General features: G+C 62.5%; 50 protein-coding genes (2 of these 50 only partly in view). 35 read left to right on the plus strand and 15 right to left on the minus strand.

Annotated elements, in window-relative coordinates; genetic code table 11:
- From EKO19_RS13540 to EKO19_RS13555, 4 genes are all read left to right on the plus strand, one after another.
- Positions 1-1,049, plus strand: partial view of an ATP-binding protein gene (locus EKO19_RS13540; RefSeq protein ID WP_129776917.1) — the 3' portion only. 745 nt of this gene lie to the left of the window's left edge; 1,049 of the gene's 1,794 nt are visible here — the last part of the coding sequence; the start codon falls outside the window, past its left edge; its stop codon occupies positions 1,047-1,049.
- A 47-nt stretch (positions 1,050-1,096) separates the two neighbouring features.
- Positions 1,097-1,678: an NADPH-dependent FMN reductase gene (locus EKO19_RS13545; RefSeq protein WP_129776918.1), complete on the plus strand. Its 582-nt coding sequence runs from the start codon at positions 1,097-1,099 to the stop codon at positions 1,676-1,678.
- Positions 1,679-1,835: 157 nt separating this feature from the next.
- A complete protein-coding gene (locus EKO19_RS13550) occupies positions 1,836-2,867 on the plus strand; it encodes an efflux RND transporter periplasmic adaptor subunit (protein ID WP_157995247.1) in 1,032 nt (343 codons plus the stop codon).
- Between the two features lie 4 nt (positions 2,868-2,871).
- Positions 2,872-6,033, plus strand: a complete 3,162-nt coding sequence (locus EKO19_RS13555; protein WP_129776920.1) for an efflux RND transporter permease subunit — start codon at positions 2,872-2,874, stop codon at positions 6,031-6,033.
- Here EKO19_RS13555 and EKO19_RS13560 read toward each other — a convergent pair.
- On the minus strand, positions 6,016-7,242 hold the full coding sequence (locus EKO19_RS13560; protein ID WP_129776921.1) for a TetR/AcrR family transcriptional regulator: 1,227 nt from the start codon (positions 7,240-7,242) through the stop codon (positions 6,016-6,018). The genes EKO19_RS13555 and EKO19_RS13560 overlap by 18 nt on opposite strands.
- A gap of 64 nt (positions 7,243-7,306) precedes the next feature.
- Between EKO19_RS13560 and EKO19_RS13565 the strand changes: the two genes are divergently transcribed.
- From EKO19_RS13565 to EKO19_RS13575, 3 genes are all read left to right on the plus strand, one after another.
- Positions 7,307-8,260 carry an MBL fold metallo-hydrolase gene (locus tag EKO19_RS13565; protein ID WP_129776922.1) on the plus strand — a complete coding sequence of 318 codons (954 nt, stop codon included), beginning with the start codon at positions 7,307-7,309 and terminating at the stop codon, positions 8,258-8,260.
- Positions 8,261-8,411: 151 nt separating this feature from the next.
- Complete coding sequence (locus EKO19_RS13570; RefSeq protein WP_129776923.1) at positions 8,412-8,780, plus strand: DUF3592 domain-containing protein; 369 nt, start codon at positions 8,412-8,414, stop codon at positions 8,778-8,780.
- An 81-nt stretch (positions 8,781-8,861) separates the two neighbouring features.
- A complete protein-coding gene (locus EKO19_RS13575; protein ID WP_129776924.1) occupies positions 8,862-9,128 on the plus strand; it encodes a GlsB/YeaQ/YmgE family stress response membrane protein in 267 nt (88 codons plus the stop codon).
- 74 nt (positions 9,129-9,202) lie between these two features.
- Here the strand turns inward: EKO19_RS13575 and EKO19_RS13580 are convergent, their stop codons facing one another.
- Positions 9,203-11,251 carry an alpha/beta hydrolase family protein gene (locus EKO19_RS13580; RefSeq protein WP_129776925.1) on the minus strand — a complete coding sequence of 683 codons (2,049 nt, stop codon included), beginning with the start codon at positions 11,249-11,251 and terminating at the stop codon, positions 9,203-9,205.
- Positions 11,252-11,464: 213 nt separating this feature from the next.
- Here EKO19_RS13580 and EKO19_RS13585 point away from each other — a divergent pair, with 213 nt between their 5' ends.
- From EKO19_RS13585 to EKO19_RS13595, 3 genes are all read left to right on the plus strand, one after another.
- Positions 11,465-13,438 carry an ATP-binding protein gene (locus tag EKO19_RS13585; protein WP_157995248.1) on the plus strand — a complete coding sequence of 658 codons (1,974 nt, stop codon included), beginning with the start codon at positions 11,465-11,467 and terminating at the stop codon, positions 13,436-13,438.
- A gap of 99 nt (positions 13,439-13,537) precedes the next feature.
- On the plus strand, positions 13,538-14,230 hold the full coding sequence (locus EKO19_RS13590; RefSeq protein ID WP_129776927.1) for a hypothetical protein: 693 nt from the start codon (positions 13,538-13,540) through the stop codon (positions 14,228-14,230).
- Positions 14,231-14,351: 121 nt separating this feature from the next.
- Positions 14,352-15,074, plus strand: a complete 723-nt coding sequence (locus EKO19_RS13595) for a transglycosylase SLT domain-containing protein (protein WP_217705319.1) — start codon at positions 14,352-14,354, stop codon at positions 15,072-15,074.
- Here EKO19_RS13595 and EKO19_RS13600 read toward each other — a convergent pair.
- Positions 15,052-16,944, minus strand: coding sequence for a vWA domain-containing protein (locus EKO19_RS13600; RefSeq protein WP_129776929.1), 1,893 nt, complete (start codon positions 16,942-16,944; stop codon positions 15,052-15,054). The two genes, EKO19_RS13595 and EKO19_RS13600, sit on opposite strands and share 23 nt — an antisense overlap.
- A gap of 179 nt (positions 16,945-17,123) precedes the next feature.
- Between EKO19_RS13600 and EKO19_RS13605 the strand changes: the two genes are divergently transcribed.
- From EKO19_RS13605 to EKO19_RS13640, 8 genes are all read left to right on the plus strand, one after another.
- The gene (locus EKO19_RS13605) at positions 17,124-18,410 is read left to right on the plus strand and encodes an MFS transporter (protein WP_129776930.1); all 1,287 of its coding nucleotides are present in this window, start codon (positions 17,124-17,126) and stop codon (positions 18,408-18,410) included.
- A gap of 42 nt (positions 18,411-18,452) precedes the next feature.
- A complete protein-coding gene (locus EKO19_RS13610; protein ID WP_129776931.1) occupies positions 18,453-20,057 on the plus strand; it encodes an ABC-F family ATPase in 1,605 nt (534 codons plus the stop codon).
- Between the two features lie 294 nt (positions 20,058-20,351).
- A complete protein-coding gene (locus tag EKO19_RS13615) occupies positions 20,352-20,669 on the plus strand; it encodes an RNA recognition motif domain-containing protein (protein ID WP_129776932.1) in 318 nt (105 codons plus the stop codon).
- Positions 20,670-20,729: 60 nt separating this feature from the next.
- Complete coding sequence (locus EKO19_RS13620; RefSeq protein WP_129776933.1) at positions 20,730-20,966, plus strand: hypothetical protein; 237 nt, start codon at positions 20,730-20,732, stop codon at positions 20,964-20,966.
- A 55-nt stretch (positions 20,967-21,021) separates the two neighbouring features.
- Positions 21,022-22,158 (plus strand): hypothetical protein, encoded by a 1,137-nt coding sequence (locus EKO19_RS13625; RefSeq protein WP_129776934.1) that lies wholly within the window; start codon positions 21,022-21,024, stop codon positions 22,156-22,158.
- A 6-nt stretch (positions 22,159-22,164) separates the two neighbouring features.
- Positions 22,165-22,434, plus strand: a complete 270-nt coding sequence (locus EKO19_RS39830) for a DUF167 domain-containing protein (RefSeq protein ID WP_129776935.1) — start codon at positions 22,165-22,167, stop codon at positions 22,432-22,434.
- Positions 22,435-22,448: 14 nt separating this feature from the next.
- Positions 22,449-22,592 (plus strand): hypothetical protein, encoded by a 144-nt coding sequence (locus EKO19_RS38270; protein ID WP_157995249.1) that lies wholly within the window; start codon positions 22,449-22,451, stop codon positions 22,590-22,592.
- Between the two features lie 191 nt (positions 22,593-22,783).
- On the plus strand, positions 22,784-24,286 hold the full coding sequence (locus tag EKO19_RS13640) for an alpha/beta hydrolase family protein (protein ID WP_129776936.1): 1,503 nt from the start codon (positions 22,784-22,786) through the stop codon (positions 24,284-24,286).
- A gap of 13 nt (positions 24,287-24,299) precedes the next feature.
- On the opposite strand, the gene chrA is transcribed toward EKO19_RS13640, so the two are convergent.
- Positions 24,300-25,499: a chromate efflux transporter gene (chrA, locus tag EKO19_RS13645; RefSeq protein ID WP_129776937.1), complete on the minus strand. Its 1,200-nt coding sequence runs from the start codon at positions 25,497-25,499 to the stop codon at positions 24,300-24,302.
- Between the two features lie 184 nt (positions 25,500-25,683).
- Between chrA and EKO19_RS13650 the strand changes: the two genes are divergently transcribed.
- The 3 genes from EKO19_RS13650 (at position 25,684) to EKO19_RS13660 (ending at position 28,825) form a co-directional block, all read left to right on the plus strand.
- Entirely contained in the window at positions 25,684-26,667 is a 984-nt protein-coding gene (locus EKO19_RS13650; protein ID WP_217705320.1) for a serine hydrolase domain-containing protein, read from the plus strand.
- A 92-nt stretch (positions 26,668-26,759) separates the two neighbouring features.
- Positions 26,760-27,305 (plus strand): DinB family protein, encoded by a 546-nt coding sequence (locus tag EKO19_RS13655; protein WP_129776939.1) that lies wholly within the window; start codon positions 26,760-26,762, stop codon positions 27,303-27,305.
- 128 nt (positions 27,306-27,433) lie between these two features.
- Positions 27,434-28,825 (plus strand): HNH endonuclease signature motif containing protein, encoded by a 1,392-nt coding sequence (locus EKO19_RS13660; protein ID WP_129776940.1) that lies wholly within the window; start codon positions 27,434-27,436, stop codon positions 28,823-28,825.
- Between the two features lie 39 nt (positions 28,826-28,864).
- Here EKO19_RS13660 and EKO19_RS13665 read toward each other — a convergent pair whose 3' ends face one another.
- From EKO19_RS13665 to bamA, 4 genes are all read right to left on the minus strand, one after another.
- Positions 28,865-29,311 (minus strand): PEP-CTERM sorting domain-containing protein, encoded by a 447-nt coding sequence (locus EKO19_RS13665; protein WP_129776941.1) that lies wholly within the window; start codon positions 29,309-29,311, stop codon positions 28,865-28,867.
- A gap of 69 nt (positions 29,312-29,380) precedes the next feature.
- Entirely contained in the window at positions 29,381-29,740 is a 360-nt protein-coding gene (locus tag EKO19_RS13670; protein WP_129776942.1) for a phage holin family protein, read from the minus strand.
- A gap of 104 nt (positions 29,741-29,844) precedes the next feature.
- Positions 29,845-31,272, minus strand: a complete 1,428-nt coding sequence (locus tag EKO19_RS13675; RefSeq protein WP_175597047.1) for a DUF4397 domain-containing protein — start codon at positions 31,270-31,272, stop codon at positions 29,845-29,847.
- Between the two features lie 10 nt (positions 31,273-31,282).
- Positions 31,283-33,646 (minus strand): outer membrane protein assembly factor BamA, encoded by a 2,364-nt coding sequence (gene bamA, locus EKO19_RS13680; RefSeq protein ID WP_157995250.1) that lies wholly within the window; start codon positions 33,644-33,646, stop codon positions 31,283-31,285.
- Positions 33,647-33,842: 196 nt separating this feature from the next.
- Here bamA and EKO19_RS13685 point away from each other — a divergent pair, with 196 nt between their 5' ends.
- Positions 33,843-35,633 (plus strand): DUF885 domain-containing protein, encoded by a 1,791-nt coding sequence (locus tag EKO19_RS13685; protein WP_175597048.1) that lies wholly within the window; start codon positions 33,843-33,845, stop codon positions 35,631-35,633.
- Here the strand turns inward: EKO19_RS13685 and EKO19_RS13690 are convergent.
- Complete coding sequence (locus tag EKO19_RS13690) at positions 35,627-35,998, minus strand: hypothetical protein (RefSeq protein ID WP_129776945.1); 372 nt, start codon at positions 35,996-35,998, stop codon at positions 35,627-35,629. The genes EKO19_RS13685 and EKO19_RS13690 overlap by 7 nt on opposite strands.
- 394 nt (positions 35,999-36,392) lie before the next feature.
- On the opposite strand from EKO19_RS13690, the gene EKO19_RS13695 reads away from it, so the two are divergent.
- Positions 36,393-36,731, plus strand: coding sequence for a hypothetical protein (locus EKO19_RS13695; protein WP_129776946.1), 339 nt, complete (start codon positions 36,393-36,395; stop codon positions 36,729-36,731).
- Here the strand turns inward: EKO19_RS13695 and EKO19_RS13700 are convergent.
- Positions 36,728-37,543, minus strand: a complete 816-nt coding sequence (locus EKO19_RS13700) for a class I SAM-dependent methyltransferase (protein WP_129776947.1) — start codon at positions 37,541-37,543, stop codon at positions 36,728-36,730. The genes EKO19_RS13695 and EKO19_RS13700 overlap by 4 nt on opposite strands.
- A 304-nt stretch (positions 37,544-37,847) precedes the next feature.
- Between EKO19_RS13700 and EKO19_RS13705 the strand changes: the two genes are divergently transcribed.
- From EKO19_RS13705 to EKO19_RS13735, 7 genes are all read left to right on the plus strand, one after another.
- Positions 37,848-38,297 (plus strand): hypothetical protein, encoded by a 450-nt coding sequence (locus EKO19_RS13705; protein WP_129776948.1) that lies wholly within the window; start codon positions 37,848-37,850, stop codon positions 38,295-38,297.
- A gap of 224 nt (positions 38,298-38,521) precedes the next feature.
- A complete protein-coding gene (locus EKO19_RS13710) occupies positions 38,522-39,163 on the plus strand; it encodes a hypothetical protein (RefSeq protein ID WP_129776949.1) in 642 nt (213 codons plus the stop codon).
- Between the two features lie 15 nt (positions 39,164-39,178).
- The gene (locus tag EKO19_RS13715) at positions 39,179-39,385 is read left to right on the plus strand and encodes a hypothetical protein (RefSeq protein WP_129776950.1); all 207 of its coding nucleotides are present in this window, start codon (positions 39,179-39,181) and stop codon (positions 39,383-39,385) included.
- A 144-nt stretch (positions 39,386-39,529) separates the two neighbouring features.
- Positions 39,530-41,551 carry a PQQ-dependent dehydrogenase, methanol/ethanol family gene (locus EKO19_RS13720; protein WP_217705321.1) on the plus strand — a complete coding sequence of 674 codons (2,022 nt, stop codon included), beginning with the start codon at positions 39,530-39,532 and terminating at the stop codon, positions 41,549-41,551.
- Positions 41,552-41,603: 52 nt separating this feature from the next.
- A complete protein-coding gene (locus EKO19_RS13725) occupies positions 41,604-43,622 on the plus strand; it encodes an amidohydrolase family protein (RefSeq protein WP_129776952.1) in 2,019 nt (672 codons plus the stop codon).
- Positions 43,623-43,679: 57 nt separating this feature from the next.
- Positions 43,680-44,108, plus strand: coding sequence for a hypothetical protein (locus EKO19_RS13730; RefSeq protein WP_129776953.1), 429 nt, complete (start codon positions 43,680-43,682; stop codon positions 44,106-44,108).
- Between the two features lie 113 nt (positions 44,109-44,221).
- Entirely contained in the window at positions 44,222-45,088 is an 867-nt protein-coding gene (locus tag EKO19_RS13735) for an alpha/beta hydrolase (RefSeq protein ID WP_129776954.1), read from the plus strand.
- A 39-nt stretch (positions 45,089-45,127) separates the two neighbouring features.
- Here the strand turns inward: EKO19_RS13735 and EKO19_RS13740 are convergent, their stop codons facing one another.
- Positions 45,128-46,537 (minus strand): amino acid permease, encoded by a 1,410-nt coding sequence (locus tag EKO19_RS13740; RefSeq protein WP_129776955.1) that lies wholly within the window; start codon positions 46,535-46,537, stop codon positions 45,128-45,130.
- An 85-nt stretch (positions 46,538-46,622) separates the two neighbouring features.
- Between EKO19_RS13740 and EKO19_RS13745 the strand changes: the two genes are divergently transcribed.
- Both EKO19_RS13745 and EKO19_RS13750 read left to right on the plus strand, forming a co-directional pair.
- Positions 46,623-47,231 (plus strand): phosphorylase family protein, encoded by a 609-nt coding sequence (locus EKO19_RS13745; protein WP_217705322.1) that lies wholly within the window; start codon positions 46,623-46,625, stop codon positions 47,229-47,231.
- A 139-nt stretch (positions 47,232-47,370) separates the two neighbouring features.
- Complete coding sequence (locus EKO19_RS13750; RefSeq protein WP_129776956.1) at positions 47,371-49,149, plus strand: beta-N-acetylhexosaminidase; 1,779 nt, start codon at positions 47,371-47,373, stop codon at positions 49,147-49,149.
- Positions 49,150-49,158: 9 nt separating this feature from the next.
- Here the strand turns inward: EKO19_RS13750 and EKO19_RS13755 are convergent, their stop codons facing one another.
- Positions 49,159-49,662: a YybH family protein gene (locus EKO19_RS13755; protein WP_129776957.1), complete on the minus strand. Its 504-nt coding sequence runs from the start codon at positions 49,660-49,662 to the stop codon at positions 49,159-49,161.
- Positions 49,663-49,892: 230 nt separating this feature from the next.
- Between EKO19_RS13755 and EKO19_RS13760 the strand changes: the two genes are divergently transcribed.
- Positions 49,893-50,516 (plus strand): LysE family translocator, encoded by a 624-nt coding sequence (locus EKO19_RS13760; RefSeq protein ID WP_129776958.1) that lies wholly within the window; start codon positions 49,893-49,895, stop codon positions 50,514-50,516.
- Here EKO19_RS13760 and EKO19_RS13765 read toward each other — a convergent pair.
- Positions 50,513-53,002, minus strand: coding sequence for a TonB-dependent receptor plug domain-containing protein (locus EKO19_RS13765; protein ID WP_129776959.1), 2,490 nt, complete (start codon positions 53,000-53,002; stop codon positions 50,513-50,515). The genes EKO19_RS13760 and EKO19_RS13765 overlap by 4 nt on opposite strands.
- A 218-nt stretch (positions 53,003-53,220) precedes the next feature.
- On the opposite strand from EKO19_RS13765, the gene EKO19_RS13770 reads away from it, so the two are divergent.
- Positions 53,221-54,270, plus strand: coding sequence for an NAD-dependent epimerase/dehydratase family protein (locus EKO19_RS13770; protein ID WP_157995251.1), 1,050 nt, complete (start codon positions 53,221-53,223; stop codon positions 54,268-54,270).
- Between the two features lie 11 nt (positions 54,271-54,281).
- Here EKO19_RS13770 and EKO19_RS13775 read toward each other — a convergent pair whose 3' ends face one another.
- Positions 54,282-55,574, minus strand: a complete 1,293-nt coding sequence (locus EKO19_RS13775) for a serine hydrolase domain-containing protein (protein ID WP_129776961.1) — start codon at positions 55,572-55,574, stop codon at positions 54,282-54,284.
- A 184-nt stretch (positions 55,575-55,758) separates the two neighbouring features.
- The gene (locus tag EKO19_RS13780) at positions 55,759-56,739 is read right to left on the minus strand and encodes a DUF4394 domain-containing protein (RefSeq protein WP_129776962.1); all 981 of its coding nucleotides are present in this window, start codon (positions 56,737-56,739) and stop codon (positions 55,759-55,761) included.
- Positions 56,740-56,982: 243 nt separating this feature from the next.
- Between EKO19_RS13780 and EKO19_RS13785 the strand changes: the two genes are divergently transcribed.
- Positions 56,983-57,671, plus strand: the 5' portion of a protein-coding gene (locus EKO19_RS13785) for an aldo/keto reductase (RefSeq protein WP_129776963.1). The gene runs 247 nt beyond the window's last position; the window shows 689 of its 936 coding nt (coding positions 1-689); its start codon is at positions 56,983-56,985; its stop codon lies off the right edge, out of view.

Raw genomic sequence — 57,671 nt, forward strand, 5'->3', positions numbered from 1 at the left:
TCTATCGCGGCGGTGCCGACCTGGCGGAGGAGGGCGGGTTCGTCGAGTCGCCCAGTCCGTTTGCGAGCGGCACCTGGATTTATGCGATTCGCCGTCTCGGCGGTTATCGGCTCGCGGTCTCGGCGAGCCGGGAGAAAGCAGCCATTCTGCAGCAGTGGCACGATCGCACGCGCGGCTTGACCATCGTGCTGGCCGGCATTTCCATTTTGTTCATCGCGCTGACTCTGTTGCTCCGGCATTTCATCAACCGGCTGGAGAAGGCGAATACCAATCTCGGCCAGCTCAATGCCGAGCTGGAAAGCCGCGTCGCCGCGCGTACCAACGAGCTGCAGGAAGCGAACCAGCAACTGGCGCTGACCAACGAAGAGCTGGAAGCGTTCACCGCCTCGGCGTCGCACGATCTGCGCTCGCCGCTGGGAACGATTGCCGGTCAGGCCGGCCTGCTCCGAGACGATCTGGGCGGAGTGATGACCGATGTGATCACCCAACGTATCGATCGGATTCAATCGAACGTCACGCGCTCCTCCGAAATCATCGATGGCTTGTTGTCGCTGGCGCGTGTCTCGCGTCAGGAACTGTTGAACGAGCGCGTCGATATTTCCACGCTGGCTCGTAACGTGGTCGAGGATCTGCGTCAGCAGTATCCGAGGCACAAGGTCGAATGCGTGATCGAGTCGAACCTCACCGTCGACGCCGATCCGCGGCTGATGAAGAGTCTGCTGGGCAACTTGCTGGGCAACGCCTGGAAATACACCAGTCGCACACCGCATGCGCGCGTCGAAGTGAGCTGCACGCAAGCGACCGGCGGCATCGTGTTCTCGGTGCGTGACAACGGCGCGGGCTTCGATATGTCACGTTCGCAACGATTGTTCGAGCCGTTTCAGCGCCTGCATAGCCCCGCTGAATTCCCGGGCGTCGGCATCGGTCTCGCCATCGTCGCGCGCATCGTGCGTCGGTATGGCGGCAAGATCACCGTCGATAGCGAGCCCGGTCGCGGCACGATCTTCCGCTTCACCCTGCCGGCCGCGGCCGTGACCAACAAAGAGTGAGAGTCGGGTGATAAGGTGAGGCTCCCGTTCATGGAGCCCGCCTCTCGATGCTGAATCCTTCTGTTGCGCGTCTGCGTATCGTCGGTATCGGCGGTACCACCAAAGCCGGCTCGTCGACCGAGAAGGCGCTGGTCGCCTGTCTCACGGCGGCCGGGCGGTTGGGAGCGGAGGTGCAGGTGATTCCCGGCGCAGCGCTGGCCAGTCTGCCGCTGTATTCCCCGGAAGAGACGCTGCGGACGCCGGAGCAACTGCGCTTCGTCGATACGGTCCGGCAGGCGGACGGTCTGATCCTCGCGACCCCGGCGTATCACGCCGGTATGTCGGGGCTGCTGAAGAACGCCATCGACCTGCTCGAAGACCTGCGCGACGAACCCCGGCCGTACCTGGATGGCCGGGCGGTGGGCTGCATCGTGACGGCGTATGGCTGGCAGGGGGCCGGGACGACGCTGACTTCGGTGCGGACCATCGTGCATGCCCTGCGCGGCTGGCCGACCCCGCTCGGGGTGACGCTGAACACCGCGATTCCGCTGTTCGATGCGACGGGCTCGTGCATGGACGAGAAGACCCAGACCCAGTTCGAGATGCTGGCGGCGCAAGTCGTCGGCTTCGCGGCGCGTTTCGCCGCATAAATTTCCTGACAGCCTGCCAGGGACGATTAAAGGTTTATCAGTTAGTTCGGGGCCTCCGGGCCCCGGGTTACTCTATAAACCTCGCTAACGGACAGTGAATTCAATGTCATATCGACGTTCCCGCCTTCCCGCCCCGTCGCAGTGGGTCGTGTGCGCGATGCTTTTGCTCGCCGCCGCGGGGTGCTCGCGCCAACCGGCCGGGCAGGGCAAGCCCGTCGGCCCGCAGACCATCGATGTGGAGACCGCCGCAGCGACCATTCAGCCGCTCGGGGTCGAGATCGAAGCGGTGGGTACGGCTCGCGCCAACGAGTCGGTCGAAGTGACCTCCAAAGCGTCCAACACGGTCACCGCGATTCGTTTCGAGGAGGGCGACCGGGTTCGCAAGGGCGCGGTCCTGGTCGAGCTCAATGGCGACGAAGCCCGCGCCGCGCTGGCGGAAGCCGAAGCCGCGCTCGCCGAAAGTCAGAACAACTTCAAGCGCAGCCGCGATCTGTATTCGCAGCAGGCGCTGTCGGTGTCGCAGCTCGATCTGATCGAATCGACGTTGAAAGGCAATCAGGCGCGGGTCGATGTGGCCAAGGCGCGCCTGGCGGACACCATCATTCGCGCCAGCTTCGATGGCAAGACCGGCTTTCGCCGCGTCAGTCCGGGCAGCCTGGTCAGCCCGGGCACGGTGATCACCACGCTCGACGACACGTCGGTCATCAAGCTCGATTTCACCGTCGCCGAAACTTATTTGTATGCATTGGAGAAGAATCTGCCGGTGACCGCGGCGACCGCGGGCCTGCCGGGGCGTGAGTTCAAGGGCAAGGTCAGTCAGATCGATTCGCGTGTCGATCCGGTGAGTCGTTCGATCGCCGTGCGCGCCGAATTGCCGAATCCCAAAGGCGAGCTGCGGCCGGGCATGTTCATGACGGTGAAGTTGCAAGGCGAAGTGTCGCCGGCGCTGCTGGTGCCGGAAAACGCCATCGTGCCGGAGCAAGGCCATACGTTTGTTTTCGTGGTCGAAAACGGCGAGGCGAGCCGTCGCCAGGTGAAGCTCGGCAAACGTCGTCCCGGCGTGGTCGAGGTCGTCGACGGCTTGAAGGAACACGAGCGCGTGGTGGTCGAGGGAACGCAGAACCTGCGCGATGGCGGCCCGGTGCGCGAGCACGGCGCGCAGGCCGAGCAGCAGAAAGCGAGCTCCTGAAGTCATGAAGCTGTCCGAGCTGTCGGTCCGCCGCCCGGTCTTCGCGACCGTCATCAGCCTGCTGCTGATCATTTTCGGTCTGGTGTCGCTGCAGCGCCTGGCGGTGCGTGAGTATCCGGACATCGATCGCCCGGTGGTCTCCATCACCACCACTTACACGGGTGCCTCGTCCGCGGTCATCGAAACCAAGATCACGCAGGTCATCGAGGATTCGATCGCCGGCATCGAAGGCATTCTCAAGATCGAATCCGACAGTGAAGACGAACGTTCCTCGGTGCGCATCGAGTTCGATGTGGATCGTGATATCGACGGCGCGACCAACGACGTGCGCGATCGCGTGGCGCGCGTGCTGGGCAACCTGCCGGAAGAGGCGGATCCGCCGGAAGTGTTGAAAGCCGACGCCAGCGCCGATCCAATCATGTACATCATGTTGAACTCCGAGAACATGTCGGTGCTGGAGCTCAACGATTATGCCGAGCGCAATCTCATCGATCGGCTGTCGACGGTACCGGGCGTGGCGCGCATTTCCCTCAACGGTGGCGGCCGCTACTCCATGCGCATCTGGCTGGATCGTCAGGCGCTCGCGGCGCGCCAGCTGACGGTGACCGACATCGAAGACGCGCTCCGTCGCGAGAACGTCGAGTTGCCCGCCGGTCGCATCGAGTCGAAAACCCGCGAGTTCACCTTGCGTACCCTGGTCGGGTTGCAGAGTGAACAGAACTTTCGCGATCTGGTGATCTCGCGCGGCGCCGACGGTCATCTCATCCGCCTGGGCGAAGTGGCCAATGTACAGCTGGCGACGGAGAACGATCGCACGACCGCCCGCTTCGAAGGCCAGGCCGTCGTGACGATGGGCGTGGAGGCGCAATCGAAGGCGAACACGCTGGACATCGTGCGCGGCGTGCGCGCTGAAATCGACAGGCTGCAGGAGACGATGCCTCGCGGCATGAAGTTGCAGGTCGGTGTCGACAACGGCATCGCCATCGAAGCGGCGCTGCGTGAGGTCATCATTGCCGTGGTGTTTGCGCTGATCTCCGTGCTCGCGGTGATCTACGCGTTCCTCGGCAGCTTGCGAGCGACGCTGATCCCGGCCGTGACCATTCCCGTGTCCATCGTCGCTTCGTTCACCGTGATGTATGCGATGGGCTATTCCATCAACGTGCTGACCCTGCTCGGCCTGGTGCTGGCCATCGGTCTGGTGGTGGACGACGCCATCGTCGTGCTCGAGAACGTGCATCGACGCACGGAGCTGGGCGAGCCGCCGCTGGTTGCTTCGGTGACCGGCAGTCGCGAGATCGGCTTCGCGGTCATCGCGACGACGCTGACACTCGCGGCTGTGTTCATTCCGATTTCCTTCCTGCCCGGTGACATCGGCCGCCTGTTCAGCGAGTTCGGTTTCACGCTGGCGGCGTCCGTGCTGTTCTCGGCGCTGGTTGCATTGACGCTGACGCCGATGCTGGCCTCGAAGCTGCCCGAGTCCGAGATGCATCGGAATCGGTTCGCGCAGATGGTGGATCGCTTCTTCCGCAGGCTCGCCGAGGTTTATGACAAGCGCTTGCGCTCGTTGATTCGTCGGCCGTGGCTGGTGATGGGCATGGTCGGGGCGCTGGTCGTACTCGGCGCGTTGACGTTCCGGTCCGTGCCGTCGGAATTCACGCCGACCGCCGACGTGGGGCGCGTCAGTGTGACCATCGAAGCACCGGAAGGCACGAGCTTCGATCACATGTATCAATACGGCCTGAAGCTCGAAGCCATTGCGCTCAAAGAGCAGCAGGCACATGGCGATATCGCTCACGTGCTGTTGCGTGTGCCTGGTGGCCAGGGCGGCGGTCCGGCGCGCACCGGCGACGTGAATTCGGCGCGCGTCGCGATGATGCTGGTCGACTGGCACGATCGTGAGCGCTCGGCATCGCAGATCGCGGATGCGGTCGTGAAGGAAGCGCAAAAGGCCATGCCGGGCGTGCGCGCCATGGCGAATCAGCAGGGCAGCCTGGGTAGACGCGGTTCAGGCCGTCCGTTCGAAGCGGTGCTCGGCGGACCCGACTACGAAACATTGGCGAAGTGGTCGAACCACATGATGGACATGGCGCGGCAGAACCCGGGCCTGCGCAACCTCGACGCCAGCTACAAGGAGCGCAAGCCGCAAATCCGGGTCTCGGTGGATCGGAGTCGTGCGGCGGAATTGGGCGTGTCGCTGGAGACGGTCGGTCGGACGCTGGAGACCGTGCTCGGCTCGCGCATCGTGACGACGTATGTCGATCGCGGTCGCGAGTACAACGTCATCTTGCAAGCCGCCGACGAAGCGCGCGAGACCATCACCGATCTCACCAACATTCGAGTGCGCTCGACGCGTGGCGACGCGTTGATTCCGCTTTCCAACGTCGTACATCTCGAAGAAACGGCGGGCGCGGTGCAGCTGCCGCGCTTCAATCGTTTGCGTTCGGTGGAGGTTCGTGCCGATCTCGCGCCGGGCTACACGATGGGCGAAGCGATTCAGTGGTTCCAGGAAACCGCGGCGCGCGAACTGCCGGAAGCGACGGTGATGTGGGACGGTGAGTCCGGCGAATACATGCGTGCCGGACAGCAGATGTATCTCACGTTCTTTTTCGCGCTCGCCATCGTGTTCCTGGTGCTGGCGGCACAGTTCGAAAGCTTCGTGCATCCGGCCATCATCATGGTCACCGTGCCCTTGGCGTTGCTGGGCGCGGTGTTCGGGCTGAAGCTGTATGGGGCGACGATCAACATCTTCAGTCAGATCGCCGTGATCATGCTGATCGGCATTGCCGCCAAGAACGGCGTGCTGATCGTCGAGTTCGCCAATCAATTGCGCGACCAGGGCGTCGAATTCATGGAAGCCGTGGTGAAGGCGGCCGAAACGCGCTTGCGTCCGGTGCTGATGACGAGCTTGTGTACGGCGTTCGGCGCGTTGCCGTTGTTGTTCGCGACGGGCGCGGGTTCCGAGCAGCGCGTTCCCATTGGCATCGTCGTGTTCTACGGCACGATCGTTTCAGTGTTTCTGACGCTGTTCGCCGTGCCTGCGGTGTACTCCGTGTTCGCGCGCCGGACCAAGTCGCCCGAGCATGTCAGCCGCGTTCTGGACAAGATGCTCGGCGAACATACGCCGCCGAGCGAACCGCAGGGCGAGCGTTCACCCGCTACGCATTAAGCCTTCGAACATCGGGCGCACGTGAATCTTCGCAACGTTCTGTTGCGTGACTCCGGGTGCCCACTGATGCACCTCGGCGGCTGCGTTGATCATCGCTGTGATCATTTGGGCGCCGATGCTGGTATCCACCGGGCGCAACGAGCCATCGGCGATGCCGTCGGTGAGCACCAGTGAAATGCGGCCGGAGTTGCGGTCGAACTCGCTGAGCAGGCGGGAGCCGATCTCCTCCGGCACCGAGGTGAGCGCCAGCGTTCGCAACAGCGGCGCCTTGCCAGAGAGCTGATATTCCGTCAGGGCATTGCAGGCCACGAGCAGGTGCTCGGCGCCGTTATTCGCGGAATTGCCTGATTCCTTGAGCGTTCGTTGCAGGATGTCGAGCGTGCGCTGGAAACACGCCACGATCAGGTCGTCCTTGTTCTCCAGGTGATGATAGAACGAGCCCTTGGTGAGATTCAGGTGCTCGGAGATCTTCTGCACCGAAGCGCCGAGATAGCCGCGTTCGTTGACCAGCAGCGTGGCGGCTTGCAGAAACGTTTCTCGCGCGGCGCTGGTCTTGTCGGTCTCGACCGGCGTGACCTGCAGCGATCGGGGCCGCCATGATTTGCCGGACGGCAGGATGCCATTCTCCAGAATGTCCAGCGTGTGAGCGGCGAGCCGGCCGTAGTCGTCGACGTGATAACGCGGGGTCCACACGACCGACCACGCCAGCTGTGATAACACGAACAGCGTGCGGGCGTTGTAGTCGACGCGATCGAGATCGGTCGGCATACCGGGCTTCTCCAGCAGTGCGCGCAGACTGCGGAACATTCGAATGAACGCTTCGCCGAGTCCTGGATCCGGGAGCGCGCGAATGTCGTTGAAGCCGGCGATGGGGTCGGCCTCGCCCGTCGTCACCGCGGCGCTGAATTCGAACCAGGCGCGGACAAATATCTCCAGCGCCTCGCGTGCTGTCCCGGCGTCCTGCGCCGTCGCAATCAACTGTTCGTAACGTTCGATGGAACGGTAATAGACCGTGGCCGCCAGCTCTTCCTTGCTCTTGAAGTAATACATGACGGCCGGCGCGACCAGGTCGAGCCGTCGCGCCACGTCGGCCAGCGTCATGCCGCGCACGCCGCGACGGTTCATGACTTCCACCGCGGCGCGCACGATCGTTTCCCGCCGCTTGTGGAATTTTTCGGTGCCGGTCTTTTTGCCGTCGGGCTGGCGCATCGTTGGCCAAAACCATAACGATATTGGCGAGGAATTGCGAGCCGTCCGCGGCTATCATGCCCGCATGAGCACGCCGACCGCCGAGTTCTGCCAGCGTCTGAGTGACGGCCTGTATGTCATCGACACCGGCTTTGTCCGGCCGCGTTTCGATGCCGCGTTTCTGGTCGTCGACGAGGGCCGCGCCGCTTATATCGATACCGGCCCGAACAACGCAGTGCCGAGATTGCTGGCGGCGCTGCAATCGATCGGGCTCGAACGCAGTGCCGTCGATTACGTCATTCCCACGCACGTGCATCTGGATCACGCCGGCGGGGTAGGGCTGCTGATGAGCGAGCTGCCCAACGCGAAAATGTTGATTCATCCGCGAGGTGCGCGTCACCTCGTCGATCCGTCGGCGCTGATGGAAGGCGTGCGCGCGGTGTATGGCATCGAAGCGGCGGATCGTGACTACGGCGAGCTGGTGCCCGTGCCGGAAGACCGAGTCATGACTTCCGCGGAAGGCATGGTCGTGAATGTGGGCAAGCGGCCGCTCCGATTCATGGATACGCCCGGTCATGCCAGACATCACCACTGCATCTGGGACGAAGCGACTCGCGGCTGGTTCACCGGCGATACTTTCGGCATCGTGTATCCCGAGCTGCACACACCGAACGGTCCGTACATCGTGCCGGCCACAGCGCCGGTGCAGTTCGATCAAGACGCCTTGCATGAGTCCGTCGGCCGGCTGCTGGCGGAGCGGCCGGAACTGATGTACCTGACCCACTTCGGCGCGGTGGCCCATCCGGAACAGTTGGCGGTGCAGTTTCTTTCACAAGTGGACGAGATGGTGGTCACTGCCCGTTCGCTGGCGCTGGTGTCGGATCGTCATGAACAGCTGAAGCGGGCGTTCGCCGGGATCTACATCGCCGAGCTGCGGCGCTCGGGCTCGACCCAGCCGGAGTCCTTCCTACACGCGATGCTCGCCAACGACCTCGAGCTGAATGCCCAGGGTCTGGGGGCCTGGCTCAACAAACATTAGTTTGTAGGAAAAGCCTTTCTTCCCCGGCAATTCCGCAGGCAATTCAGGATTCGCCTAAAGGCCAACGGCGCGGATTCGTGATGTATTGCACTGAACGTCGCAATGCAGCTCCCGCATCCTGCGCACGCCCCTTCCGCCTCCTGGATCGAACATGTCCGCAGAATTGATGCCCATCATCGCCTTCATCTCAGGCGCCATGGTCGCCGCGATTTTGTCGTCGCTGACCGTTTCACGTGCCGTCAAGGTTCAGCAGGAGATCCTGAAACGGGGCCAGGTCGCCCATGGCCGCATCCTGCATATCTGGCGCCCCAAGCTGCGCGGTGCCTTCGCCCGCATCTACTTCGAGTTCGAGCCGCACGGCGAGGACGGCACGGTGCGCGGTTGTCATGTCGACCGGCGCCCGGCCGACGAAATGCGCGCCTCGCTGCCGGCGGTTGGCACGACCGTGGCCGTGCGTTATTTGCCGGACCAGCCCAAGCAGGCGGTGATTGCCCGCCTCGTGTCCCGTTTTACCGACTAAAACGTTGACTACGACGGAACCAACCGTCGTGCCCCCTCATTTCGTCGTCGATAGTGGTTACGACGCCCCGGAGGAGGGACTATGGGTATTCTCGTTTGGTTGATCGTCGGTGGCGTGTGTGGCTGGCTGGCCAGCATCATCATGCGCACCGATGCCCAGCAAGGCATCCTGTTGAACGTGATCGTCGGCATCGTCGGCGCGTTGCTGGCGGGCTTCATCATTTCGCCAATGGTGGGGGTTGGCACGATCAACGAGGGCATCTCGCTCGCGACCTTCCTGGTGTCGTTGCTGGGCGCGGTGATCCTGCTTGCGATCGTCAATCTGTTCCGTCGAGGCAGCGTGCGCTGAAAAGCGTGGCTGACGTTGGAATGAAAAAGGGCCGGCTATCCGCCGGCCCTTTTTTTATCTACGCGTAAAGGGAATCACTTGCCCCGATAGCGCTCGAACCACGCCAGGATGGCGCTGGCCTTGGCCGCCGACTGCGACGGCCGCGCGGTAAAGCCGCCGTGCGAGGCGCCCGGCACTTTCACCAACCCTGTCGGTACGCCCGCCAGTTGCAGCGCCTGGTAGTACTGCTCCGAGTCGCTGAGCGGTGTCCGGAAATCCTGATCGCCCACGACCACCAGCGTCGGCGTCTTCACCGAGCCGACCAGCGACAGCGGCGAACGCGCCCAGTACCCCTGCGGATCTTCCCAAGGCGTCTTGCCGAACCAGTACTTGGCCATGAACGCGGTGCCGTCGGTGGTCAGCACCAGGCTGGCCCAGTTGATCACCGGCTTCTGCGAAGCCGCGGCCTTGAAACGATGGGTCTTGCCGACGATCCACGCCGTCAACACACCGCCGCCGGAGCCGCCGGTGACGAACAGGTTGTCCGGATCGACGAAGCCCTGCGCGATCGCCGCGTCGACGCAGCTGATCAGATCGTCGTAGTCGTTGCCCGGATACTTGTGATGAATCAGATTCGCGAACTCGTCGCCATACGACGTTGAGCCGCGCGGGTTGGTGTACAGCACGACGTAACCCGCCGCGGCATACAGCTGATTGTCCGTCGAGAACACCGGGCCGTACGCGGAGAACGGTCCGCCGTGGATTTCCAGGATCAGGGGATATTTCTTGTTGCGGTCGAAGTCGGGCGGCAACACCAGCCAGGCGTCGACCGGGCGCTGATCGAACGAGGACTTCACGTCCAGGGGTTGCACCTGGCCCAGCGTCTTGCCGGCGAGCGAGCCTTCGTTGAGATCGGTGAGTTGTTTGCTGCGTCCAGCTCGTGAAATGGAAATATCCGAGGGCCGCGTGCCGCTGCCGCTGGTGAATGCGATCGTGCCGTCATTGGCGATCGTGAAGTCGCCCCCGGTGTAGGGACGATCCAGCCCGCTGCCGGTCAGGCCTTGAGCCATCGGTGTGAGCTTGCCGCTGAGCGCGACCCGCGCCACTTTGGTCACGGCCTTGTCGTCATAACGAACATAGAGATCGCGGCCGTTCGGCGCCCACTGCACGTCGTCGATGGAGCGATCCAGCGAGGCGGTCAGCGAGCGCGAATTGCTGCCGTCGGCATTCATCACGTGCAGCTCGACGTTCTGATAGCCCATGAACTTGTCCTCGAAGCTCAGATAGGCAATGGTCTTGCCGTCGGGAGCAACGCGGGCGGTGCCGTCCGGGCCGGGGCGATGGGTGAGTTGCGTAATCCGGCCATCGGCCAGCGCCACGCGGTAGATCTCGGTGTTCACCGGCTCGCGACGCCAGTTCTCATTGCGATTGCCGGTGACGACGAGATAGCTGCCGTCGGGTGCCCAGGACAGCTGGCCGCCCTCGTTGAACGCGCCGAATGTCAGCTGACGAGGCGTGCCACCGTCGGCGGCGACCACATAGACATGCGTGTAGCCGGGCTTGAGATACCCGGCACCGTCGGCGCGGTAGGTGATGTCGGTGATCACTTCCAGCGGCGGCGCCCATTGCGCGTTCTCCGGCTTCGGCGGCGCTTCGCCCAGCGGCTTCTTTTCGTCCGGGGCGAACATGGTGAACGCGATCCACTTGCCGTCCGGCGACCAGGCCAGCGAATCCGGCGCATCCAGCAGCTCGGCGAGCTTGGCCGTCTGGCCGGATTGCATCCAACGCACGAACAACTGCGGCCGGCCGTCCTCGGCGCTGGAGACATAGGCCAGGCGATCGCCCTTGGGCGACCAGCGCGGCGAATTGTGGGAGCCGGCCCCTGCGACCACCGGGGTTTGCGTGCCGCTCTCGGTGTCGACCAGCCAGATCGAGGTACGGCGTCGATCCGTCATGATGTCGAACGAATTCCGCGCATAGGCGACGGCCCGACCGTCTGGACGGATCTGGGGATCGCTGGCGAATTGCAGACCGAACAGGTCGCGTCCCTGAAAGATTCTATCGGGCGCGTCCGGCGGGTCCGCGAGCACGGTCGTGAGCGGAGTGGCGGTCGCCAGGAGCGCAACGAGCAGCCTCAATTGCATACATCCCTCGGTAGGTGCTGGAAAAACGGGCGGGTACGCTAACGTCCCCGGATGCTGAGCGTCCAGTCCGGGTCGAAGATCCGAAGCAGTTATTGCGACAAGTGGCGAGCCGCTCGAGCCCGCGTTTTAATGAAACCGGAGTTTGGCATTCATCGAACTCCCGCTATTGCAATGGGAGGAATGGGCGCGGTGGCATCGAGCCCGGAGACTTTTGTGCCAGTATCGACGGCCGAGCTGTCGTGGCGCGTGCTCGGCTTCGTCAATGGGCTGCGGCTGCTCGCCTCGTCGTCGCTCGCGGTTCTGTTCGTTTCGATCATGCCCGAGACCTTCGGGCAGCTGGATCCCGCGCTGTTCGCTGGCGCGGCGACCGCCTATTTCCTGTATGCCGTGATCTCGGTCAGCAGCATCCGGCGCCGTGCGCCGGATATCGTGCTGCAGACATGGACCGGTGTTTTTGCCGACGTGCTGGTTCTGTCGCTGCTCACCTATGCCAGCGGCGGGGTGAACGGCGGCATCGCGGCGCTGGTGGTGCTGTCCATCGGCGCGGCCAGTTTCATTCTGCGCCGGCGGCTGGCGATGGCGATCGCGGTGGCGGCCGCGTTGGCCATGCTCGTTCAGCCAGTGATCTCGATGCTCGCCAACGTCGATGCGATGAGCGAGTTCACGACCGCGGCGATCTCCGGTGCATTGACCATCGTCATCGCATTGGGCATCTCGCAGCTGGCGAGAATCATGCGTCAGAACGAGGAGATCACGCGGCAGCGCGAAGCCGCCAACATCGAGCTCACCGAATTGCAGCGGACGCTTTCCGCGCACTTGCGCGAAGGCGTGCTCATCGTGGACGGCGAGAACAAAGTCTCGATGATTAGCGACACCGCCGCGACCCTGCTCCAGGGCGGCAGCGTGGCCGAAGGTCAGGCGTTGAGCGATGTTTCCTCGCGGCTCGCGAACTTGTTGGACACCTGGCGCCGTTACTTTTGCGATGAGAGCCGCAGTACTCCGACCATGACGGGCTTCGACGGCGAGCGCCGGTTGCAATTGAAGTTCGTCTCGCTGGACAACAGTACGCAAGGGTCGGCGCTGATCTTCGTCGAAGACAAGTCGCGCGTGGCGTCGTGGTTGCCCGCGTCGATGGTGCCGGCGACGGTGCAAGTGAATCAGGTGCCGGCGCCGCGTGAGCCGGTGCCGCGACCGGCGGCTCCGCCACCCGCGCCGGTTCGCAATCAAAGTGCTCGCAGTGAAGTGACGCGCGAGCGTGCGTTCGAAAGCCCATACGCCGCCACTGCGCTATCGCCGGCGAGTGCACTTCGCACCAGCGAGCCGCGAGGCAATCCGTTTGAAGAGTCGTATCGAGAGGGGGCGCGTCGTCAGAGTCCGCCGCCGCGGACCGAGCCGGCGCGTCCGGCGACCAACAAGGAGGAACCGTATCGAGCCAACACGCTGCGAGAAAACATCGCGCGACAAAACACGTTCCGGGCCGCGCTTCAAGAAATCTCGCCCTGGGAAAATCCACCCAAGCCGGCACCGCCACCGCCGGCCGCTCCTGCTCCCAGCGCCGCTCAGCCCCGGCGACAACAGCCACCGCCGGCGCGTCAACAGCCACCGACGCGTCCGCCGGGGAACATGCTTACAAACAACGATCCACGCCTGCGCATCATCATTGGCAATGCGCTGCAATTCGGGAAGCGCGAGTCGACTCGCCTGGAACGTGTCGACCTGGCGTCGTGGACCAAGGAATTCCTCACCGAGTTCTGGCAGACCCAGGACATCGACGCCGATACCCTGCGACTGAACGCGCCGCGCGAGAACGTGCCGGTGCGCGCCGATCCTGCTCATCTGCACAAGCTGCTGTGGACGTTGTGTAACGATCTCCTGAAGTACGGGCGCGCCACCAACGCCTACGATCCCGTGGAGATTCGCGTCGGTCGGAGCGCGACCACGCAGCGCCGATATCTCGACGTGATCGATCGCGGCTCGGCGGTTGGTCCGGTCGATTCCAAACGCGTGTTCGAGCCCTTCCTGTCCGCGGGCAAAGCGGGCACGGGCATTTCGATGTTCGTGTCGCGCGAACTCTCGCCCGGCGTTCGCTCCGGTGCCAACAACGATCCTCGCCCCGGTGGCGGAGTCGTGTTCAGGTTGGTGTTCGCCGACGCGCCCGTGCCCAAGCCAGCCGAGAGCGAAGAGTAGTTATACTGACCGGGAGGGTGTGCCACTAAAGGCCGTACCCGCGGAAGGGAGCAGCGCGTAGACTTCCGCCGCGTTCAAATTCTGCGGGTCGGAGTTCTCATGCGAATCAGTCGGATTGCATTGTTGATGATGGCGCTGGCGATGCAGCCGGTGCAGTCGTGGGCCGAAGGCGATGTGGTCGACTACATCGAGGCCAAGAATTCCACCAATCCGCCCCCCAGCACGGCGCTGGAGGCATTCGACCGCTTCGAGATCGCGCCGATCGCCATGGTCGATCCGTATGCCGGCCAGCCGGCGAACGAGCAGGCCAAGCAGCGCTTGCAGGCCAACCTCGACGAGCGCGTGCCGCCGGTGCTGAACGAGTGGAGCGGCAAGCCCGCGAAGCACGATCCGCCGCGCGTGCTCCGCATCGAGCCGACCATCCGTCACGTGAAATTCGTCAGCGGCAAGGCTCGCTTCTGGGCGGGCGCGTTTGCCGGCGGCACCGCCGTGCTGATGACAGTGAAGATGAGCGATCCCGCGACCGGTGAAGTCATCGCCGAGCCTGAGTTCTATCAGCACGCCAACGCATTCGGCGCCGCCTATTCGTTCGGTGCCACCGATAAGGCCATGCTGATTCGCGTCACCGATCTGGTGACCAATTATCTGAAGTCGAACTACAGCACGGCCGTGGGCGGCCCCACCGGCAAGGATGACAAGCCGGCCGAAGAGAAGAAGGAAAAGGGCAAGAAGGCCAAGGGCAAGCAGAGCGAGCAGGCCGAGGAGTCCACTGATCAGCAGTCGGCGCAGTAGCAAGTCGCGCGGCTCCGGCAAACGTCGCAGCTGGCGTCTATCGAAGTTTCTGCCGAGCGCAGCCACCCGCAAGCGGTGGCTGCGCATCTTTCGCTCAGCACCGCTGACCTTGCAGCTGGTCATGGTGCTGCTGTTGACCGTGGCCACCTGGTTCACCATCAACATCGTCTATCAAGTGGTGCGCAAGCCCACCGAGCTGTTCTTCCCGGTCAGCGGCACGCTCTACAAATCGCCCACCGAAACGTGGACGTCGTACGAGCCCATCTTCCGCAAACACTCCACCGACACCGTCAGCCCCGAGTTGCTGGCGGCGCTCGCGCAGGTCGAAGGCTCGGGCAATCCCATCGTGCGCACCTACTGGCGCTGGACGTTCACTCACAAGCCGTTCGATATCTATCGACCGGCCTCGAGCGCGGTCGGGATGTATCAAATCACCGATGGCACGTTCGAGGAGACCAGCCGGCTGTGCGTCCACGATCACAAGGTCGTGGACGACGGGCCGTGGAACGATTTCAAGTCGTGCTGGTTCAACAGTCTGTATCTGCGCATCATCCCGTCGCATGCGGTCGAGATGACGTCGGCGTATTTGGATCGCCGCATCGCTCTGATTCTTTACAAGAACGACATTCGCTCGGCGACGCTCAAACAAAAGCAGGATCTCGCCGCCGTGATTCACGTGTGCGGCGCTGGCGCGGGATCCGCATTCGCGAGGCGCGGCTTCCGTCCGCGCCCCGGCCAGCACTGTGGCGATCATTCCGTGCAGGGCTACATCGATCGAGTGAACCGGATGAAGAAGGTCTTCGCCGGGCTCGCTCAGCAGCCTAGAGCTTCACTGTGGCAGTAGCTTTCGGTTCGATGATCACCGACTGCGCCCGGCTGTTCTGACCCTTGATGCGCACCGAGTAGTTGCCGGGCATCACGCTGACCGGATCGCCGCCCGTCACGCCGGTCGCGACCACCTGACCTTGCGGCGTGACCACTTCGAAGCTCGCACGCATCGACTGCGTCAGCGCATTGCTCAAGCCCGCGGCGTCCTTCGCATCGAAGTAGCTGCCATTGCCGAGCGACGCCCAGTGACTGAACGTGACGGCGAGCTTGGGATCTTCGATGGCGAAGCCGACGATGTTGACGCGCACCGTCGTGCCGGCCTTGGTCAGCGCGGCGATGGCGGCAGCAGGATCGCCACCGCAAGTTTCTTCGCCGTCGGTCAACAACACGACCAGGCGCTCGCCCTTGATGGATGCCAGGTCCGACGACACTTTCGCCAGCGACGCGCCGATCGGCGTGCGCGCGTTGTTCTTTGCTTCCAGTGTTTTGAGCCTGGCGCCAACCGCCGCGGCGTCCAGCGGGCTGACCGGAATGTCCAGGTCGGTCTGGCAGGAATCGACTTCGCGGCCGAACACACGAAACGCGAACGGCGTCCCGGCGGGGATGGTGCTCGAGGTGAGCTTGGTCAATGTTTGTTTCGCGATGTCGATGCGCCGCTGGCCGCCGATCTTCTGCAGCATGCTGCCCGACGCGTCGAGAATGATTTCGATGCCGCCGCCGGCCGCTACTGCATTTGCAGCGGTGACGACCAGTTTGCCGGGCTCCTGCTTCGCCGGCGTGATGCGAATGTTGGCCTTCGCGAGCGTGGTGTGCGACTGACCGGTCGCGTACCACAACTCATAGTCACCCGCCTGCAATGGCGCGAGCACCTTCGCGGGATTGCCGCGCGAGGGATATTCATAGTTGCCGCTCGTGCCTTCCTTCGCGCCTTTGGGAACGATGGTGATGTAGTCGGACTGATTGTTCGGTCCTTTCCACGTCACATTGAACAGGCTGCCCGCGACCGCTTCCGCCGGTCCCTGCAGCGATGCGGTCACCGCGCCCACAGTGATCTTGGCCGATGCGACCGTGGCGTAAGTCTGGCCGGTGAGATAGCGAACTTCGTATTCACCGCCTGCATCGGGCGCACGCAATTGCACGGGATTGCCGGCGGCCGTGTACTCGTACTGTCTGTAGTAACGATCGGGCGAGCCCACTGGCACGACTGTGATGAAGTCTTGCGGGTTGTTCGGGCCTTGCCACTTCACCGAGAAGCTCGCGCCCGCGTTCACTTGAGCCGGCGCGCTCACGCTGCCGCTGACTTTGCCGACCGTGAGCTTGCGTGAGCCGATGACTTTGTCGCCGTTGCCCAGGATGTAACGCAGCTCGTATTCGCCATCCGCATCCGGGATGCGCAAGGTCACGGGATTGGAGCGATGCGTATATTCATAGACGATGTACGGGCGCTCGGCGTTGCCGATGGCGACGTAATCGCGCTCGTTGTTCGGGCCGGTCCATTTGATCTCGATCTCCGAGCCGGCGGCGGCTCGAGCCGGAGCGTCGAGGGTGGCGGCCACTGCGCTCACTTTGAGCGGCTGGCGCGTCAGCGTCGGATAGGGGCTGTTCGAGCCGAGCAAACGAATTTCATAGTCGCCGGGCGTCGCCGGCACGCGCAGCTCCACCTTGCCCTCGGCAGTGGCGTATTCATACGCGTCGTAGTGGCCCTCGGGCGCGCCTTTGGTGACGAGGGTGATGAAGTTTCTGGGATCGGTGTTGCCGGTGAAGCCGACGACGATGCGTGCGCCGATGTCGGCGGTCGCGGGCCCCTTCAAGGCCGGTGCTCCCCACGCCAGGGTGGTACCGATCACGAACAACCCAACGAATCTCGACAACGATCGAACCAGCATGGAGGTCCCTTTCGGACAGGCGCGGGAAGGTCCATTTTAGGGCACGCCCGCGCCAGGCGCCTCGGCCGATAGGCTCAGTTTCCCAGGGTCTCGGGGGGAGCCCGGTAAAGGCTGCGGTGAGTCCCGTATCGTGCGAGAATCCGCGCCCAAAATCCCCTTGAATTCTTCCCCGGAAGCTAATGACTCAATTGTCGGCGTCGGGCGCCGCGGGCAACTCGCCGCGGCGGGTGCTGTTTGCGAGCTTGATCGGCACCACCATCGAATACTTCGACTTCTACATCTACGCGACGGCGGCCGTGCTGGTGTTCCCGAAGCTGTTCTTCCCGGCGGGCGATCAGGCTTCGGCCACCCTGCAGTCGCTGGCGACCTTTGCGCTGGCGTTTTTCGCGCGGCCGCTGGGGTCGGCGCTGTTCGGCCATTTCGGCGATCGGGTCGGGCGCAAGGCCACGCTGGTGGCCGCGCTGCTGACGATGGGCCTGTCGACGGTGTTCATCGGCTTGCTGCCGACCTACGAGTCCATCGGCTTGTGGGCGCCGGCGCTGCTGGCCTTATGTCGTCTCGGCCAGGGGCTGGGCCTGGGTGGCGAATGGGGCGGGGCGGTGCTGCTCGCGACCGAGAATGCGCCGCCGGGCAAGCGAGCCTGGTACGGCATGTTCCCGCAGCTCGGGGCGCCGCTGGGTTTCATTTGTTCGACAGGTGTGTTTCTGCTGCTGACGGAATTCCTGAGCGATGCCGAATTCTTCGTGTGGGGCTGGCGCGTGCCGTTCGTTGCCAGCGCGCTGCTGGTATTCGTCGGCTTGTATGTCCGGCTGCGTCTGCACGAAACGCCGGCGTTTCAGCGAGCCATCGACAACAACGAGCGCGTGCGCATGCCCATGCTGACGGTGCTCGGCAAGCACCCGACGACCCTGATTCTGGGCACGTTCGCCGCCACCGCGACGTTTGTGATTTTCTATTTGATGACGGTGTTCTCGCTGAGCTGGGGCACCAGCGCGCTGGGTTATTCGCGCCAGGAATTCCTGGTGCTGCAGATGATCGGCGTGCTGTTCTTCGCGCTGACCATCCCGGTCTCGGCGGTGATCGCCGACCGCCGCGGCCGCTTCACGATGCTGATTGCCGCGACGCTGGGCATCATGGCGTTCGGCCTGTTTTTCCAGCCGCTGTTCAGCTCGGACTCGGCGCTGCGTGTGGTCATATTCCTGGCCTTGGGGCTGGGCCTGATGGGCCTGACCTACGGGCCTTTGGGGACGGCACTTTCGGAGTTGTTCCCGACCTCGGTCCGGTACACTGGCGCCTCTTTGACGTTCAACCTCGCCGGCATCGTCGGCGCCTCGCTCGCGCCGTACGTGGCCACCTGGCTCGCCACGCACTATGGCCTGGCATATGTCGGCTATTACCTCACGGCCGCGGGCGCGCTGACTTTGCTGGCGCTGCTCTTGATCCGTCGGCCCCAGCCACAATCTTGAGCCTCACTTTTTAGTCTTCGGCAAAATTCAAAAGCACGCGCAATGCTCTCAACCGCCAACGTCTCCATCCAATTCGGCGCCAAGCCCCTGTTCGAACAGGTCTCGGTCAAGTTCACGGACGGCAACCGCTATGGGTTGATCGGCGCGAACGGCTGCGGCAAGTCCACGTTCATGAAAATCCTCGGTCGCGAGCTGGAACCCAGCTCCGGCGAAGTGATGCTGGTGAACGGCCTGCGCGTCGGCAAGCTGCGCCAGGATCAATTCGCCTATGAAGACCAGCGCGTGCTCGACGTGGTCATGCAGGGCCACGCGGAAATGTGGGAGGCAATGGTCGAGCGCGACCGAATCTATGCGAACCCCGAAGCAACCGACGCGGACTACATGCACGCCGCGGAGCTCGAAACGAAATTCGCGGAATACGGCGGCTACGACGCCGAAGCCCGCGCCGCCAGCCTCTTGAAAGACGCCGGCATCGACCCGTCCTATCACAACGGCCCGATGCGTGAAGTCGCGCCGGGCTGGAAGCTGCGTGTGTTGCTCGCCCAGGCGCTGTTCTCGCGCCCCGACGTGCTGCTGCTCGACGAGCCGACCAACAACCTGGACATCCATTCCATCGGCTGGCTGGAAGGCGTGCTGAATCAGTACGACGCCACCATGATCATCATCAGCCACGATCGTCACTTCCTGAATCAGGTGTGCACGCACATGGCCGATCTCGACTACGGTCAGCTGAAAATCTGGCCGGGCAACTACGATGACTTCATGCTCGCCTCGGTGCAGGCGCGCGAACGTGTGGAAGCATCGAATGCCAAGGCGAAGGAGCGCATCTCCGACCTGCAGGAATTCGTGCGACGCTTCTCGGCGAACGCTTCGAAGGCGCGCCAGGCGACGTCCCGCCAGCGTCAGATCGAAAAGATCAAGATCGAGGAAGTGAAGCCGTCGTCGCGCCAGAATCCGTACATTCGTTTCGAGCAGGAAAAGAAGCTGTATCGAAACGCAGTGACGGTGGAGGAGCTCGGCTTCACCTATCCCGGCGCGGACCAGCCGGTGCTGGACAATGTGAATTTCAATGTCGAGGCGGGCGAGCGCATCGCCATCATCGGTCAGAACGGCGTCGGCAAGACCACGCTGATGCGTCTGCTGGCCGGCGAACTGCAACCGACCAAGGGCACGATCGCCTGGGTCGACAGCGCCAAGGTCGGCTACATGCCGCAGGACCCGCAGGCGGAGTTCGCCAACAAGCTGGACCTGTTCACCTGGATGACCGAATGGCGCGGCAAGGGCGACGACGACCAGATCGTGCGCGCCACGCTGGGGCGTCTGCTGTTCTCCGGCGAGGAGACGCGCAAGTCGGTGAAGGTGCTGTCCGGCGGCGAGAAGGGCCGCATGATCTACGGCAAGCTGATGCTGCAGCGGCCGAACGTCCTGCTGCTCGACGAGCCCACCAACCACATGGACATGGAAACCATCGAGTCGCTGCAGATCGGCGTGGAGAAGTATCCGGGCACCGTGATCTTCGTCTCGCACGACCGCGAGTTCGTCGGCGGCGTGGCCAATCGCATCATCGAATTGCAGCCGGGCGGCAAGCTGGTGGATTTCAAGGGGACTTATGACGAATACCTGCGCTCGCAGGGCCTGACGGTCTGAGCCGCGCCGTTAAAATATTCGTCATCAAGGGGCGAGCCGTGTATAGTGATCGCGGCTCGTAACCTTTCTCTTTATCTTATCTTGGTCCGCGGCGAATTCCTCATCCATGCTTTCGCCGGCGCTACTCCTGGCGCGACCAACTCAACCTAAACCGAATCGTTGCCGAACCGTGGTGGGTGTGCGTTGTGCATAACCCGTATTTGCGGCCTGTTTAGGCGTTCTGCTTTGGATGGGTAGGACGCGTTGAGTGCCGGCTCGATACCGGCGGGTTCGCGTTTTGTATTGGAGTTTCGAATGAGCAAGATTTACGTGGGCAATCTGCCCTTTTCCGCCGATGAAAATGCGGTCCGTGACCTGTTCGCGCAGCACGGCACCGTCGAGTCCGTGGCCCTGATCATGGACCGTGAAACCGGTCGTCCCCGCGGTTTCGGCTTCGTCGAGATGCCGCGTGCCGATGCGGCCCGTGCCATCCAGAACCTGAATGGCCATGACATGGGCGGCCGTCCGCTCAAGGTCAACGAGGCGCAGGACAAGCCCCGCGGTGGTGGCGGCGGCGGTGGCGGTGGCTACGGCGGCAACCGCGGCGGCGGTGGCGGCGGCGGTCGCTGGTAATTTCGATGCCCCACGACGCTCATGGCGTCGTGGGGCGTTGCTTCGAAGTAAGGAGTTGCGATGAAAGCTACCGGCGCCACAGAGGCCTGGCTCGAAGTGCCGTTCGTGCGCAGCTCCGTGACGCCTATTGCTGCACCCGAAGGCTGCGAAGGAACGTGGCACAAATATGTGATCTCCCAGGGCGACAACGAGATCACCGGCCTGCGCGCGGGGACCCTGACTGAGGTCATGCAGCACGTCGACGGCCTGACCGAGCGGTTGAACGAACGCCGGGTCGGCAAGCAAAAACACAAATAGCCCCGTCTTCTTGCCGCCATCGCGGGCCCGCGACTACAGTCGCGCCATGCATGCGATGGAAACGCTCAAATACCTGTTGATTCCACTGCGCGGCGCCGCGCTCGTGCTGATCGTTGTCTTCAGCCTGCTGTTGCTGCTGGCAGCGCAAGGCGGCTTGCTGGGTGTGCCGCTGGCGTTGCTGGTGCTTTCCTGGTTTTCCAAGTACGGGTTCGTCTTGCTGGATAAGGTCGCGGACGGCGTGAACGAGCCGCCGGTGCTTGCCATCGAGATGCTGAATCCTGCCAACGAGTCGCGGCCGCTGGGATTGCTGGCCATCGTCGGTCTCTTCTATGTCATCACCGGCCTGCTGCAATCCACCTTGGGGCACGAAGCGGTCACGGCGATTCGCGCGCTCGGTCTGTTGCTGTTGCCCGCGATCATCATGATGCAGGTGATGGAAGGCTTCTTCGATTCGTTGAATCCCATCAGCCTGCTGCAGATCGTCGTGCGGGTGCCTGACAGCTATGCCTTGATTCTCGCGTTGCTGGGTGGCGCATGGTGGCTGGCGAGCGCGCTCGTTACCTGGTTGCCGGAGGCAGAGTTACCGTTCTCCATTGCGATTCCGTTCGCCGATGTATTGCGTGTCGCGATTCTGATGTACGCGTGGCTGGCGTCGTTCGCCATGATCGGCGGCGTTTTGTATGTCCGCCGCGCCGAGCTCGGCTTCGAGCCCGCGCACACGCCGGAGCGTGCGGCGGAAAAGGCGGAGCGTGAACGGCAGCGTGAGATCGACCTGCTCATCGATCGTATCTTCGCCGAGTGGCGCGGTGGTGCGTATGGCAATGCGTGGCGGACCATCGAGAGGCATTTGGCCGGGAGCGCGCGGCCCGGTGACGAGTTACAAATGTTGTTTCAACGCGCGTCGCAGTGGCCCGATCAGCGGCTCGCTCATCGGTTGGCTCAAGAACTGATTCCACAATTGCTGGCTGCTCGCCGTACCGGCGATGCGTTGAAGGTCGCGAGATCGCAGCTGAAGTCGGATGTGAGTTTCCGGCCGATCAAAAGCGAAGACACCATCAAACTGATCGAGCTCGCCCGCGACGGCGGCGATCGCCAGACAGCTCGCATGCTGCTGGCGGGCTTCGCCGAGCGATACGAAGACGACGTCGCTCGCCGCATCGCTGGCCAGTTGGCGCAGCAGTTGGAACGGTGAGCTTCGATGGCCGATTCAGCGCGCATCCATGTATATGTTCAACCGCGGGCTAGCAAGACCGCTGTCGTCGGGATGCACGACGGCGCCGTAAAGATCAGACTTGCGGCACCGCCGGTGGATGGAGCTGCCAACGCCGCGCTGGTTGAATTCGTCGCGGAGCAGGTTGGAGTCGCGAAGTCGCGAGTGAGGATTACTGCCGGGTTGACGAGTCGTCGCAAAACGGTTGAAGTCGATGGTGTGACGGCGGAGCAACTTGCTCGCGCGTTGTCCATTTGATCGGAGGAGCCGCCATGCCGCTCGATTTCGAAGGTAGTTACATCGAGAGATCGGCGCTCGTCATCATGCACTACCAGGCCGACGTCTTTACCATCTGGCATCAGTACGACTGGCGTCGTTCTCTCGAGCGTCACGTGGACCAGCGATGCGGATTATGACGTGCGTCTCGTAAAGGATTGTTGCTATGACCCGGATCAGGCGGCGCATGAGGCGCTGTTTCGAAGCGGGTTCGGTGGGCGGGTGCAGGTGATCTAGCCGCTGCATTTGATTGAACGGCCACCATCTACGTATTGGCAATAGATGACCTGATCTGGCGAAGTCGCACCGATCGACGAGAGGGAAAGCGCCAATGATCCCTCGGGCCTGGCCGCTGCTGATCGTTATATTGTGGTTTGCGAGCGCTGCGCATGTGAGCGTCAGCTTTGCGCAGAGCGCCGCCGATGTGCCCCAGCGTGGGCGGCTGATCGAGAATCCACCACAGCAGCTCGGGCTCTATTCGCCCTCCGATCTGATCTCCAATGTCACCGGCGGGACGATCTCCCGCTGGTTGCTTCGGCGTACGTTCACGCCGCAGTGCTCGGTCGTCGTGTATCACTTGCGATATGGAACGGTCGGCGGACAGGGAGAACCGACGACAGCTTCGGCTGCGCTCATGGTTCCAGCGGGTTCGAATCCGGCGTGCGTGAGTCCGCGGCCCATCGTGCTGTATGCCCATGGAAAGAGAAATCTCACGTTCTTCAACATGGCGGACCTATCGGGGAACAACTATGAAGGGCTGATCGTCGCGCTGGCGCTGGCGGGCGACGGTTACATCGTCGTTGCGCCGAACTACGCGGGCTATGACACATCCACGCTCGGCTATCACCCGTTCATGAACGCAGACCAGCAGTCCGCCGACATGATGGATGCGCTCGCTGCCGCGCGTGCCGCGTTGCCGTCGACGAGTGTTGCCGACAATCAAAAGCTGTTTATCACGGGCTACTCGGAAGGCGGCTACGTCGCGATGGCTACGCATCGCGCTTTGCAAGCAGCGGGCGTTCCGGTTACTGCATCCGCGCCAATGTCGGGACCTTATGCGCTCGTGGCGTTTTCCGATGCCATGTTCATGGGGCAGGTCGGCAGGGGCGCGGTGGAAGAGGTGTTGATGCTGGCATCGAGCTACCAGCATGCATACGGAAACATTGATTCAACGGTGGGAATGTTTGAAGCGAAGTATGCGTCGGCCGCGACGCTGCTGCCCGGCCTGATTGGTCCCGGCACGCTCGTCGCGCAGGGACTGATGCCGGAAAGTGCCGTCTTTAGCAACGCCCCGCCGCTTCCCGAGCTCGCCTGGATGACTCCGGCCACCTCGCCCGGAAAGTTGGCCTCCGTGTTCGCTCAAGGATTCGGCACGGACAATCTGATCACAAACGACTATCGGCTGCGCTACTTGCAGGATGCGTTCTCGGCACCGGACGGTGGCTATCCGAACACGACGACAGGTTTGCCGCCTGACGCTCCAGCGAACCTGCTGCGACAGGCGCTAAAGCGGAACGACTTACGCAACTGGGTACCGATGTCGCCGATGCTTCTATGCGCTGGCGACGAGGATCCGGTGGTGTTCTATCTCAATACACAGCTGATGGAAGGTTACTGGGCCGTCACTGCGCCTGAAAGCCCAGTCACCGTTCTGGACATCGACGCACCGCCCTCGCACGACGGCCCCTATAAGCATCTCAGAAGAAGCTTCGCAGACACGAAGTCGCTGATGAAATGGATCGAAGGCCGATCCGCGGTCGTCGAGGATTATCACGACGTGCTCGTGCCGGCGTTCTGTCTGCAAGCGAGCAAGTCGTTCTTCGACGGATTCTGAAAAGGCGGGCGAGTTACATCGAACTCACGGCCAGTCGCGCCATCGATGCGGCCACGCAGCCGGCGACCACGACAAGAACCGGTGCGCGCGTGGCAGTCAGCACCACGAATGCAATCGCCGCGATCGCAATGTCGGTCCGCTCATGCACGGCGCTGGTCCAGACGGGATTGTAGAGTGCGGCTGCCAGAAGACCGACCACGGCCGCGTTGACGCCGGCGATTGCGTTGGCGGCGCCGGGTGTTCGGCCAATGGAGTGCCAGAAGGGCAGCATGCCCGCCATCAGCAGCAGGCCGGGCAAAAAAATGGCGAGCAGGCTCACCGTTGCGCCCGTCAGATCATCGACCTGCTCGATGCGTGCGCCTAAGAAAGCAGCGAGCGAGAACATCGGCCCCGGCACTGCTTGGGCTGCGCCGTAGCCTGCAAGAAAATCGTCGGCATGGACCCAGCCCGGATCGACCACCGCTTCCTGTAACAACGGCAACACGACGTGACCGCCGCCGAAGACGAGTGCGCCGGTTCGATAGAAGGCGGCGGCTATCGCGGCGAGCGGCGATACATCGGCGGGCAGAACGAGCGATGTCACAAGAAGCGCTGCGCAGATGACGATCAGGATCAGGCCAGTGCGTGGCCCGTAGCTGGGCCGGAGATTCGCGCCGTCGGTTCCGCCCGAGCCGCGACAAAACAATAGCCCGGCCACGGCGCCACCGACGATCACGATCAATTGAAGAAAGGCGGTGCTGTCGAGGATGGCGATCGTCGCCGCTGCAATGGCGATGAGTCTGCGCTTCAGGTCAGGCGTCAGTCGCTGCGCCATCGTCAGCACACCCTGCGCGACGACCGCGACTGCAAGCAACTTCAAGCCATGGATAGCCGCTTGACCATATGGTTCGTGCAGCAGCGGGATGGCCCGTGCAAACGCGAGCAACAACAGCACCGACGGCAACGTGAATGCCACGAACGCAGCAATGCCACCCATCCAACCCGCACGCAACAGGCCGAGGGAGAAACCGACCTGACTGCTGGCCGGGCCCGGCAGAAACTGGCCCAACGCGACCAGCTGCGCGTACTGCGCCTCATCGACCCAGCGGCGCTTCGTGACGATCTCGCGGTGAAAGTAACCGAGATGCGCGATCGGTCCGCCGAATGAAGTCAGGCCCAGCTTCAAGAATGTTTTGAAAACCTCGGGCCAGTCGGCGGGGTGAGGGTTTGTCATTCAGGTGTGACTCGCGCCGGCGTCGGGCTCATGAGCTGCATCATAGCCCAGGTCAACCAGAAACGAGCTCGCGCGTTACATCCCGTACTGTTCAATGTGCTGGGAATGCCAACCGATGCGATGCCTACTTCTTTCAGTATTCATGTTACTCAGCGCGTGTGGCGGCGGTGGAGACGAGCCATCGGTGCCCGATGCATTCGCCCAAGTCGACAGCGCGGCACGCGCGGCTTACGTCGAGCACGGCGTGCCGATGGGGCTCGCGGTCTACAAGGCCGATGGCACCAAGGTATTCGAGCGTATGTACGGCGACTTCGCGCCGGACCGTCGTGTGGCCATTGCGTCCGCGTCCAAGCTCGTGGCGGGTGTCACGCTGTTTCGTCTCATCGATGAAGGCTATTTGTCGCTCGATTCGACGACCGCTGAGGTGCTGGGCTGGACGGGAACGAAAGGTGAGATCACGCTGCGTCATCTGCTTTCTTTTACGTCGGGCCTCGAACCTGAGAACGCCTGCACCGTTCAACCGGGCATCACGCTCGCCGACTGCGTGGATCAAATAGCCCAGGGCGATCTGCTCGCTCCGCCCGGTACGCGCTTCGATTACGGCAGCACGCACTTGCATGTCGCGGCTCGCATGGCGGAGGTTGCTGTAGGCGCAGAATGGAACGCTATCTACGAGCAGCAACTCCGCCTGCCGCTGCAGCTCTCGCCGGAGTTCGTCTATTACTCCGCACCTCGCCAGGTCATCGGAGCAAATCCAATCAACCCGCTCATCGCCGGCGGCATGCGCGCATCGATGAACGATTACGCGAATGTTCTGCGCTTCGTTTACGACAAGGGACGATGGCAGGGTGCGCAACTGCTTGCGCCCGGCATCTTCGACCAGCAAACCATGGAGCCTTATCCCAATGTGATCATCGGCAGTACACCGAGCGCACTCAACGCACGCTATGGGCTCACTGCGTGGCTCGAGTGTGCTACGCCCGCCACGGGATGCTCGACGATCTCTTCACCGGGTGCGTTCGGATTCACGCCATGGCTGGATCGCGCGACCGGCTACTACGCCATCCTCGGCATGGAGCTGGACGACCTTCGCGCCGATCGCGGCATCGGCCCGCTGATCCAGCAGACGCTGAAGCCGCTGATCGTGGAGGCTGTTACCGGGCATTAGTGCTCACTCCGGGCGTTGCCGAGCCTTGCTTGCGTCCCTGAGTTCCTTGGCCTACTGTGCCGTCCGTCACGCGGTAGAGCCCAAAGACAGCTATGAACCACGCATCGCATTTTCAGTTGCTTGCCGAGTACAACCGCTGGATGAATCGCTCTGTGTTCGCCGCAGCCGCCAAACTCCCCGCGGATGAAGTCACGGCGGACAAAGGTGCATTCTTCGGTTCGATATTGGGCACACTGAATCACCTGGCGGTGGCAGACACCATCTGGCTCAAGCGTTTCTCAACGCATGCGTCCTGCGGGACCTCTCTGCAGTCGATGAGCGACGTGCCATACCCGGCGCGGCTCGACCAGACATTGTTTGCTGATTTGAGCTCGCTGCAAGGCTATCGCGAACGGCTGGATGAGTTGATCATCCAATTCGTTGCAGCGCTGGAAGACGATGCTTTGGACCAGCCTCTGATCTTCTCCAGCTTGAAGGGCGCGAAGGCCGCCCGCAATTTTCGCGCCGTGCTCATGCACTTCTTCAATCACCAAACGCACCATCGGGGTCAGGTGACTACGCTGCTCTTTCAGGCGGGGGTGGATCCAGGATCGACGGATTTGTTGGTGTTGGTTCCGGCGGAGGAGGTTGGCGGTTGAGGGGGCTACTTTTGGTCAGGAGCGGAAATTCGAATGTCAGCGGGCGATTTGATTGAGACTGATGTTATATACAGTTCGTCAAGATTGAGATAATCTGCTGCCAGCACGAATCATCTCGCTGGTGCCCCATGAAAGCATTCCTTGCCGACGATGACTGCCACGCACGCGTCGCGCGTACCGAGGAAACACGAGCCATCGGGGATCAGATCACCGAACTCTCCGGCCACATCAACGCCGCCACCTATCGCTTGCTAACTCTCATCGCGGAGTTCGATCGTCGATCCGGCTGGAACGACGGCGCCACGCAATCGTGTGCGCACTGGCTGAACTGGAAGTGCGGCATCAGCTTCTGCGCAGCGCGCGAGAAAGTGAGAACGGCGCGCGCGCTGGAGAACCTTCCGAAGATTTCCGCGGCGATGGAGCGCGGCGAGCTCAGCTACTCGAAGGTGCGCGAACTAACGCGCGTAGCCTGCCCGGCCACCGAAGACTACCTGTTAACGATAGCCATCCACGGTACTGCTCACCACGTTGAGCAACTCGTTCGTTACTACCGCCACGCCAAAGAAGCCGAGGAGTTGACCCGTGAAGCACGACAGCAGAAAGATCGCGCGCTCCAGTACTTCTACGATCATGACGGGTCGCTGATCATCAAAGCTCGCTTGCCCGCCCAGTCTGGCGCGCTTTTCATGAAGGCGATCGACCAGGCCGTCGACGATCTATGGGAGACCGAGCCGGAGCCGGTGGAGGCAGAAACTCCAGCTGGAACGCCGAATGTTAAATTCCTGCCAACGCGGACCCGGCGTGCGGATGCGCTGGAACTGCTGGCCGAGAGTTTCCTTCAGAACGGCGCCGCGACGTTGAGCGGCGGCGACCGGCAGCAGATCGTCGTGCACGTCGACATGGAAACATTGCGGACCGGCTGTGCGGGCCGCTGCGAAATCGAGCACGGCACACACATCGCCGCCGAAACTGCACGACGTCTCGCATGCGATGCAAGCGTCGTCGGCATCGTAGAAGACGAGCAAGGTGAGCCGCTCAACGTCGGCCGCAAGACGAGAAGCGTACCGCCGGCCCTGCAACGCGCGCTCCGCTCCCGCGATAAAGGCTGCCGGTTCCCCGGTTGCTGCAACACCCGCTACACCGACGCACACCACATTCATCACTGGGCACGCGGCGGCGAAACAAAGCTATCCAACCTCGTTACGTTGTGCAGGTTTCACCACCGCGCCGCGCACGAGGGTAAGGTCGAAATCCATGTACTGGACGACGGCGCGATTCGTTTCCTACGCCCGAACGGCGAGAGCTTCGACAGCATCGCGCCGGGCCACAGCCACCCGATGAGCGACTGGCGCGAGCTGCCTCGACATCATGATGAGCAAGGCATCACCATCAATGCCCGCACAGCCGTCACGCGCTGGGATGGCGGCCCGATGGATTTCGGCATGGCGGTTGACGGCCTGCTGTACCGAACTCGGGCGGCGAGGAATCCTCCACGTGGAGGATTGTCGGTCGGCGGGTGATCGCGTGGAGAAGGCAAAGAAGATGGGGCAGGACGGGAATTAGGAGTGCGCCGTCCGGGCTGATGCCTGGGCACAGCATCGATGGGCCGGATGTTTCTTTGCAGGAGGGCTGCCCTCGGACCGAAAGCTGACATCTGCTTTATCCCACGGCCTACCGCCCCGGCGGCGACGCCCAAATCTCATGCCCATCAAGCCCACGGCGAGCAACGCCCACGTGCCCGGCTCCGGCACGTTGTGAATCGCAAACGTACCGAGCCAGTTGCTGCCGAAAGTGAGCTGGCTGTGAAACCAGTTGCCGTCCTGCAGGTAACCCGTGAGCCAGCCGTCGCTGTAGACGAGATCGCTGCCGTAGATATTGAAATTGACCCACTCATCGATGAAGAGTCCATCGCCGGCATTCGCATATCCGAACTGTCCGCCGGAGATATCGAGGGTGGAGAAGCCAGTCCAGCTGCCATAGTGACGCGAGTCTGAAAATGCCAGCAACCACTCACCGTCGTAGGTGTCGAATACGCTGGCGTAGAGAACCGATGTGTATGGATGCGGCGAGCGGCCCTAGATCACCGCCCGACTCACAATCCACTCTCCCAGCGTCCCCACCAGCGACATCACCAGCGCTCCGCCGAGCGCCCAGCCGAAGCTATCGACCTTCAGGTGATCCGTCAGCTTGTCCGTGATCACCAGCAGGATTGCGTTGATGATCCAGCGAGTGATGAAGGCGAGCAGCCAGGCGATGCCGAGGGTCGCGACCGTGAAGACTGCGAACAGCAGCCAGCCCAGAAGGAAGTTGAGCACGCCGAAGATGGCGGCGACGAGCAGGGCGCTCTTGGGGCCTTTGACGTGGAAGCCGGGCAGGACGGCGGCCGTGACCCACACGGCCACGGACAGGATCAGCCAGGAGATGAGCAGTCTCATGCCGGAAGTCCCTTTGATGGGCTGAAAGTCCACAGTTTCTACAGATGGCGGGCCAGGGGCAATAGGGGAAGGAGGTGTGTGGACCGCCCCGGGAGCAACGGCGATCAATTCACAGCGGTCGCGTCGTCGACGGGTAGCAATTCCAGTCCGCCGTTTTCGTCGTCGGTCAGCACCAGGGTTTTCACATCGCCGTTGTCGACGTGAAAGCGGGTTGGCCCCATCACCAGTGTCGAGGTGCCCGCGAAGTAGAAATAGACGTCGTAGTCGCCGGCTTTGAGCGTGAATTCGCTGGAAGGATTCTGATACGCCAGCGACGAGACCGACGGCGTTGTGTCGTCGTCATCGAAGTCCACCGTCGCGCCCGGCAAGCGCAGATACAAATCCAGCAACTCGGAATCTTCGAGGCTGCCCGCGCCATGCAGAAACCGAAAGCTGGCCTGTGTCGGCACGCTGCGGGCGTTGGCGGAGAGCACGACTGCGTCGACGACGGAGGCGGGGCCCATTGCGTACGCCGTGTAGTGGCCACCGGCGACGGCGGTGAATTCTTCGAAGAACACATACGGTGAGCCAGCGCCGGCCGGTACGGCGATCATGCCGTTCTCGCCTTTGTCGATGGGCGCATAGTCCGTCGACTGCCGAAAGCCGATGTTGGTCGCCAGCGGATCGGCGAGCCCGGAACCCACGGTGATGTCCAGTGCCGGTGTGTCATGCGAGATGTGCACGAACTTCAGTCCGGCGCCGTCGCGCGCGTCGCGTTGCTCGCCGCTGCCGACGATCAGAAGTTTGGTGGCGATCGATGTCGGGCCGTTGGTGTCGGCGATCGCCATCATGATCCGGCTCTGTTCCGAGAACGTCATCGAGTCGGAGCGATACAGAACGTTGCTCGTGCCCGCGGCCATCAACTCGACGACCACGTTGGCCGATAGCGTCGAGTCGTCATCCAGATCGTTGCTGTCCCGAACGAGTGACAGCTCCAGCGGTGTCGTGGTCTCGGTGATCGAGAGCGTATCGACGTAGTACCTCGAGGCGAGGCCAGCCTTCGATGCCGTTACATAGACATCAACCGCCGGCGTGTCCGGCGACGCGTGCGTGAACTGCAGGATGAGTTTGTCGTCGTCGACATCGTCGCGCTGGTCCAGACCTTCGATCATGTAGGTGTGGATGTCGTCCAGGCGGCCGTACGCGACGATGGTGTATTCCGTTCCTGCGAGGAAGGTGTATGCCGATGCGCCGCTGACCGGCGTCTCGGTCTCGTCGTCATCATCATCGTCGTCGAGGTCCGCGGGCAGGACCGCGCTGAAGCTGAGAGTGTGTTGGCCCGGGTGGCCTGCGGAGAAGCTGGTCGCACCGCCGTAGCCGGCGCTCGACACCGTCGTGTCGTCGACATCGATTTGCAGTGTGGGTGAGTTCTCGACCAGGTTCAGTGAGCGCAGATGAAACGTCGTCTCGTCTTCGTTCAACGAATCGTTGCTGCAAGCCGCAAGCAATCCCAGCAGCGCGAGGGCGCCGACCGCCCGGGTCCAGGTTCGCATCGCGTGCCTCTCAGAATGCATTGCCAATCGAGAACTGGAAGCCTTCGAGCTCATCGCCATAGTTCAACTCCGTGCTCCTGCGGTACGTGAGGGGCACTGCGTAACTGAATCGGAACAGGCCCAGCGGTGCGAGCCATTCCACGCCCACGCCGACGGAGGTGCGGAAATGGTTCCAGTCGAAGTCGTACTCGACGGGGAAGCCGCCCTTGTCGGTGAACTGGGTGTCGCCGAGATAGGCGACCTGGCCGAAGTCATAGAACAAGGTGACGCGCGCGCTGTTTCTGAATTTCTCGGGCATGGGCAGGATGGCTTCGATCTGTCCAGTGATCGCGAAGTCGCCGCCATAGGGATTGCCCAGCGAGTCGCGCGGGCCGAGATACGATTCCTTGAAGCCGCGCACCGAGCCGGGACCGCCGACGAAGAAATTCCGTTGTGGCGGCAGCGCAGTGGTATCGCCGAATGCCGCGCCGTAACTGACCCGTGAGCCGACGCTCAGTGGCATCCAGTCCAGATAGGGAAGGTGGATGAACTGCTTGTAGTTGTAGCTCGCGAGGTAGTACTCGATGTCGCTGCCCGGTGGGGTCGCGCTCAACGAAAGCTGATGACTCGCCCCTCGCGTCGGGAAGATCAACCGGTCGCGGCTGTCGTAACCCCAGCCGAGATTGATCTCGAACACGTTGTACTTGGTGCCGAGGATGGTGTAGCCGCCCGACTCTTTCTCGTAGGGCGAGCCGTTGATCTGCACCCAGTCCTGGAACTGCTGCGAGCTGTAGACGGTGGTTGCGAGTTGCGCGGACTGCCAACTGGTGCCCAGGCGCAAGCTCTGGTATTCGCTGAGCGGGAAGCTGAAGTCCATGCCCGTCAGCCAGGTCTCGGTGGAGAAGTCCGAGGAGGCCGAGGTGAGTTGCGTGACCTTCCGATAAGCGAGGCTCGTGGTGAGGCCGATCTCGTCCAGGGTCAGATACGGGTTGGTGTGCGAGAGGCTGTAAGCCTTGGAATACTTGCCGGAGTTCAGCTCGAGCGCGACGCGCTCGCCGGTGCCCAGGAAATTCGAGTGCACGATGTTGCCGTTCAAGATGAACGACTGCGATTCCGAATAGCCGATGCCGCCGCCGAACTGGCCGGGCAGGCCTTCCTCGATCTTGAAATCCACGTCCACCAGATCCGGCGTGCCGGGGACAGCCGTCGTTTCCGCGTCCACCTTCTGGATGAAGGGCAGGCGTTGAATGCGTTGCTTCGAGCGCTCGATGGCGGCGTTCGACAGATACGAGCCTTCGAGCTGGCGCAGCTCGCGACGGAACACCACGTCGTTGACGCTCGTGGTGCCGTTGAAGTTGATGCGCCGGACGTACACGCGATGTCCGGGATCGACGACCAGCGCCAGCGAGAGTTGTCTGGTATCGGGATCGATCTGCGGCACGGCATCGACTTTGGCGAAGGCGTAACCGTCGAGGCCGAGGCGCAGCGTCATGGCCTCGGTGGACTGCGTTACTCGTCGCAACGAATACAGATCGCCGGGTTGAATCATCACCAGACGGCGCAGCTCGGACTCGGGCACGACCATCTCGCCGCTGAGCCGGACCTGTGAGATGCGATACACCTCGCCCTCGTGCACGTTGAGGGTGATGAACATCTCGTCCTTGTCCGGGGCAATGGCGACTTGCGAGGAGGTCACCGCGAAGTCGGCGTAGCCGCGATCCATGTAATACGAGCGGAGTTTTTCGATATCGCCGGACAGCGACTCGCGCGCGTAGCGATCGTCCTGGCGATACCACGACAGCCAGTTCGGCGTGCTCAGCTCGAAGGGTTCGGTCAGTTCCTCATCGGTGAAGGCCTGGTTGCCGGTAATGTTGATTTGCCGGATGCGGGCGCGTTTGCCCTCGGTGATGTCGATCGCGACCTTCACCTTGTTGCCGGGCACGTCGTCGGCGCGGGCGTCGATCCTCACCGCATACTTGCCGCGTGAGAAGTATTGCTCGGTGAGATACTGGCGCACTTCATCGAGCACCGATTGATCGAAGGCCTTGCCGGCCGCCAGGCCGACATTACGTAGTGAGCGCTCCAGATCCTCGGTCTTGATGTCCTTGTTGCCCTTGACCTCGAAGCTCTCGATGGTGGGCCGCTCCAGCACCGCGACGATCAACACGCCGCCATCGCGCCTCAGCTCCACGTCCTTGAAGAACGCCGTGCCGTATAGCGCCCGGATCGCTTCACCGAGCCGGCGGCTGTCGACGGAGTCGCCAATGTTGATGGGCAGGTAGTTGAAGACCGTGCCTTCGCTGATCCGCTGCAGGCCCTCGATGCGAATCTCGCCGACCGTGAACGCGGCGGCGGGCGCAGCGCTGCTCAGGTCCTGGGCGCGTAACTTTCCCATGACCAGTGTGTTTGACACTGAGGCGCATGCGAATAGACAGACGACGAGGGGTCGCGACATTCGCAGGTGGATGCGCGGGCGATGTAAAGAGTCGCAAGTCCATCGGAGCAGAGTTTGCCTATCGGTGTTGTTTCCAACTCTGAATCGCCAATGAATGGTTACAATTCAGTACTTGATAAAAACGGAGTGATGGAACATGCAACGATTCCGGTCTGGTGTTCGTGCCGTGCTCGCCGCGGCGTTACTTGCCAGCGCCCCACTGGCCATGGCGGCGGACGCGGCCCCGTCGTTACCTGCCTGGGTGGCCGAGAGCAACAAGCACTCGCAGATTTTGCTCGAAGTCGTCGCCAGGTATTCGCCCGAGGGGGCTTCGTCCTTCGGCGTCGAGGGTCATGAAGCCGAGGTTGTCGATCTGAAGCCCGGTTTCCTGGAGCGCCAGCAGACGGACTTGAAGGCGGCGCAGGCCCAGCTCGAAACGGTGCGTGCGACGGTGAGCGATGCACGGGTGCGTCAGGACATCGACATCCTGATCAAGGCTGCGCGCGATCAGCAGCACACGATCGAACTCAATCAGCGCCTGTTACTGCCGTTCCAGGATATCGGTCAGCTGGTGTTCCAGGGGTTTCAGGATCTGCTCGATGCGCGTGTCGATAAGAAGCGTCAGCAGGCCGCGGTCGTGCGTCTGCGCCGCTATGTGGGTGCCGAGAAGGGCTACGAGCCGTTGACCTTGCTGGCTCGCGCCCGTTACGAGGAGCGCGCCGGTGATTCGGCGTTGATCGGGCCGTGGGTCGTCGAGGCTCAGCAGTACCTGGACAACGTGCCTCGCTTCATGGATGGCACCGAGCAGTTGTTGAAAGGCAGCGGCTTGAAAGGCTGGCAGCGTGACATGAAGACGCTGCGCAAGCAGTTCGCCGAGTATGAGACCTGGGCTCGCGCCACTGTGCTGCCGCGTGCACGCAAGACCAATCAGCTGCCACTGGAGCTGTATGCCGACAATCTCAAGAACGTCGGCGTGGACGCCAGCCCGAAGGACATCATGGAGCGCGCGCTCGCGGACTATGTGCAGACCCGCGACGAGATGGTGCTGACCGCCGCCGAATTGGCGAAGCAACGCAACTGGCCGGAATCCGACTATCGCGATGTCATCCGGCGTTTGAAGAAGGAACGGATTGCGAAGGACCAGCTGCTGGATTTGTATAAGAGCCGGTTGCAGCAGATCGAAGCCATCGTTCGTGACAAGCGCATCGTGACGTTGCCGGAGCGGCCGGCGGTGATCCGGTTGGCGAGCGATGCCGAGTCGGCCGCGCAGCCGGCGCCGCATGTGGATCCGCCGAGGTTGATCGGCAATACCGGTGAGCCGGCCGAGTTCGTGTTGCCGACCTCCAATCCCAACGCAAAGGCGGGCGCCGAGATGGACGACTTCAGTTACGAAGCTGCCGCCTGGACGCTCACGGCGCACGAGGCTCGCCCGGGTCACGAATTGCAATTTGCCCGCATGCTCGAACGTGGCGTTTCAACGGCGCGCATCGTGTTTGCTTTCAACAGTGCGAACGTGGAGGGTTGGGCGCTCTACGCGGAAGCGGTGATGAAGGAACATCTGCCCGTGGAGGGGCGCATCGGCTCGCTGCAATTTCGCATGATGCGTGAGGCGCGCGCATTCCTCGATCCGATGTTGAATCTGGGGCAACTGCAGCCCGAGCAGGCGCTGCGTTTCCTGATGGACGAGGTCGTGCTGTCCGAGCCGATGGCGAAGCAGGAAGTGGATCGCTATACATTCCGCGCGCCCGGCCAGGCGACGTCTTATTACTACGGCTACTCGCGCTTGAACGCGCTGCGCACGCGGGTCGAGCTCGCGCAGTCAGGACGATTCGACGCGCTGGCGTTTCATGACTTCATCGTCAATCAGGGCCTGCTGCCGTTCGATCTGCTCGAGCAGGCGGTTATGACTGAGTTTGTGCCGATTCCGAGCGGCGGCCGGGCTCAGTGAGGTTCTGAGTGGTGCTCCGGCCGCTGCTGACGGTGCGGCCGGGCGCCCTCGACTTTTGCGAGCAAGGACAGCGCGGTTTCATATGCCGAGCGGGCCGTGCGCAAACTGACCGATTCGCCCGCGACCGCTTGTTTCTCCAGTTCGGCGCGCAATGCCGGCAGCGCATCCTTCAGGCTGGCGAGCAATTCCGGCGCGGCGGCAATCAGGCGGGCATTGGCTTCGGCGCTGCCGTCATCGGGGCCGGCGGCGTTGTGGCACAAGGCGATGTGCCAGACCACGCCCTCGATGACTGCGTCGATGCAGGGTTCGTTGGGATAACGTGGATCGACATTGATGATCCAGGGTCCTTGAGTGTGTTGTCCCATCCGTCTTTCCTTTCACGGCCGCCCTTAGCTGATACGACTCTGTGTTGAAAGAAGTTCAGCCCTCTCACCACACGTAATAACGACGCAGCCTCGAGCGGATTGTCCATCGTCGGCTTGCGTTGTCAACACAATGCGGACTGTGACTCGCCGCAGTCGCTGCCATTCGGCTCAGGGAATACCTGATGCCGCATGCACGGTTCGGCGTCTGAGCAACGGACGCGCCGCGTCGTTAGATATAGCCATTCGAGTGGGAGTGGTTGAGATGGACCGCTTTTCGGCCGCCGCGCAAGTGGCGGCCTTTTTTCTACTGATCGCCAGTCCCCTCGCCCGCGCGCAGACGTGCGATGGTTGCGAGCGATTGCCTTTGGAACCGCCGTCAGTCGGTCGAGTCGACGTGACAGCAGCTGTCGATGCCGCGACTTCGTTTGTCATCAAAACCCTGCGCAGCCTGTATCCGTCCTACAAGGTTTCCGTTGTCGAGGGCGATGCGGTCGAGGCTATGCCGACCGTAGCTGAATACGCCGCCTCCTACGATGCTCGTGACGGCGAGTCCAACGAAGAATTGCCCGGTTTCAGGCATCGCTATGCCTGGCAGTTGACCTATCGCGACAAGGATCCGGCGGCTTTGTTACAGCCCGAGCCGGGCGGGCGCTTCCACGGCACCGATGTGACGCTGGATGATTCCCGCGTGTTCGGCCTGAGATTCGAGTTGGACTACGGCTGGAAGCGCTAGTCCGGCTTGTGCCCGCTGATGACCGGGATGTGCCACACCACGTACTGACGCGGATCCAGGATGGAATCGATTCCCTGATCGAACAGCGCCCGGATCTCGTCGATCGACAGTTTGCTGTTTTCGGCCAGCACGTCGGTGTAGCCGTCGCGCCAGGCTTGAATGATGGTCGCGAACGTCTCGCGTGGCACGCGCAACGTATCGACGACTACGTAATCGACGTGCAAGTCCCGCAGCCCCAGGTCGTTCATGATGGCCCAGGTGCGACGGCCGATGCGGGCATCGGTATGAGTGCGGCGGGTGAATTCGATGACGCCCTCATGCCACAATCGGTCCGGATCCACCGTGCCCGCTGGCATGTGTAACATTCCGTAGTCTTCGCTGAGTACGTGCACCCAACCGCCGGGTTTGCAGATGCGGGTCAGCTCGGCGATGACTTTCTCGGGCTCGGGCACCGCTTGAGTCATGTGACGACACACGACCAGATCGAACTGCGCGCTGTCGAACCTCAGCTCGAATGCGTCGCCTTGTTCGAAGCGCACGCGGGGGGCGAGCGCCGCGTGCACGCGTCGAGCATGAGCCGCCGAGCTTTCCAGAATATCCACACCGACAATCTGTGCCTGCGGATAGAGGGCGGCGAGACGGCTGGTGATTTCGCCGCTGCCGCAGCCTATGTCGGCGATGTGTGTCGGTCGACCGTAGCGTGCGAGTAACGAGTGTTCCTGCGGCCAGATGGCTTCTGCCTGCGCGCGCAGATTGCGGACCATCGACTCGTCCGCCATCTGCTCGGCTTGCGGATTACGATGCTTGCTCATGCTCGCATCATGCGGCAATCGCTGCCGCCGGCAAAGGCTCAGCTCGCCAATGCCAGCGGCATTACACTTTCTTCGGTCTCGTGCCTGGCGGCGAGCGCCGGGGCGTGAGCCGGTTGGTCTGGAACGCGATCTCGTCGATGATGTCGCTCATGCTTGAGCGAACTGCCAGTGTGGCATGCCGCTTTCGTGACGCGCTCCGCAGTGCGCGCGTCGTCCGGATCTGATCGCACGGCCAGCGATTGTCAGGGCGGAATTAATCGACCGCCTCATTATCCGGGCGCCCGCGAACAGCGAATCTGGGCACATGGCGTCCTCTGTGTACACCCCGGCCCCGGAAGCGCTCGCGTCCTTGTCGGACGCGCAACGTCTCATCGAACAGCTGCGAGCGCAGCTGGCTGAAGAGCTCGCGGCCCGCGCCCGTCTGGAGCGCAGCCTGGCTGAGCTGGATCTGCCGATCCGGCACGTCGGCGACAGCGTCGAGTTCCTGAGCGATGCCTTCGAGGAGCTGAGCCAGGTGTTCCATGGTTATCGGGACGCGCTGATTTCACTGCGGACCACGCATACGCCGGCCGCCGCGCAGCTCGCCGATCTGCGGGAAATGGAGGCCGTTTGCGATCTGGAGTTCCTGGAGCGCGAAGTGCCCAAGGTCTGTGCCCGCTCGCGGCACGAGGCTGTACAGGCAGCCGAACTGGTGCGCGCCATGAAGGAGTTCGCACACATCGAGCAGCCCGAGCAGAAGCCGGTCCGCGGCTGAATTTTCCGCCCGGAGCGTCCAACTCAATCTGAACGGGTGGAGTTTTGTAATCCTGACCGCGCGAATGGCGACCACGTCACACTCGTGGCGGGCTGTCCGCGCCAAACTACTGTCGCTTAAGGTTTCATCGTACAGCGCCTCCTGGTGACAGTCGCTAAGATTCGGCCGGTCCAAATCCGGCCTGTCGGTAACTTGTCGACCGCGCCAATCGAGGGAACCCTAACGTGTATCGTCGCTCATTCGCCGCCATTGCCCTCGTCGCCGCTCTGCTGAGCCCGCTGGCTCACGCCGAAGGCGAGCAGAACCTGCGAGTGCACTGGAGCAAATCGTCCGAGACCGATTTCGGGACGGTGGTGATCGGCGACTACAGCGCGTCGCCAGAGTCGAACTATCTGCTCGGTGCGACCTACGGCTATCAGTACAGCGATACGCTGTTCTCGCTGCCGCTGGAAATGACCGCGAACGTCGGTGTCCAGTGGCTCAACGAGCGCGGCCTGCAGCAGGATGGTTACGGTCTCACGACCTACATCAAGGCGCACTATCGCTGGCGGCTGCCGTGGACCGAAAAGCAGGTCCGGCTCGGACTGGGCGAGGGACTGAGTTACGTGTCGCGCATCCCGATGAGCGAGGTGCGCGACTTCGGCACCAAGGGCGCCGAGTCGGAAAAGCTGATGAATTATCTGGAGTGGACCATCGACGTGCCGCTGCGTCAGTTTCACCCGCTGGAAGGGCTGTTCCAGGGCGGCGTGATCCAGGATGCGTCGCTGGGCTTCATGGTATGGCACCGCTCCAGCGTGTTCGGGCTGTTCAGTCAGACCGGCGGCGGCATCAATTTCATGGGCTTCAGCTTCGAGGCCCGGTTCTGATAGGGAGGGTTGGCAATGAAGCTGGAAGTAATGTCGATCAGTTTCCTGCGTAGCGGGGCACTGTCAGTGGAAGTCGGCGCGCAGTCGCAGAAGGACGCGCCCGCCGAGCCGTCGCTCGATGTGGTGAAGATGTGGGTCTACCTGCCTTCCTACAACAAATCCGCGCCGATGGATGACGTCCTCGAGGCGGCACTCGGTATCGCGCGACAGTCGTTGCGCTGACCTTTCTGATGCATCTCCTCGTCGTTTCCGAGGAGCTTCCGCGAGGGCCGCACGTATAAGATTCCCCCATTCACATCGGGGGACTCGATGCGGCCATTCCGTTTATCGGTACAGTGTGTCCTGCACAGCGCGATTCTTGGTGTTGTGCTCGCACATTCGACTCCGGCGGTCGCCGGCGATGTCGATGCCGCCCGCCTGCTCGCCGCGCCTGCAAACAATGCGGATTGGCTCACCCACGGCCGCACCTACGACGAGCAGCGTTTCAGTCCGCTGGCGAAAATTCACCAGGGCAATGTCAACGGGCTGAAGCTCGCCTGGTTCTACGACTTCGACACCACGCGCGGCCAGGAAGCGACGCCGCTGGTGATCGATGGCGTCATGGTTGTCACGTCGGCGTGGAGCAAAGTGTTCGCGCTCGATGCGCGTACCGGGCGTGAGCTGTGGCGGTTCGATCCCGAAGTTGCAGGCGCCAAAGCGATCGATGCCTGTTGTGACGTTGTGAATCGAGGCGTTGCTGCCTGGGGCAATCGCGTGTTCGTCGGCACACTCGACGGGCGTTTGATCGCGCTGGATCGCGCCACGGGCAAGCCCGCGTGGTCCGTGCAGACGACCGATCCGACCGAGCGTTACACCATCACTGGCGCACCCCGCGTGATCGCGGGCAAGGTCATCATCGGCAATGGTGGTGGTGAGATGGGCGTGCGTGGTTACGTCTCCGCGTACGATGCAAACGACGGCCATAGGGTGTGGCGGTTTTATACCGTTCCCGGGAATCCCAAGGATGGCTTCGAGACTCCCGCGCTGGAGCGCGCCGCCAAGACATGGCACGGCGAGTGGTGGAAGTACGGCGGTGGCGGCACCGTGTGGGACTCGATGGCGTACGACCCGCAGCTCGATCTTCTCTATGTCGGCGTGGGTAACGGCAGCCCGTGGAATCACCAGATTCGCTCCAATGGCGAGGGCGACAATCTTTATTTGTCTTCGATCGTGGCGCTGCGCCCGGCCACGGGCGAGTACGTGTGGCATTTCCAAACGACGCCGGCGGAGTCATGGGACTTCACCGCGACTCAGCAAATCATCCTCGCGGATCTCACAATCGACGGTCGGGCGCGCAAGGTGCTGATGCAGGCGCCGAAGAACGGATTCTTTTATGTGATCGATCGGGCCACGGGTGAATTCATTCACGCCAGGAATTATGTGCATGTGACCTGGACGACGGGGCTCGATCCGAAGACGGGCCGACCGGGCATGGTGCCCGAGGCGCGCTATCTGCGTGAGCCGGCGATGGTGTCGCCCGGGCCGCTCGGTGCGCACAACTGGTATCCGATGTCGTTCAGCCCGCAGACGCAGCTGGCCTATATCCCGGCGTTGGAAGCGTCGGGCTATTACAAACACGACGACGCATTTCAATTCGGGGATCGGACCTGGAATACGGGCATCCAGATCTCGCGCGATCCACCGAGTGCGAAGTCCGCGTCCGACGCGGCGAAGAGCAAGGGCGGCGCGATGTTGCTTGCGTGGGATCCGGTGGGTCAGCGGGAGGTGTGGCGAGTGAATTATCCGCGCGCCGGTAACGGTGGCGTGCTCACGACGGGTGGCAAGTTGGTGTTCCAAGGCTCGGTCGATGGCATGTTCAACGCCTACGCCGCCGACACGGGAGCGCGCCTGTGGTCGCAGGATGTGCAGAACGCGATCCTCGGCGGACCTGTGACGTTCGAGCTGGATGGCGAGCAATATGTGACGGCCCTGGCCGGCATCGGCGGCGTGGCAGTCGCCGGCGTGCTCGGCACGACGCAGGCGCGCAGTGCATATGGGCGTGTCGTGACGTTCAAGATCGGCGGCAAGGCGCGGTTGCCGGCGCTGGTTGCCAACAGCGCGAGAAAGCCGCCGGACGTGCGCCGGGCGAACGCGCAGGGGGACATCGCGTCGGGTCAGCATACGTACGATAACGTTTGCTCGGTCTGTCATGGGACGAGCGCTCGAAGCGAGACGTCGATTCCCGATCTGCGTTATTCGGCCACCATCGTGGACCGCGAGACGTTCGCGTCCATCGTGATCGATGGCGTGCGGGCGAGTAAGGGCATGGTCGGGTACGGCTCGACGCTGACGCCGGAGCAGGCTGAAGAAATTCGAGCCTATCTGGTTTCGCTGGCGGTGGCGTTGTAGCGAACGACTTGGCAGACTCCGTGGCCATCCAGGACAGTCACGGACCGCCGCCATGTCGCGACCAATGGTTTTGATTGCTTGCCTCGCCACGCTGATCTCCTTGCAGGCGCCGGCGGCCGAAACCCGGCACACCGTCATTCTCAGCGGCAACAAAGCCGGTATACAAACAACGACGGTCGCCGCTGACGGCACGCGCGAAGTGACATTCGAGTACAACGACCGCGGCCGCGGCCCGAAGCTCACCGCACATATCAAGGTGAACGACGCCGGCCTGCCGGTCGCCGTGCAAACCACCGGCAACGATTATTTGAAAGTGCCGGTGAAGGAGACATTTGCCCTCGATCAGGGTGTGGCGCGCTGGCACAACGATGCGGAGAACGGCGAGAAAAAGCTCACAGCCCCGGCGTTCTATATCAGCCTGCAAAGTACGCCCGAAGAGAGCGCGCTGCTCGCGAATGCGTTGCTGAAGGCGGAAGGGCGGAAGTTGGCGCTGCTGCCGGAAGGGCAGGCGACGCTGGTGAAAGGGGATGACGCGACGTTGAAGTCGTCGTCCGGCTCCCGGCAGGTGACCAGCTACGAAATCTCCGGCCTCGGCTTCGGTCCCGAAACCGTGTGGCTCGATCAGGACGGCGCGTTCTTCGCCGCCGTCAGCAGCTGGTCCTCCTTCATTCTCGAAGGCTGGGAAGCGAGCCTGCCCGAGCTGCTGGAACTGCAGAACAAACGAAACAACGCCCGCATCCTCGCGAACGCCAAAGCGCTGACCCGTCAGCCCAAGGGGCCGCTGGCGATCGTCAATGCCAACCTCTTCGACTCACAGGCCGGCACATCCATTCCGGGCTCGACCGTGCTCGTCGAAGGCAATCGCATCAAGGCCGTCGGCGCCGACGGTAAAGTCGCCATCCCCGCCAATGCCGAACGAATCGACGCTCGCGGCCGCGCACTGCTGCCTGGGTTGGCGGACATGCACGTGCATATCAGCGAAGAGGAAGGCGTGCAGCACCTGGCAGCCGGTGTGACGACGGTGCGTGACATGGCGAATGACACTGACACGCTGCTGGATTTGAAGCGTCGTATTGAAGCCGGCCAGGAAGTGGGCCCGCGTATTTTCATGTCCGGCATCATGGAAGGCCCCGGTCCCTTCGCCGGCCCGACCAAAGTCCTGATCGACGACGAAGCTCAGGCGCGCGAGGCGATCGATAACTACGCCAGGCTCGGCTATCAGGGCGTGAAGATCTACAGCTCCATGAAGCCTGAGCTGGTGCCGGTCATTGCGAAGCTCGCGCATGAAAAAGGGTTGCGCGTCGGCGGCCACGTGCCTGCAAACATGAATGCGCGGCAGTTCATCGAAGCGGGCGCCGATGAGATGCAGCACATCAACTTCGTGTTCCTGAATTTCTTTTTCGACGAAGTGAAGGACACCCGCACGCCCGCTCGCTTCACCACGGTGGCACAGCGGGCGTCGAAGCTGGATTTGAATTCGAGCGAGGTGCGCTCGTTTGTGCAGCTGATGAAGGATCACCATGTCGTGATCGATCCCACGGTGACCATTTTCAACAGCATGTTCACGAAGCAGCCCGGCACCGTCGGCCCCGGTTACGCGCCCATCGCAAGCCGCTTGCCGCCCCAAGTTCGTCGCTCGTTGCTCACCGGCGGATTGCCGATTCCGAAGGGCAGCGAACGGCAGTATCGCGACTCGGCCGACGCGTTGTTACGAATGATCAAGCTGTTGTACGACTCGGGCATCACCATCGTTGCCGGCACCGACGATCTGCCGGGGTTCACCTTGCATCGTGAATTGGAGATGTATGTGCAGGCCGGTATATCCGCACCGGAGGCGCTGCGTATCGCGACGTTGAATGCGGCGAAAGTGCTGAAGCGCGATGCCGATCTGGGTGCGATTGCGCCGGGGAAACTCGCGGACATGATTGTCGTCGATGGCGATCCGGCGCGGCGGATCAGCGATATCAGAAATACCGACCTGGTCTTGAAAGATGGCAAAGTTTACGAAGTGGCCGCGCTTTATCGCAGTATCGGCGTTCTGCCGCGCCCCCGGGCGGAACCTGCCCATTGACAAAATCGTTTCTCAGCCAGCTCACATCGGTTCCCCAGCGAGGGGCGGGAGTTGGAAATGTCGACCTTGAGGAATAATTTGCTGATTGCCGCGACGGTCGGTTTGATGGCCGTCGGGGGCTGCGCCACTACGGGTGGCAATTTGAGCAGCTCGGCGACTCGGTTGGAGCGAAGTGCGTATGCTCTGCAAGAGGAGGCGCGTGACGGCGATGCCCGTTCCGGCTTCCAGAGCGATGCTCGAGAGCTGGCGGAGGAGTCGCGGGATTTTCGTCGCGTCGTCGAGGATCATCGCTCTTCGAAGGAAGACGTGCGGGATGCCTTCAGCGATGTTTCGAAGCGCTATCATGCGATGAGAGACGAAGTGGAGCGGTCACGCAGCCGCGAGGCGGAACGTGATTTTCAGCCGGTGACGGAGGCGTACTTGGACGTGGAACGTGAGATGCGTTCACGCGACGACAGACGCGATCGTTACGCGAGGGACGAGTAGCACCATAGTTACCCGTGTGGCTGAGCAGCCTGCCCGGCCACACGGTGGTTCGGCGTCGCCAGGGTGGGGGATCTCCATCCTGTCGAGGAAGAAACCGCTGTGGCGGCGAGAGAATGATTCGACACCGTAGATGCTGGTTTCTGTGGCTGGCGGCGTGCGCGCTGCTGCTTTCCTCTGCGTCGTTCGCCAGTGAAATCGTCGTTCGCGAGTTTCAATCGAAAGCCCTGGGACGAGCGTGGCAGTACCAGGTTTATTTGCCGACCGGCTACGAAACGTCGCGGCTTCACTATCCCGTGCTTTATCTGCTTCATGGCAATGGCGGTGCCGGTCACGACTGGGTCGACCAGGGCAAGGTGCAAAGCGTTGCCGATGGCTTGATCGCGCGTGGCGACATGCCGGCCGCGGTGATCGTGATGCCGGACGCCGGCGTTACCTGGTACGTCGATCGTAAGGAGAAGATGGAAACCGCCTTCATCAGCGACCTGCTGCCTGACGTGGACAAGAATCTGCGAGTGTTGAGATCGCGGGAAGGGCGGCTGATCGGCGGCCTGTCGATGGGCGGCTACGGTTCGTTGCGATTCGTGCTCGAGTATCCGGAGAAGTTCGCGGCCGCGGCGCTGTTATCCCCGGCGATTTATGTGCCCATGCCGCCGCTGAATTCAAGCGCGAGAAAGGTGGGAACGTTCGGCGAGCCGGAGTTCGATGAAGCGGTGTGGAAGAACTTGAATTACCCGGCGCTGTGGCAGGGCTATCTGGCGAAGAAGACGCCGGTACCTATGTATATCAACTCGGGCGACGACGATGAGTTCATGATCGAGGCCGAGGCGACCCGCTTGTACTCGCTGCTCAGGTCGAATCGGCAGCCGGCGGAGTTGCGCATCGTCGATGGCGGGCACAACTGGACGGTGTGGGGGAGTACGCTTGGCGACGCAATGAAATATGTGTTTCGATTTTCAGCCAGGCCCGCGTCGACTGAATAAGGTCTCTCCCCCTGCGGGGGAGAGACCAGCATCGAGCAACTACGCGCGCGCCAGCGCGCTCTGGTACCTCGCGTACACGAAGTAAACGACGATGCCGATGGCGTTCCACACCACGAACGTCAGTTTCGTCACTCCGGGCAGGCTCACGAACAAATACGCGCAGCCGAGAATCGCGGCCCATGCAATCAGCGTCGCCGCCGGCGTGCGGAACGGTCGCGGCGCGTTCGGCGCCTGGTTTCTCAAGACGAGCATGCACACCGCGACGGCGATGAATGCCACGAGCGTGCCTGCGTTGGCGACCTCAGCGATTCGTTGCAGCGGCAGGAAGCCGGCGATCACCGCAACGATCACCCCGGTGATCATGGTCATGAGCGCCGGCGTGCCCGACGACTCACTCACCACGCTGAGCCGCCGCGGCAACAGCCCGTCGCGAGCCATCACGAAGAAGATCCGCGACTGACCATACATGAAGGCCATGATCACCGTCGGCAACGCGACGATGGCGGCGAAGCCGATGAACTTGGCGGCGCCGGGATAATTCAGATTGCGCAATACCATGGCGAGCGGCTCACCGCTGGCTGCGAGCGCTTCGGTGCGCGAGCCACCGATCGCCGCGGCAGCGACCACCATGTAGATGATCGTGCAGGCGACCATCGAGCCGATGATGCCGATCTTCAGATCGCGGCCCGGATTCTTTGCTTCTTCGGCCGCCGTCGACACCGCGTCGAAACCGTAGAACGCAAAGAAGATCACCGCGGCCGCGCCCATCATTCCGTACTTGGCGCCTTCGATTTCTGTCGCGCCGAAGCCGTGCGGAGCGAAGGGCTCGAAGTTGCCGGCGTTGAATGCGGGAATGGCCAGCACGACGAAGGTTGCAAGGGCAATCAGCTTCACGACCACCAGAACCAGATTCACCGTCACGCTCTCGCGCGAGCCCAATGCCAGCAGCCCGGCAACTGCCAATGAGATCACGACGGCTGGCAGGTTGATCACGCCACCGGCGGCGGGCCCGGCCAGCAAGGCGTCGGGAAAAGGAATGCCGAGCGCGTGAAGCATGCCGCCGGCGTAGCCGGACCAGCCGACCGCGACGACGCTGCAAACGACGGTGTACTCGAGAATGAGCGTCCAGCCGACGAACCACGCCGGCAATTCGCCCAGCGCGACGTAACTATAGGTATAGGCGCTGCCGGCCATCGGCATCATCGTCGACATTTCGGTGTACGCCAGCGCCGCGCAGGCGCAGACCAGGCCGGCGACGACGAACGAGAGGATGACGGCCGGCCCCGCGAGCCCGGCACCGACGCCGATCAGGGTGTAGATGCCGGTGCCGACGATGCCGCCGATTCCCAAACTCATCAAATGCAGCCAGCCCAGCGTCGGCCGGAGCGCGCTATGCGACTGCCTGGCGCTGACGGATTCGAGACTCTTGCGGCGGTTCCAGAAGGCCATGGGGCTCCCCGTTGTTCGTGTCTCGGTATTGTAATGGTACCGGCCCACATTCCGTCACGCGGCCTGCTGGTATCATCCGGTCACCATGGCTTCAGTACACAACCAGGATTATTCGGACCCGTTGGTGGTGATGGCGCTGCCGCTGGAAAGCCAGGGCGTGTTCGAGCGCGCCAACATACCGGTGCTGTATACCGGCATCGGCAAAGTCAACGCGACTTACTCACTGACGCGACGGCTCGGTGAATACGCGCGTGCCGGTGTCCCCATGCCACAAGTGATCAACTTCGGCACCGTCGGCAGCCGGCGCCATCGCACCGGCTCGATCCTGGAATGTCACAGCTTCGTCCAGCGCGATATGGATGTGACGGGGCTCGGCGTGCCGCTCGGAGTCACGCCGTTCGAAGAGATTCCGGCACGCCTGGAGTTTCCACGCGTGTTTCCTCAGCTGCCCGGCGGTGAGTGTGGCAGCGGCGACTCGTTCGTGATGAGCGAGATCGCCATGGAATGTGACGTCATGGATATGGAAGCGTACGCGCTGGCCAAGGTGTGCCTGCTCGAGCGCGTGGCATTCACTTCCGTGAAGTATGTGACCGACGGCGCCGATCACGCCTCGGGCCAGGACTGGAAAACCAATCTCAAGCACGCGGCGGATCAGTTTCTGATCATGTATCGGCGCTTTTTCGGCGAGCCCTGAGTCCTCCGGCGCCGCCGGCTTGATCCCCACTTGCCGTCACCATTAGAGTCGGCCCCGGCGTGGCTGTCACCTGAGATGGGGGTCGGCCGCGGTGGGCATACCTCCTGCATGTGGGTTGGCATTGGGAGGAACAAATTCAATGACGATTCGCAGACGGGTCGCGGCCGTTACGCTATTGCTTTGCCTGGCCGCCGGTGCGCCGGCCGCTGAGCGTCCTGCCGATATTTCGCTGGTGCCCTGGCCGGCCAGCGTAGAGCCGCAGGGCGGCTCCCTGACGATCGATTCCCAAACCCAGGTGGTTTACGACGGCGATGCGCGCGTCCGCGCCGTTGCGCACTACTTTGGTGAGTTGGTCGAGCGCACGCGCGGTTTGCGCCCCGTCATCGTTCAGGGATCGGCTCAGAATGCGCCGAAGCGTTCCGTTGTTTTCACATTGGGCGGTCCGGCCGGTGCGTCTCCGGAGGCCTACGGGCTCGAAGTCTCCTCCAAGGTGGCGCTGGTGTCGGCGGCCGATCCCCGTGGCTTGTTCAACGGCGCCGTGACGTTGTGGCAGCTGGCCAGCCCGCAGGCCACCGTCGTCCAGGAAGTTCGTATTCCCGGGCTGCGGATCAGCGACGAACCGCGTCTGCGCTGGCGCGGTCTGTTGCTCGATTCGGCGACTCAGTATCAGTCGGTGGCGTTCATCAAGCGCTACATCGACTTCATGGCGCTCCACAAGCTGAACGTCCTGCATTGGCATCTGGTGGACGATCAGGCGTGGCGGTTGCAGATTCCGAAGTATCCCAAGCTCACGGGCGGGCAGAGCTCGTATTCGGCCGACGACGTGCGCCAGATCGTGGAGCATGCGGCGGCTCGCAACGTGATGATCGTGCCGGGGCTCGAGATGCCAGGTCATGCAACCGCCGCGGTCACTGCATATCCGGCGCTGCGTGCGTCCGACGCGCCGGTCGCGGGCTCCAATCTGTATAACATCGAAGACGACACGTTTGCTTTCTTCGATGCCGTGTTCGCGCAGATCGCAGCGCTGTTCCCGGCTGAGTACATTCACATCGGCGCCGGTGACGTGTCCAAGGATCAGTGGAAGCAATCGAGCAGCGTGCAGGCTCGCATGCGTGAGCTGGGCATCGTCAACGAAGTCCGTTTGCAACGATATTTCTTCGAACGGATCAGCGAGGTGTCGAAGAAACACAAGCGCCGCATCGTCGGCTGGGATGCGATCTTCGGCGGCGGTGTGCCGGCGGACTCGGTCATCATGACGTCGCGAGGCTTGGATGGCGCGTTGGGTCCGGTCGCCTCGGGCTTCGAAGTGGTGGTCTCGTCGGGGAGTCAGTTGAGTTTCAATCGTCCGCAGAGCGCGGCATTGAACGAGCGGGCGACGGCTGGGGAGATTCTCAGCCTGGGCGATGTATATCGCTTCGACCCTGCGCCGGCTGCGCTGTCGGCGCAGGATCGAAGCCGGTTGATCGGCGTGCAGGGGAATGTGTGGACCAGCACGGACGGCAATGAAGAAGCTGTCGAGCAAATGACATTTCCGCGCGCGGCGGCGCTGGCCGAGATCGGCTGGACGCCGTCGGCTCAACTCCGCTGGCCCGATTTCCAGCCGCGCATGGTCGCCATGCTCGGTCGTTACTCGCGCATGGGCGTTCGCTTCAGTGATGCAGCGTTTCGCGCGATGGCGTTCAAGCGCGGCGAGTCGGGCGGACGCGTATCCGTCGAGCTCGCCAAACAAGTGCCGCTCGGTGAGATCCGCTACACCATCAACGGCACGGAGCCGACCGCGAAGTCGCAGGTCTACACCGACGTGTTCGATGTCCCACGTTCGACCGTGATCAAAGCGACAGTGTTCTACAACGGTGAGCCGCTGTCCCGAACCACCGCGATCGACGTCAATGCCGATATCGCCGGTGGTCCGATGTAGTGGCAATCATCAGCCGATCGTTTCCTGCTCCGGCGCTTGAGCGATGGAGACTGTGGTCGGCGTCGCCCTGTCGGTGCTGTACATCACGCGGTACAGCTTCCAGCCCTCACCGCGATTGCGCCACACGTGCAGGTATTTGCCTTCCTCGACGTCCGAGCCTCGCCGCACATCGCGTACCCGATAGTGCCCTTGCTCGATCGCGATATCGCTGCGGATCAAGCTCATGTCGGCTTCGGTGTTGAACGACACCACGGGCGTCATCTGATCCTTGAGAAATTCCGCGATGCCTTCGCGGCCGGTGATCGCCGGACCACGCTCCGGCAGAATCTGGGCATCGTCATCGAACAACGCCAGGGTGGCGTTGAGATCGTCCTGATTGAATGCCTGCTCGAATGCTTGTACGACGGATTTGGGCAGGGACTCACTGCGAGTGCCGCAGCCCCCGAGTGTGACGCAGGCCGCAACGGCACCGAGCGTCAGTAGCGTCCGTGAGAAACAAGACACAGTGTTCATGATCGTTCCCTCACTGCTTCGTCAACGCGTTTCCTTTCGAGGCGCGCAGAGTATTCCCGCAGGCTGGCAGTGTCACCCTGAGGATATCCGCTAGCGCCACGGTCACATGACTGCAAGATTCATCTGCTGATGACCGCGAGACAGCGTGTTTCGGGCTATTCTCAATACGTGGTTGATGCGAATATCGTGGCAAGGATGGCGAGAACCAATGCGCCAGCGGGAGAAATGAGATGTCTCTGTACGGTCTGTTGGTTTTTTCAGCCGTTTATTTGCTCGCAGTCGCGTCGCCGGGCCCGGGGGTTGCAGCGGTCATCGCGCGCTCGCTCGCAAGAGGAACGCGCGGCGCGCCGGCATTCATCGCGGGCTTCCTCGTCGGCGATCTCATCTGGTTTGGATTTGCGGCGACCGGGCTGGCCGCGCTGGCGCAGAGTGCGCAGACCGTGTTCGTCGTAGTGAAGTATGCGGGCGCAGCATATTTGCTGTTCCTGGCATACAAGCTGTGGACCGCGCCGGCCGCGCCGGTCTCCGACGCAGGTCCTGATTTGGCAGAAGAGGGCCAGAAGCCGTTGCAACTCTTCCTGGGTAGTCTCGCGCTGACGCTCGCGAATCCCAAGACGATGGTGTTCTTTCTCGCGCTGCTGCCCACGGTCGTGCCGCTCGAAAAAATCACATTGATCGGCTTCGCCGAAATGGTGGTTGCGATTGTTTTGTTGTTGCCGCTGACGCTCGGCGCTTACGTGGTGCTCGCGGCTCGCGCGCGGCGCATCTTCAAGAGCGCGACGGCGGTACGCAGAATCAATCGTGGCACGGGTGCCGCGATGGCCTGCGCCGCCGTCGCAGTGGCTACGCGCTAGAACGTGTAGTTGACTCTTCCATATACGAAGCGCCCCGAGCGGCCGAACGGCGAATAATTCGAGAACGACTGCGTGCCGGTGAGATTGTTCTGCGGCGGCAATGGATCGGGATACTCGTCGGTGAGATTGTCGGCACCGACCGCGAGCTTGATGTGATCGGTGATCGCGAGGCGCGCCTCGATGTCCACCAGGGTCTTCGGCGATAACGTGAAGTCCAGCGCCGGATTGGGATCCGGCGACAGCACTTCACCGTAGCGGGTCGCCCGCAACGTCGCGCCCCAACCGCTGAGCGACCAGTTGATGGCTGCCGCGTACTTGTTCTCCGGCGTGCCCTTTTCGTAACTCAGCACATTGAACCGATTGAACAGGATCGGCGGCGTGGACAGCGCCGACAACTGCGGCGTCGTCGGGACTCTGGTGACATCGGTGGAATTGAAGTTCGCCGTCACGGTGAAGTCGAAGCGGCCCGCCGATGCTGTCGACCATGGATAGCTCACGACCACATCGACACCCTCGGTCGTCGTGTCGACGCCGTTGATGAAGAAGCGTCCGCCACCGATGCCGATGAAGCCGAGGCCGGTGAGATAGTTCACGACATCCGGGGACGTGAGGTTCTCGGACAGTACGATGCGATTGTCGATGTCGATGCGATATGCGTCGACCGTGACCATCAGATCGCCGAGGCGCACGACGGCACCCAGTGAGTAGTTCAACGATTCTTCCGCATCGAGCGGCTTCGCGCCCAGCGCGATCGCCGCCGGATTGTTCACCGGGAACGTCGCGATGTCGAACGGCAGGCCGCCGATGAAATTGGTGGAGGTGGTCGAGAAGTACTGTTGCTGCAACGACGGTGCCTTGAAGCCATTCTGCACGGAGGCGCGCAGTGCGAACTGGGGAATGAAGTCATATCGCAGCGACAGTTTGCCGGCGAGATTCTCGCCGAAGTCCGAATAGCTCTCGCCACGCACGGCCACCGACGCCAGGAACCGGTCCGTGACGTTCGCTTCCAGGTCGATGTACGCGCCGACAGCGGTGCGATGTTCATCGACTTCATTCTCGGGACGGAAGCCCGGGAATACTTGCGCGCCGGATTGCGTCGGATTGCCGTTGGCCAGGCGTACGCCGCCGTTCAGATACGACTCCGGCTCGCCCGCGTGGATGCTGAACGATTCGCGCCGTGCTTCGACGCCGATGGCGATGTTGAGCGGCGAGGCGAGGCCGACGTCGACGGTGCGCACGCCGGAAACATTCATGGCCAACTGATCGTAGTCGAAGCCGCCGGAGTCGAACGTGGTCTTGCTTGCGATACCGTACGAACGGTTCAGCGAGTGCCGCACCTCGTAGTCCATTTCGTTGCGGCCGTAGGTCAATGACGAATCCATGTTCCAGGGGCCGAGCTGCCAGCTCACACCGAAGGCCGCCGACGCATCCGTCACATCCGGCGCGATCAGTGGCAGATAACCGTCGGGATAGATCTGCAGGGTGTTGCGAACGTCGCTGGCGATTCGATAGAAGCCCGCCGACACCGCGTCACGATCCTGCCAGCTGGCCCAGCCATACAGCTTCGCGCCGCTCTCGACTTCATACTCGGCGTTGACGAACACGGTTTTCTGATCGAGCTCGGGTTCGCCATACCAGGAGTTGTAGCGATCGAAGCTCGCTTCGCGCGGATCGAACGCGCCGTTCACCGATGGATATTGTTGACGCATGTCGTAGCCGCCGCGCTCGGTGTGCTCCTGATCTTTGTATTCGGCGGCGATGACGATCGAGCCTTTGCTGCCGAGGGGCAGGCCTTTCCACGCGGACACTGTCAATGTTTCGCCGTCGGACCGGTCACGACTGCGTTTCGTCGGCGAGGAGTAGTTCGCGCCACCGGGCGCTGCGCCCACGAGGACGTCGTAAGTGGTGTCGCGCCATCCGTAGGTCACGCCTGCATCGCCGCCGTCGTTGTTGGTGCGCAATCGCAGATTGATCACACCGGCGATCGCGTCCGAGCCGTACTGCGCCGATGCGCCATCACGCAGCACCTCCACCGATTGAATGATGGCGTTGGGAATGGTGTTCAGATCGACCGCGGTCGAGCCGCGGCCGATGCTGTTGTTGATGTTGATCAGCGCGGATTGATGTCGACGTTTGCCATTCACCAGCACCAGTGTTTGATCGGGTGCGAGACCGCGCAACGTCGCCGGACGTACCGTGTCGGTGCCGTCATTCAGGCCGGGACGTGGAAAGTTGAACGAGGGCACCGTGACCGAGAGTGCCTGACTCACTTCGGAGACACCCAGATTTTGCAATTGCTCGCCACTCACGACGTCGACCGGGACGGCAGTGTCCAGGGCCGAGCGATTCGCGACACGAGTACCGGTGACGACGACTTGTTCGATCTCGGGGTTGGCTGCGTTTTGCGCCAGCACTGGCACAGTCGGCAGCAGCAGGGGCAGGCCGACGAGCAAACCAAACGAGCCGTAAGAACCGTTGTTGTCCATTGGTCACTCCGGAACGATGGGCCAGGGCAGCATGTAATACGCTTGTTAGCCCATGGCAACAAGGTTGTTGCTTTGCGTACTCGCGGCGACGCAGACGATTTCGTTCAGAAAAAATTCCCTCACTACGGAACGAATATTCATGCCCGTGCATTGCATGCGTTGCGTATAAGTCTTGCAAACGCGTTCCTAACAATATCGGCGGTGGTATGCGGATTTTCGTGACTGGCGCTACCGGTTTCATCGGTGCGCACTTCGTCGAGCAAGCGCTCGCGGCAGGGCACGACGTTGTCGGCCTGTATCGAACCGACGGGGCCAGGCATCGCGCGGTTATAGAGCGGTTACGCTCGCACGGCGCATCGCTCCGGCGCGGCGATATCCTCAATCCGGAATCGTTTGCCGACACGCTGAAAGGCGCGGACTGCGTTTGTCACTTCGCAGCCGCGTTTCGCGAGTCGGGCGCCGATGACGCTTACTTCGAAAGAATGAATGTCGAAGGAACGTCAAATGTGGCGCGCGCCGCCGCGACGGCTGGGGTCAAACGTTTCGTTCATTGTGGGACTGCCGGCATCTACGGTCAGCGCGTTGCCGGCACGATCAGCGAAAGCACGCCGATCCGTCCCTGGAACAGTTACGAGCGCAGTAAGCTCGCCGCCGACAACCGGGTGAGGGAAATCGCGAGCGCCGCCGGCATGGAGTTCGTCATCCTCCGGCCCACCGCGGTTTACGGGCCGCGCGACGAGCGATTGCTGAAGCTGTTCCGCTCGGTGCAGAAGGGACGCTTCCCGCTGTTCGGCGCCGGCGATGGACGGCGTCACATGATTTATGTCACCGATCTCGCCGACGCGTTCCTGAGAGCGTGCACGGTGCCGACAGCGATGAATCACGAGCTGATCATCGCGGGCCCCAAGGCGGTCCCGCTGCGGGAGATGTTACAGACGATTGCGAACGCCGCGAATTGTCCCGCCTTCGGGCCGCGCTTGCCGTTGAAGCCGATGCTGGCGCTGGCGGCGGTGGTCGAGGACACCTGCAAGGTGTTGAAGATCAATCCGCCGATTTATCGTCGGCGGATGGATTTCTATCTGAACGATGCGGCCTTCGATTCACGACAGGCGCAGGCGGTGCTGGGCTGGCAGCCCAAGGTGGATCTGGCGGAAGGGTTTGCCGCAACGCTGAGCTCGTTGCGGCAGGAACGGCCTGGCGCTGCCGTCACGGTAGCGCAGGCCATTGCGTTCTTGACCTTGATTTCGCTGCTCGCGTTCGACGGCTGAGCACCTCGCTGCTATTGAGGCAGCAACGACTGATACACCATGCTCGCGAACTTCTCACGGAAGTCGACGCCGTTCGGCATGAGCTGAATCATCAGCACGACTACCAGGCCCGAGGTGGGGTCGACACGATAATTGGTCCCGTAGGCACCGCCCCAGCCGAACGAGCCCGGTGCCTCCATGCCGCTCGCGCCATAGCTCTCGACGGTCTCGAAACCGAAGCCGAAGCCCATGCCGGGCTCGTTATAGGTGTCGCCAATCTGATTGGTGGTCATCAGCGCGACGCTGCGCGGGGCCAGAATGCGCGCGTTGCCGAGCGTGCCGCCGTTGCGGAGGGCTTCGAGGAAGCGAGCGTAATCGCGAGCGGTCGACAGCAATCCGGCGCCGCCTGAAAAACTCCGGCGGGGCCCGTCGACGTAGTGACCTTGGCCCCTGGCATCGTTTCCAGAGCGCGCGATCTTGCCATTCGGGCCCGTGCCGTAGACGGCCGCGAGCCGGGCGCGCTGATCCTTCGGCAGATAGAAGTTCGTGTCCTTCATGCCCAGCGGTTGCGTGATGTTCTTGCGGATGTATTCATCCAGCGGCAGGCCCGAGGCGCGCTCGACGACGCAGCCGAGAATGTCGGTGTTGTAGCCGTACACGAACGCCTCGCCTGGCTGAGCCATGAACGGCAGCGAGCCGAGCTTTTCCATGGTCGTGCAGATGGGTTCATTCTTATCGGCGGTGTACCAGCCGATGCCCGCCGCGGGCCCGAGTCCTTTCGCCCGGTATTGCTCGGCGATCTCCGGGTCGGTGCCGTAAGAGATGCCGGCGGTGTGAGTCAGCAGATCGCGCAAGGTGATGGGACGTTTCGCGGGCACGGCGCTGCCGTTCACCATCACCGTCGTCTTGGCGAATTCCGGAATGAATTTGCTGACCGGATCGCCGACCACGAGCTTGCCCTGCTCCTGCAATTGCAGGATGGCGGTGCTGGTCAGCGCTTTGGACTGCGAGGCGATCCGGAAAATGGTATCGACGCTCATGCGCGTGCCGGCTTCCTTGTCGGCCCAACCGGCGGCGTGTTCATACACGGGCTGGCCGTTCTGCAGGACCAAAGCGACGGCGCCGGCGATCAGATTCTCGTCGACGTACTGTTGCATCAATGTATCGATGCGCTCCAGGCGCTCTTTCGAAATGCTGGTGGCGGCGACGATTTGAGCGCGCGCGCCGTTCGGGGCGGTCCAGCTTTCCGATTGCGGTTTCCCGGCGAAGGCGGCGCCGCCGAGCAGGGCGGTCAGCAATGTTGTCGTTAACAGTGACGTGCGCATCGAGAATCCCTGGCGGCTGTCCGAAGATGAACGGTGCGGCGATTCTACCGATTACGCAGACAAAAAAAGAGCCACCGCCGCGAGCCCCGCGACGATGGCTTCCGGGAAAACAAAGAGAGGTCAGTGGCCTGGATTCGTGCCGGTGTCCGGGCCTGGATTCACCTGAGATGCAGAGCCGCGAGCATCAGGGGCGAGGCACGATCGCGATGTCGAACACACCGCCGGTGAGCGGCGCGCTCGAGCCCGGCAGCTGCGCCGGCTGACCGCGCTTCACCACCACTTTCTGGGTTCTGCCCAGCGGCAGGTTCGGATCGATCTGCGACAGATCGATGGAGAACAGCAGGCGCGTGGTCTGGCCGACCAGGAAATTGTTGCCGGCGGAGTCGGTGTAGATATCGAAATCCGTGGTCGGCGACATGTTCAGGGCATTGCCGTACTCGTCGACGAACGGACCGATGGTCTGCAAGAGGCCGGCGCCGGTATTGGAGCTGCCAGTGGCGTTCTTGCCGGCGATGGTCACCAGCGTGTCGAGGTCGTGATCGACCATGTAGAACAACGTCACGGTCGCGCCGTTGAAGTTGTTGTTGTACGCGCCGCCGACGATCTCCGGATCCTTGCCGAAGTTCACGTCGCCCTGCGCATAAGTGAATTTGGTCTGGACCGCGGTGGTGTTCAGATTGCCGCCGTTGGCGCCGTTCACGACCGCGATATTCTGATCGTTGCTGCCAGCGATGCGCAGCGCGTTCAGCACGGGATTGAAATCCACCAGCGCGCCGAAGCCGCCGCTGAAGCGCGGGTTGACCTGGCTGACCTTGGTGCTCGCGCCGAAGTAACGACTGGAGAGGTCGATGGTGTACAGGCCGCCACGATCGGTCAGGCCGTACAGCTGACCGTCGGCCGGACGGAAGTCGATGCCGATGAGATTGCCGCCGTCGGAAACATCGACGCGGCCGCCGCGCACATAGGAAGAGGCGCCGGGCTTGAGGATGTACAGCGAGTTGTCGCTGGTGAGTGCATATAAACGCGAGTTGGGCAGCGTGACGCCTTTCGCGACACCGCTCGTGGCGGTGGTGGTCGCGGTTTGCGCGCTCACGATGGTTACGCCGAGCAGCGATGTGGCCATCGCCACTGCGGCCCAGGCCGCCGATGTCCTTGTCGATCTCATGACTTTCCGACCTCTGGTGAATTGATGGGAGCTGCGGTGCTCTCGATGCCAATATTCGGTAATGCAGCAGAGATCGGATGCAGTGTTACGTCGATGTTATTGACAGCCATCGGTTGCACGCTTCATAAACGCGCTGCATTTGTGACGTTCAGTTTGTCAGCGTGACGTCAGCTTCGAGTCATCGTGAGGTCAGTGGGATTCGTCAGTGTGGTTCCCTCGGGGGAATCATTTCGGGAGGTCGTTGTGAGTTCAGTGTTCACGCGTCGGGAAGTTCTTCAGGGCGGCATTGCCGCGGGCGTTGGAATCGCAATGAGCGGTGCCATCGCCGAAGCGGCGGATTTGCCCGCGATCACCAAGGCCATTCCCTCTACGGGCGAGAAGCTGCCGGTGGTCGGTCTCGGCACCAATCAATACAGCGTGACTGAGCCCGAAGAGATCGCAGCGCGACGTGAAGTGCTGGAGAACTTCCCCAAGCTCGGCGCGAAGGTGATCGACACCGCGCGCGGCTATGGTGAATCCGAAGTCGTCATCGGCCGTCTGCTCAAGGAGCTGGGCAATCGCGATCAGATCTTTCTCGCGACCAAGACGTCGATCCGCGGCGAGCCGCCGGCCGGCGACGGTGAGCTGGAGCTTGCGTTCCAGCGACTGCAGACCGATCGCATCGACCTGCTGCAGATTCATAACTTCAACGCCATCGACGCGCTGTTCCCGAAGCTGCAGGAATGGAAACAGGCGAAGAAGGTTCGCTACATCGGCATCACGACCTCGACCGACGATCAGTATCCGCAAGTCATCGAGGCGCTCAACAAGCTGAAGCTGGATTTCCTGCAGGTCGATTATTCGATCGACAATCGCGGCTCCGAAGCAAAGATTCTGCCGCTCGCGAAAGAGAAAGGGGTCGCGGTGCTGACGAACGTGCCACTCGGCGGCCG

It is taken from the genome of Peristeroidobacter soli (assembly GCF_004138485.1).
Lineage (GTDB): Bacteria > Pseudomonadota > Gammaproteobacteria > Steroidobacterales > Steroidobacteraceae > Steroidobacter > Steroidobacter soli.

Bases quoted from the DNA above. Each gene is read 5' to 3' on its own strand.
- EKO19_RS13545 (WP_129776918.1), top strand. From the start codon at position 1,097: ATGCTGAATCCTTCTGTTGCGCGTCTGCGTATCGTCGGTATCGGCGGT.
- EKO19_RS13550 (WP_157995247.1), top strand. From the start codon at position 1,836: ATGCTTTTGCTCGCCGCCGCGGGGTGCTCGCGCCAACCGGCCGGGCAG.
- EKO19_RS13555 (WP_129776920.1), top strand. From the start codon at position 2,872: ATGAAGCTGTCCGAGCTGTCGGTCCGCCGCCCGGTCTTCGCGACCGTC.
- EKO19_RS13560 (WP_129776921.1), bottom strand. From the start codon at position 7,242: ATGCGCCAGCCCGACGGCAAAAAGACCGGCACCGAAAAATTCCACAAG.
- EKO19_RS13565 (WP_129776922.1), top strand. From the start codon at position 7,307: ATGAGCACGCCGACCGCCGAGTTCTGCCAGCGTCTGAGTGACGGCCTG.
- EKO19_RS13570 (WP_129776923.1), top strand. From the start codon at position 8,412: ATGTCCGCAGAATTGATGCCCATCATCGCCTTCATCTCAGGCGCCATG.
- EKO19_RS13575 (WP_129776924.1), top strand. From the start codon at position 8,862: ATGGGTATTCTCGTTTGGTTGATCGTCGGTGGCGTGTGTGGCTGGCTG.
- EKO19_RS13580 (WP_129776925.1), bottom strand. From the start codon at position 11,251: ATGCAATTGAGGCTGCTCGTTGCGCTCCTGGCGACCGCCACTCCGCTC.
- EKO19_RS13590 (WP_129776927.1), top strand. From the start codon at position 13,538: ATGCGAATCAGTCGGATTGCATTGTTGATGATGGCGCTGGCGATGCAG.
- EKO19_RS13595 (WP_217705319.1), top strand. From the start codon at position 14,352: ATGGTGCTGCTGTTGACCGTGGCCACCTGGTTCACCATCAACATCGTC.
- EKO19_RS13600 (WP_129776929.1), bottom strand. From the start codon at position 16,944: ATGCTGGTTCGATCGTTGTCGAGATTCGTTGGGTTGTTCGTGATCGGT.
- EKO19_RS13605 (WP_129776930.1), top strand. From the start codon at position 17,124: ATGACTCAATTGTCGGCGTCGGGCGCCGCGGGCAACTCGCCGCGGCGG.
- EKO19_RS13610 (WP_129776931.1), top strand. From the start codon at position 18,453: ATGCTCTCAACCGCCAACGTCTCCATCCAATTCGGCGCCAAGCCCCTG.
- EKO19_RS13615 (WP_129776932.1), top strand. From the start codon at position 20,352: ATGAGCAAGATTTACGTGGGCAATCTGCCCTTTTCCGCCGATGAAAAT.
- EKO19_RS13620 (WP_129776933.1), top strand. From the start codon at position 20,730: ATGAAAGCTACCGGCGCCACAGAGGCCTGGCTCGAAGTGCCGTTCGTG.
- EKO19_RS13625 (WP_129776934.1), top strand. From the start codon at position 21,022: ATGGAAACGCTCAAATACCTGTTGATTCCACTGCGCGGCGCCGCGCTC.
- EKO19_RS39830 (WP_129776935.1), top strand. From the start codon at position 22,165: ATGGCCGATTCAGCGCGCATCCATGTATATGTTCAACCGCGGGCTAGC.
- EKO19_RS38270 (WP_157995249.1), top strand. From the start codon at position 22,449: ATGCCGCTCGATTTCGAAGGTAGTTACATCGAGAGATCGGCGCTCGTC.
- EKO19_RS13640 (WP_129776936.1), top strand. From the start codon at position 22,784: ATGATCCCTCGGGCCTGGCCGCTGCTGATCGTTATATTGTGGTTTGCG.
- chrA (WP_129776937.1), bottom strand. From the start codon at position 25,499: ATGACAAACCCTCACCCCGCCGACTGGCCCGAGGTTTTCAAAACATTC.
- EKO19_RS13655 (WP_129776939.1), top strand. From the start codon at position 26,760: ATGAACCACGCATCGCATTTTCAGTTGCTTGCCGAGTACAACCGCTGG.
- EKO19_RS13660 (WP_129776940.1), top strand. From the start codon at position 27,434: ATGAAAGCATTCCTTGCCGACGATGACTGCCACGCACGCGTCGCGCGT.
- EKO19_RS13670 (WP_129776942.1), bottom strand. From the start codon at position 29,740: ATGAGACTGCTCATCTCCTGGCTGATCCTGTCCGTGGCCGTGTGGGTC.
- EKO19_RS13675 (WP_175597047.1), bottom strand. From the start codon at position 31,272: ATGCGAACCTGGACCCGGGCGGTCGGCGCCCTCGCGCTGCTGGGATTG.
- bamA (WP_157995250.1), bottom strand. From the start codon at position 33,646: ATGGGAAAGTTACGCGCCCAGGACCTGAGCAGCGCTGCGCCCGCCGCC.
- EKO19_RS13685 (WP_175597048.1), top strand. From the start codon at position 33,843: ATGCAACGATTCCGGTCTGGTGTTCGTGCCGTGCTCGCCGCGGCGTTA.
- EKO19_RS13690 (WP_129776945.1), bottom strand. From the start codon at position 35,998: ATGGGACAACACACTCAAGGACCCTGGATCATCAATGTCGATCCACGT.
- EKO19_RS13700 (WP_129776947.1), bottom strand. From the start codon at position 37,543: ATGAGCAAGCATCGTAATCCGCAAGCCGAGCAGATGGCGGACGAGTCG.
- EKO19_RS13705 (WP_129776948.1), top strand. From the start codon at position 37,848: ATGGCGTCCTCTGTGTACACCCCGGCCCCGGAAGCGCTCGCGTCCTTG.
- EKO19_RS13715 (WP_129776950.1), top strand. From the start codon at position 39,179: ATGAAGCTGGAAGTAATGTCGATCAGTTTCCTGCGTAGCGGGGCACTG.
- EKO19_RS13725 (WP_129776952.1), top strand. From the start codon at position 41,604: ATGTCGCGACCAATGGTTTTGATTGCTTGCCTCGCCACGCTGATCTCC.
- EKO19_RS13730 (WP_129776953.1), top strand. From the start codon at position 43,680: ATGTCGACCTTGAGGAATAATTTGCTGATTGCCGCGACGGTCGGTTTG.
- EKO19_RS13735 (WP_129776954.1), top strand. From the start codon at position 44,222: ATGATTCGACACCGTAGATGCTGGTTTCTGTGGCTGGCGGCGTGCGCG.
- EKO19_RS13740 (WP_129776955.1), bottom strand. From the start codon at position 46,537: ATGGCCTTCTGGAACCGCCGCAAGAGTCTCGAATCCGTCAGCGCCAGG.
- EKO19_RS13745 (WP_217705322.1), top strand. From the start codon at position 46,623: ATGGCTTCAGTACACAACCAGGATTATTCGGACCCGTTGGTGGTGATG.
- EKO19_RS13750 (WP_129776956.1), top strand. From the start codon at position 47,371: ATGACGATTCGCAGACGGGTCGCGGCCGTTACGCTATTGCTTTGCCTG.
- EKO19_RS13755 (WP_129776957.1), bottom strand. From the start codon at position 49,662: ATGAACACTGTGTCTTGTTTCTCACGGACGCTACTGACGCTCGGTGCC.
- EKO19_RS13760 (WP_129776958.1), top strand. From the start codon at position 49,893: ATGTCTCTGTACGGTCTGTTGGTTTTTTCAGCCGTTTATTTGCTCGCA.
- EKO19_RS13765 (WP_129776959.1), bottom strand. From the start codon at position 53,002: ATGGACAACAACGGTTCTTACGGCTCGTTTGGTTTGCTCGTCGGCCTG.
- EKO19_RS13775 (WP_129776961.1), bottom strand. From the start codon at position 55,574: ATGCGCACGTCACTGTTAACGACAACATTGCTGACCGCCCTGCTCGGC.
- EKO19_RS13780 (WP_129776962.1), bottom strand. From the start codon at position 56,739: ATGAGATCGACAAGGACATCGGCGGCCTGGGCCGCAGTGGCGATGGCC.